Here is a 56,629-nt window from a genome sequence, read left to right as displayed (position 1 = left end):
ATATTGAAGCGACGCCGGCATCTCATCGACATGTGATGCGAATTGATAGAACGATTCAGAGCGCATGAAGAAGCCATTCGTTATTTTGGGTAACCATGCCAGCCTGAGATAATTCCCGAGCGAGGATTCTGAAGCATGTGTCTCATAGGTATTATTCCTGCCGCCCCCTGCGGTATTGAATCCACATTGATGAGCGATGCCTTCGAGCAGCGTAGATTTCCCTGAACCATTTTCACCTACAAAAAAAGTAACGTTATTCGTGAGCTCCAATCGTTCCAAGGACCGGATCGCGGGGATGTCAAAAGGATATTGGTTCCGATTCTCGATCTTGGCCGACAGGAGTTCCACACTTCGAAGATACATAATCATCCTCCCACATTTATTTTATATAAGTTCGACAAAAGAACATTTACACTCGAACTTCGCACACTTATCTTCAAATTAAAATTAAGTTTACTCTGATTGGTCCAGCCATGGACGAATGATGTCCTTGCGGGTTATGATCTCCATCGTTTTCATGAAAAACCAGGTAAACCCCGCATAAAAACCGATAGGAGGATAACGAAAAGCTGCGGGTTTATTGCCTTCATAATAGAAGTGCCCCATCCAGGATAAAACGTAATGGGTTACAGCGAGTAGGAGCGTGACTTTGATATCAATAAACAAAAAATTCCATGCCACAAACGCCGACAAAAACGCGAAGTAATGCAAAATGCGGTTTTTCCGATCCTGATGCTCCTGAAGGTAATAACGCAAGTCCTTGCGCACACGATTCAACATCAGTCCACATCCATTTCACCTAAAATAAGGCTCCTTATATCCCACTCCATCGTAACCTATTTCGGGGTACATATGAAACCGTTCCAACCAAAAAAGAGCAAGCCATAGGCTTACTCTCTCTTCAGAGTTAATAGACAAATCTGCGCTGTGCCCAATAGCTGAACAGGAAGATGGATACCTCGGTCAGCAGCTTAGCTGTGAGCAGCGGGATAATTAGTTTTTCATTATAAAAATACAATAAACCGTAGTTTAATAACAGCACCAGTAGGACAAGTGAGAAATATTTGGGCAAAGACTGCCGAACCTTAGAGGTTCGTCCAGCGGAAAATACGTACTTCCGATTAATCGTATAGTTGAAGATGGAGCTACACAGTCTTGCTGCGACAACCGACAGAAACAGATTATGCGTGAAATACTGAATAACGAACAGTAATCCAAAATCAATCATTGCCGATAGCACCGAAGATGTGCTGAACATCAGGATTGGCATATAGATCCGGAACGAATCTACCAGTGGGCGGAAATGAGAGGACTCATTGTGATCCAGATACACCGTATCAATAAACTCCTCCGTAATCTCATACCCTTCCTTGTGTGCCGTTAATAACATGTTCATCTCATATTCAAACCGATCCCCGGGAATCTGGTTCAGCCAGACCAGCATGGAGTAAGGAAAACCGCGTAGACCCGTCTGTGTATCATATACTTTGGTACCTGTTGTGAGGGAAAAGACCACCCGTGTGACTGTGTTGCCAAACCGGCTACGTGCTGGAATTTTTCCGCTGAAGCGACGGCTGCCGAGTACAATTCCTGGTGTCGTTTGTGCGAGCAGTACTTCGAAGATACGTTTAATATCATGTGGCAGATGCTGTCCGTCACTATCTGCGCACACTACACCGCCCTGAGGTCCGTACTCCTTAATATACTGAAAACCTGTCTTTAACGCCCTGCCCTTACCCAAATTGACGGGATGTGTCAGGACCTTACAGCCATACGCTTCTGCCGTTTCAAAAATTCCACGGTAACTTGGGCCACTTCCATCATCTACAATCACAATAGGTCCAAGTTTAAAAGTCTGTAACTGCAGAACGAGATTCAATAAACGCACATCGGGTTCATATGATGGAATTAATATCGTCATGATCCTTGTCCCTCCGTCAGATATAAAATGTCACTTACGCCACGTTCCTGGTTACGCCCCAGCGGGTTATTGACAACTCTGCCCATAAAATACATCGTGGATGAACCGCCGCCGTCTAGATTGTAAGCCCCGGTTGCTCCGAGGCCTTTCATGACATCCGCCAGTTCTGCCAAAGTCATGCCACGGCTGTTGTCCTGCCGTCCGTCCACCACCACAAAGACATAATGATTCGGAGCAATCATGCCGATCGCTGTTCTTGGATTTGCGTCTTGAATGGAACGATTACCGAAGTTATTATCGATTTTCACACTGCTAAAATCACTGACAATCTCGCCATCCTGAATCAGAATGGGCCCAAAGGATAGTGTATCGGTTGCACCTTCGGCCAGCAGTTCCGAGGAAGAAATCTCGTTCTCGTTATATGTTTTCATCGTACCGTCGTTGAACAGGGCAAGTGCATCCCGCGTGGGGCTGTCCCGATACAACGTTCCATTTCGGATAATGACACCATCATCACGGAATCCGTAATAATCACCATTAATGGCAAAGATCGCATTGTTGGCTGCGGCAATCTCTGACGTATTTTCGGTAATGTTCGTTCCAAAACTGTTGTCCGCTAGCGCAGTTCGCAGGCTGCTTGCATCCGTTAGCTGAACATCGGCGACATAATACGTAATCTGATCCGAGCCAGAACCCGTCTGTACCTTTTCAATATTGACTTTCATATCATCACTAGAATAATTCCAATCATCTGACGTTGTATTCACTTCAGTCGCTGTGGTTGAAGTGTTGGTGGAATCATTCGCGTTGTTCGTTGTTGCCGTTGCCGTGTTCTCATCCGCCACAACCACCTGCACATGCCGGATCAGGTAACGGTCAGCCAGGCTGTACAGGATACCACCTACCACAAGCACGATGACAAGTGTGATGATGAGCCATCTGTGCTTTCTTGGAGAGATCGGTCGTTTATGTGGTTCTTTCCGGGTTGGTTTCTCATCAATCTTCATCATGTGAAGCTCACCTCTTCATCTAAGTTCTTAAGGCCATATTAGGCCGGGTAGCTTAAATGAATCTGAAACCATATCAAAAAAGGTGATCCATTTTCCCATTGAGGAAACCAGATCACCTTGATTTATAATCTATACAATCCTAAGGCCACTAATATCGTGTACATATTCGTTCAACATTCATATCACATATCTTCAACAGGTCTTCCTGTTATGCATCTGCAAAAAGAGCATCGTACGCGGGACAAGGCCGCTTCTCCAGGAATTCCGTTAACGCCGGGGGCTGCTGAGCGTAAATATCCTTCAACGACGTTCCAGTATAGATGTTGCCAATCACAACAGGATGGCATAACTCACAGATGAGAATATCCCCGTTGCCGTGCAGGTGCAGCTGTTTCGTGCCATCCACACAATTAGAGAAATACACACCAGGTTGTTCACGCAAATTCAACTGTTCAGCGAACCGATCCATACAGGTGAAATAGAGCGTTGTATCTGGCTTTTTATGTTTAATTAATTCCGTAACAGATCGAACAAGGGACTCTTTGGATACAATCTGGGTCCAGTCGGTATGCGGCATCTTAATACTGTTCTGGATCTCATGGATGCGCACACCCAGATCATACACCTTATCGCTAATGGCCTGCATGTTCGCTTGATTACCTTCAAATAGTAACGTTTCCAGCACCGTCTCCAGACCGGCTTCCGTGCACAGACGGATATTCTGCTCCAACCTTTCATACATGCGAGGATGCACGCGGTAGTACGTAGCATACGACTCCGCATCCGTATAATTGAACGAGATATGAATGTTGGACAAGCCTGCATCACGCAACGCGATGATTCGTTCTTCAGTCAGCAGACTGGCATTACTGTTCAATTGTGTATCGATGCCATGTGCCGCACAGTACGTCACAATCTCCAGGCAATCCTGATATTTCAGAGTAACTTCTCCCCCTGACAATCGCACTCTCTTGAGACGAGGAAGCTCACTAATAATACGGATTACTTCCTGACTATTGATACACGCTCCATCATCCCGATTGTAGGCGCAGCAATAGTCGCATTTATAATTGCAATTCGATGTCACTCCCACTTCAAGCCCTTCCAGCTCATATACGCCGGGTGTTTCCAGTTCGAGTGATTTATATCTGTTTTTGGTCGTCAATTCGTTGTACCTCCTGGTTCCTTCATTCAATCCATGTTTTAATAACTTGAAGATTATAGCGGAAAGCATCAGGTTCAAGATATGACATTATGTACGTTGCTTGCTGAAAACAAAAATAAAACCCATATCCTCAACGATCAGGAATGGGCCAAAGCTAGGCATATAATTATTGAATTAGACAATATAAAATACGATACCTTGACCTTTTGATGTAGCAATTCAAGCTATTTCTTACTTCTGCTTTTATTGTGTATCACTGATAAATTTAGGATTATAGGAAAATCTATGGCTCGCCAGCATGATAAATGACACACGACTTTTCAATAACACGTTCTTTATTTAACACGAGTAGAAGTCTTCTTTTACGATAGCATACATCTTCAGATCTTGAAGCTCATTTTTTACCTTCATGTATTTCCTCAGCACACCTTCGAATTGCATGCCTGCCTTCTCCATGACCTTGGCAGAACCTGTGTTTTCCACTAAACATCTGGCCTGGATTCGCTCGAGCCCCACTTCATCAAATCCAAATTGGATGATTCGTTTCACTACCTCGGTCATGTAGCCCTGATTCCAAAATTGATTAGATAACACATATCCCAGTTCAACTCTCCTGTTATCGCTGTCACACCCTAGATAGTTACAACTACCAATCAGCCTCTTGGTGTATTTATCTTCAATCCCCCATGGGCCTATTAGATCCGTCTCATAGCGACTCATGACAAAATCTAAAAAAGCTTTGGTGTCTTCTTTGCTCTGATGCGCGTCCCAGGTCGTGAACTCCGATACAGCAGGTACAACGCAGTAACTGTACATATCCTCCAGATCATCATAGGTAAGAGGTCGGAGTAACGTCCGTTCGGTTTCCAACATGGGAAATGGTTTGAAGAAACTTTCAATCGTTTTCATAGATTTATCCTCCCTCAGATTGTTAGGAAAAAGAAACACACAGCAGTTCGGTCCGTGTTGCCTAACTCACCTGTTGTACAATCAAGGCCACAATCTGAGTGTCTTCCACTGCCCATCTTGCTTTACATATTGGACTCGTACATGCTTGCGCTCCGAATCTCCCTGCCAAAACTCCACCTCTTGTGCATTCACGGCATATAGACGCCAATGAGGTGTAACAACACTGGGGTCACGTCTTATTTTTTCCTTCTGAGCTTCAATGGAACTATCCAGCACTTCCTCGCTATCCAAAACCTCACTCTGATGCCCTGTCATGGCAACTGCTCGCGCTCCAGCTGAACGTTTGCGGAAATCATCAGCACCCGCTTCATCTCCCCGATCCTCGGCAATTCCCCTTATCCGAATCTGTCTTCCAAGGGAAGGCCAGTAGAATGTCAGAGCGACATGAGGATTCTCCTTCAACTGCTGCCCTTTTCGACTCTCCGAACTGGAGGCAAAATAAAACGTTTCGTCAATTACATTTTTCAAAATCAACACCCGCGCATCAGGATAACCATCTTGATCCACGGTCGAGATCGTCATAGCATGAGGTTCCTTCACTTCGTTCTCAACCGCCAATCTCAACCAATCCAAAAATAACTTCCCCGGCCGATCCGGTAACTGCCCCGTATCCCAGGTTGGAAATGGGCCGGATAAAGATTTTAAACGTTGCAACAGTTCGATTGGTTTATCGCTCATGTCATCGCCTCCATCTTCTCTTCTATTCGTTTATTTTTATCCTTTACTCTCCGCTTCCCATGTAAGCAGATCATTGTCTTCTTCAAAATAAATACTCAAGAGCATCCGTGGTTCACCCATTCCATCTACATATAACTGCACCAGATCACTTTATCCTCATTTTTTCCAAGCTCAGTTACTTTCTTAAAATCCATAATAAGTTCTGCTTCCTTTATTCCAACGTACTCTCCAATATCTGGATTATAATACTGAATGATCTCTACCTGATACGTTCCGTTTTGTAACTCAATTCTATATCTGGCGCAATTATCGTCTGGTACGATACAATCTTCAAATTGAGCTGCCATGGTCAGACAGGTGTAGTCCACCAGATATAACTGATTATCAGTAACCTGGATGTATCCTTTAGCTCTTCTATAGCAGCTTTCAACGTCTATATTATTTTCAAAAGTAAACTCCGTTGTCCATGAATGCTCAACACCTTCATTAGTCATTTGGAGAACTAATATGTTTCCAATCTGCATCTCCTGAACAAAATGGTTTAACAGCATATCCAGCTCCCAGTCTTCACTTACGTACGTCTTGTATTGATCCGCGTTGACTAATGCAATAAAATTGGTGTCTCCGTATTCCATCCTAAACCCCATGTGTCATCTCCTTAATATGTATCAAATAAACCCGACCTCAGATAGCTTCTATCCAAGATCGGGCATTTCCTGCTTACCATTTATCTTACAAATGTGTTATGAACTCGCTCGGATTTGATAAAATAAGGAATCCAAATGGCACAAGTGATGACAGATTTAGCAATTTCTCTGATCGAGCTTCCATCTTCCAATTCTTTTGCTAACGGAATCTGGAGCAATAATAGGTAATCAATAATACCTACAATCAGACTGAGACCATAGAAGATGATCATCAGACGGGGTAATATTGCTTTCTTGCTATAAAACACAAAAATTGTATATACACTGAATAATAAAAACAGCGTATTGTACACCATCTCAAAAATAAGTACTGGACCCCATAATGGGTGATAATAGTCTGATTGTTTGGAAGTTAGCATTTCCCAAGTCTCAGTTGTGAATGTGGGTATTATCTGCTGAAATAATTGCACTGCAAGTAGAATTACCGTAACAAATAATCCAATCTGGATGAGAATCAGCCAACCACCCAATCCCGACACACCTAGTGGACGGTAGTCTGTTTTTTGCTCTTCAATATGTGGTTCCACCTCGTAACACTTCCTTATGCAGTTTTGTTTTTCTGAGATGAGTCTTCCTCGTAATAGTAATAATGCAAGTCGAATCTACGGGTGCTTCTATCCCTTTTCTCACGTCCGTTGTATGTATTTTCACACTCTCCTTATAGCGATCTCTCCGTCCTCCTCTCATATAGAATTTTACACAACTTCCTTATTGTACTACGAGTGTCAAGGCACAGGTTACTTGTTTTATCAGGTAACGATGAAGGAGATTACTTCCGTTGTGGATTAAAGGAAAGGAGTAATGAGGGTTATTTCTTAAAAGACAATCCCTCTTCTTCCAAAGCGCTTCGCAGTTTGGGCATGGCAGATGGCCCGATTCCGTGCAGCTTCAGGATCTCTTTCTCCGTGTACTCCGCAAGTTGCAGTAGTGTTGTGATGCCTTCACTCTCCAAGGCCCGTCTGGCGGGAGCTGACAATAAGGCTAGAAATCCCTCTGTCGGTTTACGTTCAGCTTCGCACGTCGGACAGGTTGGGCAATCACTTTTTTTATAATACAAATGTCCTTGTTCGCATGTTCTGAGTGTTCCTTTATCGTTTGCCATGTGGGCATCACTCCTTATAAATTGTATAATATAACCAAGGCAACCTGAATGATAGTTTACTCATAGGAGTGTGTAGAATGGAATTAAAAGACAAGTTGTTATTAATAAAAGAGAATGACTACCAAGCACCTTCAGATATATTTCCATTAGTACAAGAAATGATACATAACATCGGTTCTTTGGATGCCCAGCTACGTGATGAATTAATTTACACAACCTTATCGAATTGGATTCCTGGTCATGCTCTGACTGTGTACGAACTAGAGCAAATCTTACCCGTAGTCTTGGATGAAAACCATTTGCATTTTAGACTTGGAGAAACAAATTCAGACGCTGTATTCACTCGATCTTTCTCTATGTTGGTTATATCACTCTTTTTATCCAGGCATAGAGAATCACCATTTCTCTCAAAAGAACACATTCATCAGATAAAAGGGAACGTATTCTACAATGTACAAAAAGAGCGTGATTACCGTGGATATGACGAAGTAAAAGGCTGGGCTCATGCCATAGCACACGCAGCAGATGTTTTGGATGATTTAGCTCAATGTACCGAACTAGATGAGACGGATCTCTTAACTATCCTCGACCTAGTTTATCAAAAGATAACCGTTACAGACTGCGTATACTCCGATGGGGAAGATGAAAGAATGGTGAAATCCATCATTAGTGTCTTAAATAGAAAGATACTTAGTCAGACTTACATAAAGCAATGGATTGAACGTTTTGGTGATGTCGAGAAAGACCCAGAATTTCTTCCCTCGTTTAGGCAAAAAAATAATATAAAAAACTTTCTAAAAAGTCTATATTTCAGGATTAAATTTCACCAATTGGATGCCGATCTCGGTCCAACTATTGAGCACACGTTATATAAAGTAGAACCCGTATATTATTCATGATTAATAGTCCTTCCAAATTAACACCTTTATCTCAGACATATTACTGGAAGGAACGGTAAACATGGGACGTTTGTGCTTAAAAAAAATGGAGAAACCCGGTAGATTGAGCAAGGGGTAGAAGATTGAATTGATAAATGAAGATGATCAGCCTTTCAAGCAGGCACGGCAGATGGCCCGATTCCATGCAACATCAGGATCTCTTTCTCCGTGTACTCCGCAAGTTGCAGTAGTGTCGTAATGCCTTCATTCTCCAAAGCACGTCTGGCGGGCTGACAGAAAGGCTAGAAATCCCTCTGTTGGCTTACGTTCAGCTTCGCACATTGGACAGGTTGGACAATCACTTTTTTTATAATATGAATGTCCTTGTTCGCATGTTTTGAGTGTTCCTTATTTAAGTATTCAACCAGATCTTAAAATCTGAAATCATATTTTCGTATTGTTTTAAAGCATCTAAAGTCCAAATGACTTGTGATGTTCCTACTAACTGTTCATCTACGTCCGTACATTCAATCCACAGTGACCGTTTTAGACTATATTCGAGCCAATCCAACTTTCCAGCAAAACCATTATCCAGAACCACTTCCCAATTGGCTGTTAGACTACCCACTCTCTTCTCATATCCAGCTATAAAAGCCAAGAACTTCCCCTTGTTTAAACTTCCAGAGCTATCTACTGACCAATACACAGCTGTTTCTACCAGATCATGCATTGGATTAATATAACCTGCCGATTCCCAATCTATAATAATAGGTATGTCTTCTCTCCACATCACATTCTTAGGCTCCAGATCTCTGTGACTAATAACATTATCGGATGTTAGAATTGAAGATGAATTCTTAGCCTTCATGCTCCACTCATACAGCTTATCCATATTGGAATCCAAAATCTCAATCCATTCCGAATTCTCATTTTTTCCTTTGTTCAGATAAAACATCCAATCTATTTTTTTAGAATTAGTCACCTGTGAACTATCCAATTCTAGTTGTCTAAAATCCGTTTTGTGGATATCTGCAAGGATCGTTCCCATCAGAAAACTGTTATTGATAGTAACTTCATCTTGTTCCAAACGTTGACCCTCAATCCAATCAAATATTAGATAGAATTGATTATCAATGTTATGCATATAAGCACCCTTTAACCTTTTTGCAGGTTGAGCATGGATATGTTCAGCTACCACGCTTGCTATTTTTTCTGAATCAATATAATTTTGCACAGCAGTAGGTCTTATCATGATCTGGGGATTCAATGCCTTAACTGCATAATTAGCTTGCGTCGTTTCAATGGCGTACATTCGATGAAGAAGTCCACCTGAAATCGGCTTGGGCGAACTAATCAAATCACCAAGCTGTAATTCATTACACAGTTTCTCAAAATTTAAATTATATTGAGTATCGTTCATATGTTATCCCCTTTCATTTTGGCTATTTGTCTGGAGCAAAGTTTACAATCCATACTCGGCAAAAACGGCTGCATATTTCTTTTCTAATATCGTCCAGCGCTTTTCGGCTCCGTATTTGGCGTGTAGTTGCTGTAAATAATGCTTGGCTTCTTCCGTATTGCCGGCTTTTAGCAGGAAGCGGAAGGTTACTTCGCTTAAATATAGCGCTGTCTTGTCCATATAATAATGGACTATATCTTTGGCCCCTGTTAGCGAGTGTAGGAATGACATTCCCTCTTCCAAATGTGACACCAGTTCTTTCGATAAAGCGTCTGGATCGATATCAGGCGTTAAGGTATAGTGGGCCGGAGCGGCAGGGGCTATTTCTCTGATTCGGCAGGTTAAATGAGATACGAGCTCCAATATGTCTCCATTCAATCCAACGGAATGCAACTCCGCAAGCTCGGTGGAATGAACACCACAATTAACATAAAACTGGACTTGACTACTGGTGTTATACTTTGCTCTTTGAATGTTGAACTTATATGCGAGGTTTCCATCCGCTTTGTAGAAATTCAGATTTTTCTTGGAATAGCCGTGTTTGGCAAATACGGGTTTGACTTCTGTATTGATGATCTTCTTAAAAAGTTCCTGCATTAGATATCACTCCCAAGGCAAAGTTTATTTAATACGTTGTTACCTTTTTTTGTTCAAAATCATGCTTGTTCTAATTTATAAAAATACTATTTAGCTTCTTCTCGTAGCATATGAGCCAGTTTGTACATTTCTGCAATGTCATGCCTGTTCTGTTCCTGGAATCTTCGGATCGCCTCATCAATCTCTACTACTTCAACTGCAACCACCTGCTCGCCATCTTCCGGATTCAGCGGATCACCGACAAGTTCAACATCTCCATATCCAATGATTCGTACAAAATGGGGATGCGGGATATGCGGTCGATACGGTTCCAAAGCACTGGATGTGCAATAGAATTGACCAAAGATCTGATAGGACCGCATTTCTGCCCCAAGTTCCTCCATCAGTTCACGTTTTAACCCATCCATATAATGCTCACCTGCTTCAAGCGTCCCCCCAGGCAGCTCCCAGGCTCCATTATCCAGTTGGAAGACAACACATTGATCCCCGACAAACGGAATGATGCTAATATTACTCACCAGCTTTTCATCCACGATGTCGTTCAATCTGAACTCCGCCTCAATAATTCCCCAATGAATCGACGTACTCAGCGCCGGAAATAGTTCCGCACTCAAGCTACTCATCCGCACCCGATCCTCTCTATCTAATTCCACTATTCTTCCAATTATAGTCGAAAACACAGAAAGAAGGCCACCTTCCCACCGGGGAGTACGTGACCCTCTTCTTACGCTCTCTGCCCTTAAGCCTTGAATCAGTGTTCTCTCCAGACTCTCAGACCATTCTCCTTCTAATGCTGTACCAACTTTCCCTTTTCCAAAAAAAGAACCCGGCTACAGAGCGGCAAAATCCGCTCATCATGCGTAACCATCACTGCACTCTTGCCCTGCTCTTTCACGAGCCGTGCAATCATGCCGACAATATCCAGCCCACGTTCCGCATCCAGACTGGCTGTCGGTTCATCTGCGAGCAGGACAGCCGGATCGTTCATCAATGCCCTTGCAATGGCGACCCGCTGACGTTCTCCGCCAGACAGCTTCTCTGCATATGCCTTCCGCCGATGGGTCAAGCCCACCGTGTCTAATAGCTCATGAACGCGCTTCTCCGCCTTGTTTTTTTCCGTTCCGGCGAGCTTTGCGACCACCATGAGTTGTTCTTCTACTTTCAGATACGGAATGAGGTTAGCACTTTGAAAAATAAAGCCGAGCTGCTGAAGCCGCATATCGGATATCTCCTGTTTGCCTTTACCCATAATCGAGGCCCCATCCAGTAGAACCTGCCCCTCCGTAGGTTCAAGAAGTGCGCCAGCAATGGACAGGAATGTACTTTTACCCGAGCCGGAAGGCCCCATTACGGCCACAAGTTCCCCTTCGGCAACCTCAAGGTCCAGTTTGTCCAGAATCGTGCGTTTGCTGCCGCCATCTTCAAAGGTCTGTGTAATTCCCTGTAATACCAATCGGTTTCTCATGCTGCTGTCCTCCCAATCGCATCAAGTGCATCAATTTTGGTAACCTTCCACACCGAGAATAACGAACCCGCCACAGACATGAGTATGAATAATACACAGGTCAGTGCGAGGGTGGACAAGCCTAATTGAAACGGCATCGATGCTGGTAGAATGGACTCGAACAGTCGAACCAACAGTACGCTAATGACCAGACTGCCAACCGACAGAACTAATACTTGTAACGAAACACTACCCGCCAGATAACCATTCCGTGTTCCGATGGCTTTTAATATCCCGAACTGACTCGTTTTCTGAATCGTGATGACATAGAAGAATACCGCAAGTACAAACGCCGAGATGACATATAGAAAAGCGATCATCATGAGCAACGATCCCTGCTCTTCCTTATATCCAGGAATGGCCGATACGGCATCCGACTTTGTGATGACTTCCATATTAGGCATTGCAGCACTCAGGCGGTCTACCTGATCGCCCCCATCCTTAATCGCAATAGCATTGTATATCGGAGCATTGGCATTGGTGTCTGCTGAACCTTGCGAAGTTCGTGAACCTCCTTGAAGCGTAAGCCATTCCTGTTCATTCAGGAACATCACTGGGGAGTGACTGAAGGACTCATTTTGTACAAATCCACCAACGGTCCACTCCGTTCCCGAAGCTTGATCGACCAGAACGGTACCAATCGTGACACCAGATTCAGACAACTTTTGGTCCACCACAACCTGCCCTTTTGTCTGATCCGTAATCGGAGACCCTTCAGTCACCGTTGGAGCAAGCCAGCCCTCCGGATTAACCATGAACAGCGTGACATCGATCTTTTTTGTGTCGCCGGTTGGACTGACGGTTGTCATTTTCACACCGAGTGGCTCAGCGTTCTCTTGCCCCACTACGGAGCGAGCTTGATTAAGTTGATCCTGATCCACTTGTGACCGGGTAAAGCGATGATTCGAATCCTGCTCCAGCACAAAGTGGGTTGCTGCCATATTTTTGACCGAAGCTGCGTTATCATACGCCAGCCCCTGTGCAAGACCTGTAACAAACAGTACCAGAAATGAAACCAGCACCATGATTGTAGCAATTAAGGCATAGCGCCCTTTGGCATACCTCATTTCCCGAATAGCCAAGTACATGTTTTGTGACCTCCCTCTTGATAATCCAAGTATAGGAGGCGAAAATGAACGGCAAATGAATAACAGATTACATCTGCGGAAGTGTCACGATAAAGACCGTACCCTCAGGCGAACTGGAAACCTCGATTGTACCGTCATGAATTCGGATAATTTTCTGCACAATGGCAAGTCCAAGCCCGGTTCGTCCAGAAGAACGTTCCCGCGCACGATCCACCCGATAGAATCGATCGAACAGGAAAGGCAGATGCTCCGCAGCAATTCCGTCTCCTGTATCCCGAATCTGAATCACACACTGGTTATCTGTCTGCTCGGCGTGAATCTCAATGCTTCTTCCCTGTGGTAGATGGTTCACCGCATTGCCCAGTAGATTCATCCAAACTTGCATGAGCAGCACTTCATTACCGACTAGCTGGATGGATTCAGGCACCGAAATCCGAAGCAACAGTTCTTTTTCTTCCAATTGCCATTGCAGCACCTGAACGGCTTGCCGGAATTGATCTCGCAGAGAGAACTTTACTTTGCTCAGATCTTCGTTGCCTTGTTCTAGGGAGGACAGGAGTAGCAGTTGTTTGCTGAGCAAAGAGAGATGACGGCTCTCCTCCTCAATGATTGATGCATAGTGCTCTCTTTCCTGTTCAGGCAGATCCCGATCCGCCACCAATTGGGCAAAACCCTGAATCGAGGTCAACGGTGATTGAATCTCATGCGATACATTCGATACAAACTGCTGCCGCGCCTGATCTACCCTCTCCAATTCACGACTCATGGTCATGAAATGCTGGGCCAATTGCCCAATCTCGTCACGCCGTGCGGTAGGCAATTTCAGATTATATTTTCCTTGCGCAATACGTTTGGTTGCCTCGGACAGACGTTCAATCGGATTGACCAGATAACGGGTACTGATCAGAAAGATCAGGATACTAATACCTATCGTCAATGCTCCAATCAGCGCAAAAAAGATCCGTAGCTCACCGAATTGCAGAATTACATCCGGACGCATAAAGAGGGCGTAATTCGCACTGCCTAGCTGTAGATGAACACCCACGGTATTGCTTAATTGATTATCAAAGAAGCCGGTAATGAACGGTTTGCTTGGAAACTGGGCGACGCCATGGTATACCTCACCATTCAACACCAGTTCTACAACTTGCTTGTACAGATCTTTCTCACGGAATTCGCGGCCGTAGAATTGGTCGTTGCCTTTTCCATCCGTCACATAGATTTCGTACCCGAGTGCGGCAGCATTGTTCAGATAATCCTCCATTGTACCGGGTTGCTGTTCCACAAATTGCTTCATTTGCATCGCGATGCCCACCAGCTTCTCATCATTGAAATCCTTGAGCTTTGTATGATAGTAGATGTTGGACAAAAGAAAACCAAGCATGCCGCTGACCATAATCACGGCAATTGTAATGAGGAATACCCGGACGTACAAGGTCCTCAAGGTGCTTTCACCTCCATCTTGTAACCAATACCCCGCACAGTCTGGATGATGAAATCGTCCGTATAATCGGCAAAACGATCACGCAATCGCTTGATATGTACATCAACGGTACGGTCATCTCCTTCGTAGTCTGCTCCCCAAACGAGCCGAATGAGCTCATCCCGCGAGAACAAACGGCCTGGAAACTGGGCAAGCTGTGAGAGTAATTCAAATTCTTTCATCGGTAAAAAGAGAATGGATTGCCCATCGGTAACCTCCACATTGTTACGGTCAATGACGATCCGGTTCATACGGATAATATCGCTGGATGTGCGATGGTACCGACGAAATAACGCCTTTACCCGGTAGACTAATTCTTCCGGTTCAAATGGCTTGGTCACATATTCATCTGTTCCTTTCAAATAACCATCTCTCTTGTCAGATAGCTGATCTCGTGCCGTCAGCAACATAATTGGAATATCGTAGTGCTGCCGAATGTAATCACATAACTCCAGTCCGTCCATGCCGGGCATCATCACATCGAGGATCGCCAGATCGATCGGCGTTTCTTGCATCAGTTTGACCGCTGCCAATCCATCCTGCGCTTCATGGACCCGATACCCTTCTTTAGTCATGACATGCCGCAGGAGTGCTCGAATATTGGCATCATCGTCTGCCAGCAGCAGATGTTTCATATCGTTGTCCGCCCTTCTATGTAGCGAGTATATCTCACTTTGATCCTGCACAGATGGTAGCATAAAAGCAATCTTATTCGCCAGCACATGCATGGAGACACCCTGGACATGTTTATATTTTCTTAAATCTGGTTGACACTACTAAGAGGCAGAACTATAATAAATCCATAACATATGAACGAACGCTCATATATTCATTTGTAGATGATCACACATTGCCAAAAATCATCTATATTCCACACTAGAAATCATATTACATAACGGAGCAAGGCTCCAAAGGAGAGGATTTATATGTCCGGACATCATCACAGTCATAACCATGGGCAAGATCATGGACACAACCACGCTCACACCACCAATAACAAGAAAGTCCTGTTGTTTTCCTTCATTATTATTACCATCTATATGATCGTTGAAGCCATTGGTGGATTCATCACCAACAGTCTCGCGCTTATCTCGGATGCAGGTCATATGTTGTCCGATTCCATTGCGCTCGGGATCGCTTTGCTGGCGTTCACCTTTGGTGAAAAAGCGGTGAATACTGGCAAAACGTACGGATACAGAAGATTTGAAATTTTGGCCGCTACGTTAAACGGAATTACGTTAATCGCCATTGCACTCTACATTTTCTACGAAGCGATTGGGCGTTTCATCAACCCGCCAGAAGTCGCAACCGTAGGCATGTTGATCATCAGCGTCATTGGGTTGCTCATCAATATTCTGGTGGCCTGGATCATGATGCGAGGTAGTGATACGGAAAATAATCTGAATATGCGCGGTGCTTATCTCCATGTCATTAGCGACATGCTGGGATCGGTTGGGGCCATTGCGGCAGCCCTGCTCATGATGTTCTTTGGCTGGGGTTGGGCCGATCCACTTGCAAGTGTAATTGTCGCGGCGTTGGTATTACGAAGTGGTTTCTATGTCACCAAATCATCCCTGCATATTTTGATGGAAGGCACTCCAGCCAATGTCGATGTGAATGAACTGGTGCAGACCATCAAACAAGTCGATGGCGTCAAAGGTGTTCATGATGTGCATGTCTGGTCCATCACCAGTAACTTGAACGCGCTGACCGCTCATATCGTGGTGGATGGAACGATGGATGTCTATGCATCCGAGATCCTGGTTCAGAAGATTGAACATATGCTGGAACATAAAGAAATCAAACATGTGACGCTCCAAGTAGAGTCCGAAAAACATCTGCATGACACCTCGGTATTATGTACCGTCAAAGGCGACGCACCAGATGCCCATGCGCATCATCACCATTAATTAATTCCACGTTACTGATAGTGCAAACGAAAACAGGGCAAAGCTCCGTAAGATGGAGCTCTGCCCTGTTATTTATTTAGTAAGTACTTCTCTGCAAACCGGCTGCCTGCCACCAAAATTATATTTTACATTCAATATAACTTGTGTAAATAACGTGCCAGCATTTGTTCCTCCACAGACAATCCAAGCGAAACAAATCGGTTGTGGATCGCTCGAAACACATCACTATTATCGAATCCTTGTGCCTGAACATCTCGTAATAAACTAAACAGTCCTACCTGCTCTGCACTGGAGATATAGGATATAAGCTGTTCATCTTGATCATACGAAATTTCCTTCTCATGCCACGGATGAGGAACTACTCTCTTGGAGTAATCCACCAATGCATCTCCCACTCCAACACCAAGACCATCTAAGGTATCTAAAATAACTTCATTTCGCCTTGTTTGCCGAACTTCCTTACTATAGGAGTATCCGTCATGGATAAGCTGAAATCCAAAACGTTGCACAGCCAAATCTCTCACCTTCTCTTGTTCTCGGTCCCACTTTTTCTTGTCAAAATACTCACTTTCGCTCGTGTTGTCCTCTTGCTCCTTAACGTAGTCCAAATATTGTTGTTTCGATTCAAATTCATTCAACAGAAGTCCCTCATGTCCCGAGAATCCAAAGGCAAAAAAATCTCTAATATTTCTAGCTACAATCCTCGCATAACTTCCAAAAGCCATGGGATCAACCCGAACAATAGGCACTACACTCAAATCAGTAACATTTCCAAAATCAGTCAAGAAGGAGAAATGAATACCACCCATTCCGGTACGTGCAAACATGATTGCGTCAACTGGAGAACTCATATACCCGCCATTATCATGTGGATCAAATTGTAGAAAATAACCTGTTGGTGTCTCCAAATAAGGAACTTCCTGTTTAATCTCTTCCTCCCATGTGATGATTTCTTTCAGCAAATGGGGTATCTCGTAGGAATTTGTCATTAAGCGATCTCTCCTCCCTATAAAAGCAATACATATTCACTATAGTTTACCTCATTAAGTCCGTTAGCTCTTCAAAGATGAGCCGCTATAAAAAAACAGCTGACTATATAGCCAGCTGCCTGCCTAAACCATTACTGTGATAACAATATAAGGACTATCTAATCTTTTTGGACCTGCAAGATTCGATCATTAACCATTGCTTTTAGAAAAAAGAGCTCATCCCCCACCGGAACACGCCGCTGTTCTCTTTCAAACAAACTTATGGCCTCCTCCAAGGATGCAGTTTTCACTGATTTACTGCAAGCGATTAGCTGTTCGAAGAATATTTTCATCTCTTCAGAATCACATATGGACTCGTGCCCTAACAAGAAGTGCTCCGCATCATATCGCTCGATATCCTGTATCATCGGTAATAACAAATCCTGCTTATAATGAAATAACGAACGAGTCGTTGTAGAATACGGACTGTCTCCAAGGAAAATCGTCTTTTCATCCGGAATATATACAATGGTTGAATCGTCCGTATGTGGACTTCGAATCTGATCCAGCATGCAGACCTTGTTTCCTAGATCGATCTGGAGGTATTGTTCAAAGACGATACCCGATCTACCCAACACAAAAGACTCCCTTTCAGGTATCTCATTCTGTATAACCGCCATACAGTGTGCACTAATCTTTTTGGCCTCTACATACTTACATAGTGTAGCATCATCAAATGAATAATCTCTCCATTCATTCAAGCGCTTATTAGTTAAACGATTAACGATAATCGTCGCACCGAATTCATTCATTCCCAAAAAATGATCCCAATGCGCATGCGTAATAACCACATACTGAATGGGCGGCACATCTAAGCATCGAATTTCCTCGATAAAATCTCTGGCATGTTGAACCGAATTTCCACCATCGATCACCAGACTATGTTTTTCCCCACACACCAAGCCTAGTACCGGTCTTTCTCTATCATTATCGTTGGACATATAATAAATGGAATTGCTTAATTGATTTAACATGTCAATTCTTCTCCTCTATATGAGTATTTTCATATCATAGGCAGAGAAAAACCGCATGTTTATTCAAGCTAATACATGGATTTTTCTCCGTTTATGGATTTACCAATGGAATCACCTCTTTCAATCATTTTGTGTTTCTTCATGTGGTTGTGAGCATACAAAGCCACACTTGTCATAGATAAGTTCTTTACTGGCAAGTAAGTCGCCATGAAGCATATCGGAGGTCCATCCATTCGGACTATGCAAACTATTTTTGTTATCCAACTTGTGATATCTCTCCTGTCTTGTATAGTCTGAACTACGGCATTTGCAATAGCTTTAAAGCTTTGCTAGTTCAAAATTCATGACATAGTCGTTTCCATTCATGCCAAACCTTCAAATACTCAGGCAGATCATCAGGATGATGCTTGTTACTCAGCCCAATTCGGCAATATAGATGGACCAGAGCTTCCTCTATCAATCTGGATTTATCCATATCTACTTGCTCTAAAAGTTCGAACGTAGCAAATAATGTTTCGGTGTTGATATCATCCGGCGAAGAGCTAAAAGCATACAAGAAATCATAGAGGATAGGTCCAACCATTGGAGATGGGTCAATAACGCCGATGAGTTCATTTTGATCATATACAAAATTATGAACCCCCGTATCGCCATGTAAAAGAAACTTTTCTTCTTCCTCATGAAACAGGTGATCCACTTTGGATTGAACCAGATTATAATCATCTGTAGTTAAAACACTTCCGATATTCATCTTTGCTTCTTGAATACTAATCTGATTGAATTCTTTCCAAGTCCTCTGTGGGAACTCTATTCTGCCCCATGATTTCGTATCTGAAGAACGCACATATGTATTGAATAACTCTTTCACCAGACGAGTTAACCAGTCTCTTTTCTGGCCCCGGTTGAAATGGGTCGTACCTTCCATATACGTATAAATGAAATAAGTGTTATCTGGATCCGTCAACAAAACTTCAGGCAGTAACGAAGAATTCTTATACGTATCCAAAAACTGCTGGGCGATGTGAATCTGTTCGGGTTCATCTGATTTCAAAATATAGTGCTTATTCAGACTTGTACTCAACCGATAAACACGTCCAGCTGTGGTACCTGACAAACTTTGAATTTCAGATATTTCTTCGTTGATATGATGCATCTTGAATAAGTCATTTATCTCATTAATCGTTGGATTAATTAACATATGGTTCTCCTCATAATAACTAGGATCTGAATTCTCTTCCATGAATGATCCATTGTACGGCATCCCAAATATCCTCTGCGATATAATCAGGTTCGGTCTCCGTCCATTTGTCTCTGAATTTAGTTAATGAAGATTCCCCCCATCCTGTTCTCACCATGATCTTGGTCGCTCCTACGGCATGGGCAGCAAGCATGTCTGTATCTCCTACATCTCCAATAACGATACATTTGGATAAATCCAGACCGAGTTCCTCTGATGCCTGTAATAACATTCCGGGTTTAGGCTTTCTGCAACTGCATTCTTGCTCATGCGGACATATATAGGAGTGATCGAATCCATACTCACGAAATTGCTCTTCAAAATCCTCAACACTTGCTTCTCCACGTGAGATTCGATATTGATTCGTAAAAGCCAGTACCATAATTCCTTCTCGCTTTAAATGCATAATTGCTTCTTGAGCTTTGGGGTATAATCTGAAATCTCTCGGATGAATAAAATGACCTGTACCACCAATTGTTCCATCTCTGTCTATAAAAACAGCTTGTACGTTCACCTGTGGGTTCATCAAGGTCCGTTCCCTTCTCAGAAAAATTTCAAGGTGTTCATCTATACTTTCTCATCAATAATATGCTTGCTACCATCTTGCTGCTTATGGTGTTGCAATTTTTTAATTTCAGTTTTCAGATAGTGTACTTCTTTGATTAATACATCCAGCTTTTTCGATGTTCTGGATGAATCTATCGCATAACGTACAATTGCTGCAAAGATAAGAACGACAATTAAACTTATAATTGAGATCACTAAAGTCCAGATAAATTCAAAAATGGTGTCCAACTCCTTGCTGTCAAAATAATAAGTCATAAAACTCTTTCGAAAACCAAAACCATATGATCCCTAGTATAACCATTATGGTGCCTAGTACTTTTAATATTATTTCGATATGTTTAGGGATATCACTATTAGGTGGGTTATCTTCAAACTCGTAATTCGGTTTAATTTCTCGATATCTCATCAGGACAAATATTTTGTATAGAAAATCAGGAAAGAAGTAACATGCAAAGCCCACGACAAATACGGGAGTAGATAAATAACCAAAGGTACTGGTGGTCCATTCCATCTCTATTTCCTTCATCCTCCTTTTTCCTTACTGAATTCCTGCCGTACCAAAAGTATTTTCGATGGCCTGTTTATAATTTTCCCAACCAAAATAAAACGGGCCTACCTGTAGGTTCTTGTCGTTCAATATGAAATCTCTCCAGATCACAATATCCTCTTCCCTATCAATCTTTACAGAAATAAATCCACACTCTTCATCCCCACACCAAGGACACACTAAAATGGGATATCTATAATACATGGATTCATGTGGTTTCTTAAGTAAAAAATAATCAATAAGAAGCCTTTGATATTCATCGCTTCCCCATCCGAGACAAGGTACCAAATCATGTTTTTTCAGCCTTTGATAGAGCGATGTACCATCAATAATGATGTCAGCAAATCTCGTATTTTTATTCCCATCCTGTTCAGGATCAAACTCATCGTATCTTGAAGCTAACTTGGTTTCTATCGTGCTAATTTTCACTATATTTCCTCCATGTTCTTCCCCTTAGGCTCTCTCATTCTTCCTCTACGAGGATATCAGTACAGCGGACAATCAGCTCAGGCATATGCTCTCCATCAAATAGAACATGAAGCTCATATCCGTTATCGATTCGATACAGCTCTTGATACAGCCAGTAACTGCCTACAATCCCACCGTCTTGCTTGATGATTTCGGGTGCAACCAGCGTAAGTTTATTTATGTTGGTGAAGCCCCCACGGGTGTCAAAACGAATGACCACTTCATCCCCTGTCAGCAGTTCTGTCACTGTACAATCATGAAATTGAATCCGGCTACGAATTTCATCGGGAATATCCTGCGCTAAAATGGCTTCCCTGTATTCATTCGATACACGCTCCATCTCTCTCCTATTTTCTTCACTCTGTTTCTTTAACTGTAGCATTACTTCTCTCGTGCAATAACCCAACGTAAATACACGGATATCCGCAATTTTCTCATAGATTTCTTTAGGTAAACGCTCTTTCTGGTTTTTGCAATCCCATTCCAGATTGCTTTTAAACTCTTGCTTGTAGCTCAACTCATCAAAAGGAGGCCTCACATCATAATCTGCAATTAATTTTTCGATCCGCTCTTTTTCTTCAGCAGGCATCTGGTATATTCTTTTATCGTCTTCCAATATTTCATTTCCACTAAAGAACTTTTCAGTAGGCACAAAAACATGGCCATTTTGCTCCAGCAAAAAACGAGGATCTGTATTATACATCTCACGCTGAAACTCTACATACTCTTTTTCTTTTCTCTTATAACGTCGCAGGAAAAGTGCTTCGTCCAATTCGTAAGTTCCTCTATGTACCCTCATCCCAAAATGAAGCCCTGTCTGCTGACAAAGCTCATACCATTCTTTAGTTCGATATCTCATATGCATCTCTCCTGTTGATTTATAGAATCTACTTTGCTATTGAAACTTAGAGCTTTTTAATTAGTGAGGAGATGATCTCCTGCATCAGGCTCCTCGCCTTCTTGGGAATTCCCCAACTGGGTCATCATTTAAGCGCTCACCGCTCGTTAGGAATTGCTCATTGTTTTCATCGCTACTCCTCCAAAATCTTCAGCCTCAACGATTCCTTATACTCAACAGACGTACTGGTCTACCCCACGGTTTGAAAAAATTTATGTTTGATCTCTTTGTCATTTCGCGCCGCCCATTCATGCACAGCTTCTACGCCTGCGGACTCCTGACCTCGTTGAAAATAAAAACATAGATCCATCGGCACTAACCGTTTACCATAGAGTTTGATGCCAATCCGTCTGTAATTCATATAAATACACTCAATCTGAGATGCATCATATCTCTGGTTTTTCGTAGAAATCACATGATCGCTTTCCAGCGTAATACTGGGTTTAGTGAAAAACAAACGCCAGAGCAGAAAAACGATATAACCGAGAATAAAGGTCAATATAACGATCAGGAAGTACTTCATAATACCATTTTCATCATAAATAATATTTCTGAAAAACATAGCTTCAATGACCAACATACATAATAGGCTCAACCATGCTCTTGGATAAATCGTCTTGTATGTGATGAGTTCCACCTCCTAATTATTCTCTTCATTAATCCGAAGCCACTCGGAAGGGGCTTTTCTGGCAAAATGCTTTTCAACAAAATCCAAAATGTTATCAATCCCAGGCAATGCCGCATTTTCTTTGGCTTCGTCAAACGTCATCCATTGGTACTCGGTATGTTCATGATTTAACCGGACAACCTGGCTTTCATCCACATATCCTACGAATACGGGAGCGGTATAGATATACTCCCCCATGGGTGAATAATATTGTTCGAATTGATTGGCAGAATACAACCGGACTTCCGTAATACCTGTTTCCTCATGAACTTCTCTGAGTGCAGCTTCCCATGCCTTCTCGCCCTTTTCTATCCCGCCGCCAACATAACACCACTCGTTATGCAACATACGACCAGCCCGCTTTAGCATCAGTACACGGTATTGATCGAGGCTTTTCTTCAACAGAACTACAGCCACGCCTTCACAACGAATGGGAACTACCTGTTTCACGTGCTCTGCACCATCCACCTTCTCGTGCCCCTCTCTTCAACTTTCCTGAGAATCGAAATCCTCCAATACTTTAAACTTATCCCCGTGGATTTTGTCCAGATGCTCTTCTCCCCAATAACATAAATGGTCCAGCGCGGGCTTGAGTCCCCATCCGTAGTCCGTCAACTCATATTCCACTTTGGGAGGCACCTCCGAATATACTTTGCGCTGTATGATCTCATCCTTTTCAAGTCCTCTGAGCTGTGTTGTCAGCATCTTCTGTGTAATGTCCGGTATCAATCTTCGAAGCTCCGACGTGCGTTTACGTCCGGTCATCAAATGATAAATAATCAAAGGTTTCCACTTCCCGCCCATCACTTCCAGGGCCGCTTCCACGCCTACTTTATATTTTTTTGGAGCACTCGTTTCTCTATGTTCTGTCATTTTTGAACCCCTCCATAAATAGGCTGTATCCCAAGTGAAAATATAAACTTTTTGCTACTCTTCTTTCTATTATTCAAGCCCATTTCGAGCCATCCATTTAGGGTACTTTAATGTTCCTATGGCACTTCATTCTTCCTATAGAACATCAAAGTGCGTACTTCCAGATGTTTTCATACCTGTTTATAATAGCATCAGCCACTGATTTATGGCTACAAGACTGCAATCCAGAAAGGTAGTGAAAGATAAGATGAACGTACTCGTTGTAGTATCCCACCCAAGAAAAGACTCCTTGACCTTTCAGGTAGCTCAACGTTTTGCACAGGGTCTTACCGATGCCGGTCACGGTTATGAGATATTGGATTTGCATGGGATTGGCTTCGATCCAATTCTCCGAGAGATGGATGAACCAGACTATACCCAAGAAAATCAGGTGTTCTCGCCTGAGGTTGAAACCGAGATTAAGCGGTTGAAGAAACACGATGCTGTGGCTTTTGTGTTTCCTCTCTGGTGGTGGCATCTGCCAGCCATGTTGAAAGGTTATGTAGATCGTGTCATGAACAACGGATTTGCCTATGGCGCTAATAAGCTCTCTCATCAGCAGATATTGTGGATCGCTCTTTCGGGTGTGACGGAAGAACAGGTGCAGAAGCGCAACTATGGTCAATCGATCGCCAACCTGCTCAATGTGGGAATTGCCGATTACTGCGGCGTGTCCCAATCGAGGGTTGAGTTTTTATATGAAACGTTGGAATCCAAGCCTGAGCATTATGAGACACTGCTGAACCATGCACATCACTTGGGACTGAACTATGCCAACGATATTCCGACTCCATGATCGTATGAGAAAAAAAGGTATGACCCGAATATGAATTCTGAAGTTTAGTGGTACGTTCAATGGCGAATCACTACGCTTGAACACGGCAAAAAGGTCGCTCCGAAGAGCGACCCTGCCTGTGTGTCTTTCATTATTTTACTGTCGAGAGAAGAAACTTCTCCAACATAGTGATATCGGTAATGCTATGGTTGCAAGCTGTGTTATCCATGCATACGTACTGGGCAATGGAAGAAAAGTTATCCGGCGAATGAGCCTTGGTTTTCACGTTGAAGAATCCAAGCTCCTGATGACGATGACAGAACATGCAGTACCCTTTTTTGTTCGTGGGTGTAATCCGTCCCTCAATACCGAGGAATCTGCCTTCGTACGGGTACACGATGAACAAACGGCTCGTCGCAATGTCAGTCCATCTCAGATAGGTAGTACGTGCGTAATCGACTAACTCCAGATCCGGCACTTTGAGCTTTTTGGCCTTTGGAAACAGCTTTTGGATCTGCTTTGCCGATACTTGCGGATATGGAATCAGATATGATTCGAGCTGGTTTAGATGCGTCTGAAGTTCATGTGCCGTCTCATACGTGGATAACTGCTCCAGCAGTTGCTTCTGCTCCGAAGTGAGTTCATCGAAGATGCTCACCGCATTGGTGCCGACCGTATAACGGACGGTTTCCAATACTTTGGGATCCACAACCGAGCGTAGCGTTTTGAGCAGGAAATCAGCTTGTTTTTGAATATAATTAAATTGATGATTCTGAATAAATGGTGTTTGCATGGCGTTCAGCCCCTTATTTTTATTGGAAGAACAAATAAGGTGCAAAGCCTGCGGGATGTAATATTATGTTGATATTGATTTCAGGGCAACAATCTCATTTTTGTCGCGCCCTACACAAAGTCCGCCCCTATTCAGGCTTTGCGTAAGGCTTTCTAGCGAACGAGCAATCCGGCATTATCCATATTGCCACGTCATAACCCCCAATACGATAGATATATCGAAATTATAACAGGGCATCATAGTGTAGGCAACGGGCTTCGTTCCAATTTCCTCTGTTCAAGAAATATGATTACATCTCAGGCTTTTTTCCCATTTTCCACGAAATGATCTACCGCTGACTGCTCAATGGCCAGTCCTTCTGTGTAACGCTCCATGAACAAGGCAAATCCATTCACATCCGCGCTATTTGGAGAAACCTCTTGTCCTTCTGCATCAATAAACACCTTGGTAGTAAGGTACTCCGCCAAACCCTCGTGCTGCTGCTTATTAACCATGTAGGAAGCCAAAATAGCCATTCCCCGTGCGCCACCTTCACCAGCGGTAGACATGACCGACACGGGAATATTCAGTGCGGTTGCGCACATTTTTTGAGCGACTAGTGGGGTTTTGAACAATCCGCCATGCGCCCAAATGTGCTCAATCGTTACGTGCTCCTTCTGTGTGAGAATATCCAGCCCGAGCCTTAGTGCAGCAAACCCAGCAAACAGATGGACTCTCATAAAGTTTGCCAGATTGAAGCGGCTCTCTGGAGAACGTACGAACAATGGACGACCTTTTGCAATTCCTGTAATGTTCTCGCCTGAATAGTAGCCATAGCTCAGTAAGCCACCGCCATCAGCGTCAGCTTTCAGTGCTTCATTGAACAACACACTGAATAACTGGTTCATATCGGGCTTCTGTCCCATCGCCTCATAAAACTCACGGAACAAGTCGACCCAGGCATTAATATCGCTGGAGCAGTTATTCGCAAGAACCATAGCCACAGGATTGCCATCAGGTGTAGTCACGATGTCAATCTCAGGGTATACCCTAGATAGGTTTTTTTCTAATACAATCATGGCAAAAATCGATGTACCTACGGAAATGTTACCCGTACGTTTTTGGACACTATTCGTAGCAACCATGCCTGTTCCAGCATCGCCTTCCGGAGGGCAAAGTGGAATATTGGATTCCAAGTAACCTGATGGATCTAACAGTCGGGCACCAGCTTCACTAAGATATCCGGCATGTTCACCTGCAGTGTACACTTTAGGTAAAATATCTTTAAGATTCCACGTGTAGCCTTTGTCGGCAATTATATCGTCAAACTTCTTCAACATATCTTCATGGTATTCCAGTGTGGATTCATCAATTGGGAACATACCTGAGGCATCCCCTATACCAATAGCTTTACTGCCAGTTAACAGCCGATGTATGTAACCCGATAACGTCGTAATATAATTGATGTTCGTAACATGCTCTTCTCCGTTCAAAATCGCTTGATACAAATGTGCGATGCTCCAGCGCTCTGGAATTTTAAACTGGAATTTCTCGGTTAGCTCTGATGCAGCCTTCCCCGTTGTGGCATTACGCCATGTACGAAACGGAACCAATAACTCCCCATTTTGATCAAGTGCAATATAACCCTGCATCATAGCAGAACATCCGATTGAGCCAATTTTTTGTATCGTTACACCATAATTTTTTTCAATCTCTTGCTTTAATTGATGATAAGTTTGTTGCAACCCATGAATCATTTCATCGATATGGTAAGTCCAGTAACCGCCAATCAATTGATTTTCCCACTCATAACTGCTTGAACAGATGGTATTAAAATGGTGATCCATGAGTACAGCTTTGATTCGTGTGGAGCCAAATTTAATGCCTAGCGAAGTTTCTCCCCTGACTATTGCTTGTTTCAAGTTTTGATCCATCATCGTATTCATCCTCTCTCAATTTGGGCTTCGCCCGATTCGGAAATAGGTGATTTGAATAGCCCAAATCAAGGTGTAAATTTCATGAAGAAAGAGCAGGATTGGAGCTGTAACGGACAATTACAAAGTTAATACCGCCTGTACTTCGCCACATGCCAATATTTCACCAGTTTGAATAAAACCAAGAGAGTCATAAATTTTCTTCGCAGCTAGGTTTTCAGGTTTGTAGGTGAGTTCTACAACTTTGGCTTTTCCACGTGGGAAAGTTCTCGCATACTCGATTGCTTTTACTACCATTTCTTTACCATATCCCTTACCTTGGTATCGCTGGTCAATCATCATCTTGAAGATGCCATAACTGCTATAATCAAAATTGCCATCCCCGTCATCATAGTACATCGAAATAAAACCTACCATATTATCTTCCTTATAGACTGCAAAAGTAATAATAATCTGCCCCTCATCTGAGGCAACGTACGCTTCAGCAAGTGCATGTTGGTTCGAGGATATGAATCTTTGTTGGTCTGGAGTGACTTTAAGTTCAATACATTCGATAAAATTATCCCAAGTTATTCTTCTAAATTCCATTTTGAATTCCCTCCTGCATTTATTATCATTACTATTTTCTTCTCTATCTAACTGCACTAGTAAAACTCGCTTTAAAAATAAGATCATATTTCTCATCGTACCATTTTATTCAAATAAAGGTAATACACTACATATATGCAACGTTCTTTATCCATACACAAAAAAGAAGCCACCTCCCTGGCCTTCCCCAGTTCAGTGACTCCATTTTACAATCCTATTCATTTCCTACATTCAACTACTCTTTCACAGCCCCAACCACGATTCCGGTCACAAAAAAACGTTGCAGGAACGGATACACGAGCAGGATTGGCAGTGCACTGATGAAAATCTGTGACGCACGAATCGTGCGCTGAGACAGATTGGCGACAATTTCCGGGTCAACTCTCGACATATCGGCCTGCACGATGATCGTCTGCATGAATGTCGCGAGTGGCAGTTTTTCCGCATCACGGATGTAGATGATTCCGTCAAAGTATGCGTTCCAATGCCCAACCATCATGAACAGGGATACTGTAGCAATGACAGGCACGGACACGGGCAGATAAATTTTGATAAACGTCTGAAGGTGTCCTGCTCCATCGATAAATGCAGCTTCTTCAAGATCTTTGGGCACGGTACGGAAGAAATTGAGCAACAGAATGATATTAAACACTGCAACCAATCCTGGCAGGATCAGGGCCAACAATGAGTTCATCAGGCCAAGCTTCAAGATCAGGATATACCCCGGAATAAGGCCGCCGCTGAATAACATTGTAATGACAAAATACCATAGATAGATGTTACGTGCACGGAACACCCGTGTCTCCTTGGAGAGGGCGTATGCTGCAATTGTGTTCACAATTAGCGCTAGCCCTGTACCAAGCACCGTCCGCTCAACGGACACCCACAAGGAGGAGAGAAAATTGGCGTTAACAAACGTCTTCGCATAGGCCTCCAGTGTAAAACCAATCGGCCAGAGCGTAACTAACCCCGCATTGGCAGGTGCAGATGCGCTGAGCGATACCATAAGTAAGTGATACAAAGGCAGCAAACAGAGCAGCGAAATGATGGTTAAGAACACATTGTTGAATATGCTGAATATGCGGTAGGACATCGTTTTATGATACATCAGTTCGTCCTCCTTTCTAGAAAATTCGGTATCCGGCGAATCGGTAAGCCAGTCGGTAGGAGATCACAATCAGGATCAAACTGATGACGGATTTGAACAGGTTCACCGCGGTAGCGAAACTGAACTGACCACTTAGCAGACCTTCTCTATACACAAACGTATCAATAATATCCCCCTGCTGATATATTAATGGACTATATAAGTTAAAGATCTGGTCAAAGTTGGCGTTGAGCACATTACCCAGTGCCAGCGTTGCGATTACGATCCCAATCGGAATAAGAGCCGGGATGGTAATATAGACCGTTTGTTTCCAGCGTCCCGCCCCATCTACTTCAGCCGCTTCATAAAGTGATGGATTAATGCCGGATAATGCCGCGAGGAAGATAATCGTGTTGAATCCAAACTCTTTCCAGACATCACTTGCAATGACCGTAAATCGGAACCAACTGCCATCCCCGAGGAAGAAGATTGGTTTGATGCCAAAGATCGAGACTAGAAACTGATTTAGAATACCCGTCTGTGCCAGAATGTCGATCAGAATACCAGACAGGGTGACCCAGGACAGAAAGTGAGGAAGATACACAAGCGTTTGAATCGTTCTTTTCAGTGCCATCTTCCGTACCTCGTTGAGCAATAAGGCGAAGACAAACGGAATGATCAGGTTCATGATGATCTTCGTACAGGCAAAGAACAACGTGTTCCACGTAATCTGCAAGAAATAATCATTTTCCCACATGTACCTGAAGTGCTTCAGTCCTACCCATTCGGAATTGAAAAATCCCAGTGCAGGTTTATAATCTTGAAATGCCATCAAAATCCCGGACATCGGAATGTATGAAAATATAAAGACCATAATGGCCGCCGGCAACACCATGAAGTGCAGAATCCATGGCTGTTTGTAGCGTTTTTTTCTCTTTTTATCCAGCTTGTTCCCAACGCTTTCCTGCGGGATCCGCTTACCCTCCAATTTAGCCTCCATAGCGCTTCTCCTGTTCCCAAAAAAAGTTTTTGTGTGTGATCGGGTTCTCTGATATAAATAGTATCAAGCCATACTGAGGTCTGCTATATAACATTGTTAGGCTTGATAGTGTTTTGTTAGGGTATCATCAGAAGAGGTAGTTTACACACGAATTAGAAGGAGACTTTTCATGTATATATGGAAGCGCTTAATGCCTTTTCAAGGTAAAACCAGATCCCCATTCAGTCTTTTTGCCAAAATAAACTTGTTAATTGTGGTCTTGTTCATCCCCATTCTAATCATGTACACCTACTCGAATAACGTCACCTATGATGTCGTCAGCAAAGAACTGCAGATCTCCAACACAAAACAACTTACGTTTCTGTCCAGTCAGATCGACTCCCGCATCAACCAGATGATGGATTTCAGCCTCATTCTCTCCCGAGACCCGAATGTCAGAGCATTCAACGGCCTCAATATGTGGGATGATCGGTATGACCGGATGCAGACCCGTTATGTGATACAAGAGAAGATGACGCTGCAAACCGGCGTTACGGATATATGGCCCACCCGATATGCGGTGCATTCACAGCAGAATGAGGATGTCATCGCCAACTACAATCGAACCACAGGATATGATGAGGAGTATCTGAAAAAAAATATGAGCGGACGATGGACCTATGGGGATCAAGGAGCCGTATCAGAGGATGAACTAAATTCCTTCTATTGGTTCTATACCGATTCCTTGGCACAGCCGGGGATGCTCACGGGAAGCAATCTGGTGATTGAAGCCAGCTTCAGTTATGAGAACATTCAAAATATGCTGGATACGTATAAAGCGGGTGGACAAGGCGATCCTTTCTTGTATCACAAAGGAAATTCACCCATTCTGAATCGCAGCGCGGACAAGCAGTTGTCCGCAGAACTCATTCAGTATCTGGACACGCATTCTCCGGAAGATACTACACAGGATGTCGTAGAGCTGAACGGTAAGAACTATCTGGTTAGCTCCGTGAAGTCCACTTATCTGGATTGGCATCTGGTTGACGTGATTCCACTGTATCAGATTTTGAAACCTATCTCGCTGAGTCAGAATCTGTTCTACACCTGTATGATTTTGCTGCTAGTAGTGGGTATCTCTGCGTCGATCCTGCTGTACCGGAATGTTCAATATCCGATCAAAAAGCTGATCAAAGGTTTACGCCGTGTAGAACAAGGGGACTATTCTGTCCGACTGTATAGCAAAAACCAGAATGAGTTCTCATTCCTGTTCCGCCGATTCAACGATATGTCCCATCAGATTCAGGATCTGATCGAGAATGTTTTCCATGAGAAAATTAGAGCCCGGGAAGCTACGCTGAAACAATTACAAGCGCAGATCAATCCGCATTTCCTATATAATTGTCTAGGTTATATCATCAACATGGCCCAGATGAAGGACGAGCAAGCCGTGGTCTCCATGGCGCATAACCTAAGTGCGTACTATCGCTACACCACCCGTATGGAACGGGAGACGTCGTCGCTACAAGAAGAGATCAAGCTGCTGATCAACTATCTGGATATCCAGAAACTGCGGAATGGTCGCATCGAGTATCACATCGATATCCCAGAGGATATGCTTGCCCAGTCTGTACCACGATTAATGCTTCAACCGATGGTCGAGAATTCCGTGATACACGGCGTGGCCAAGTCCTATTCATCCGGGGAAATCCGAATTACCGGGGAGCGCTTGAATGGTTTTGGCAGAATATACATCGACGACGACGGCCCAGGCTTAAGCCCGGAACAATACGAAGCGCTGAACTTGAAGATGCAGGAACCCTTACAAGAAGAAATGGGCTGCGGCCTTTGGAATACGTACCAACGAATCACGCACCTGTTCGGCAGTCATTCCTACCTCCTATTTGGCCCATCCCCACTTGGCGGATTCCGAACCGAAATCATCTGGGAGATACCAAAAGAGGACACAGATTCCGATAAAGGTAATACCGATAATATACGTTGACTATTTGATTTGAACGAACCATTTACACGTGAACGCAGAGGACAGAAAAAACCTGAAGAAACGAAGTGCTCACCTTTATCCACGGATTTTCACCTTTATAAAAGTGAATCAGAAAATCTGGGGGTAACAGCGATCGGAAGGTTGTTCTGTCATCGGAGTGGCAAGTGTAAATATACCTTTAGTTCAACCACCAAGGGAGACAATACACCATGCAAATGATGATCGTAGACGATGAAGCTCACTGGGTCGATAACCTGTCCATGACCAAGCCCTGGCACACACTGGGGATCGAACATGTGCATAAAGCATACTCGGCACACGAAGCACTTCAAATGATCGACACCCACCCCATCGATATCGTGATCTCGGACATCCAGATGCCTGAAATGACAGGCATTGAACTGATCGAACGCATCCGCATCCGGGACAAAAAAATAAAATGTATTCTGTTATCCGGATATTCCGAATTTGATTACGCCAAAAAAGCCATCCAGTTCGAAGCTGTGGACTATCTGCTGAAGCCGCCAACAGACGATGAATTAATGGGCGCTGTCCAGAAGGCCATTGATCAATTGAACAATGAATGGGAAATGGTCAGTTCACTGACACGAACGCAGTTTACGTTGCGAGAGAATCTCCCCCATTTGCGGGGGCGACTGCTCCTAGGGGCTTTGCAGGGACAACGAATCGCCGCTGCCGAATGGGATCGGAAGCTCGCCAATTACAATCTCCCCTTTCACACCGGGGATGCCGCATTAATGCTGGTTCGTTTGGAAGAAGAATTCGGACACTATGATAGCAATGATCAGACCCTGATCGAATATGCGATCATCAATATGGCGGAAGAGACTATGGGTGAGTTTATGGAAGTGTGGGGCGTCAAGGAGGAGCACGGATATCTGGTGTTTTTGCTTCAGTTGAAAGAACGGAAAGGCGATATTGGGAAAGAAACCATTCTGGAGAAGCTATCGATTCAGCTCCAATCCAAAGTAAAACAGTTTCTGAAAGGCTCCCTCTCCATCGTTATCACCGAGTGGTTCACCTTTCCGGATCAACTTTACGATCGTTTCCGCCAGGCTTCCGCCTATTTCCGGCAGATTGTTGGCGATGAACGCGAATTTGTCATGCGTGTCAGCGATGTCGAGACACCTGCGGCGCAAGGCCCCTTGGACGTGCTGTACACCCCACCCACCTTTATTAGTTTGCTAGAGAGCGGACAATGGGATGCTGCCGAAGAGAAAATACGCGCGGTCTGCGCGGAACTGGATGAGAAATGGTCGGAATCATGGGAGCATTGCATGGAGGCTGGTTTTCTCATTACGGCTTCATTCACCAATATTGCCCATCGGAACAAGCTGACTCTGACCACTTTAATGGGCAATGATGTCGAGGATTTGCAAAGTGGGGAAGTTTTCGCTACCATCAGCAAATTGCGGAAATGGTCGCTCAGTGTGCTGGGCAAACTCAAGGAAGGCACGTCCAACGAGATCAAGGACATCCGTTCCGAGTATGTGAAGAAGATTCAGGATTTTACAGATAAGAACCTGCATCTGGATGTGTCTTTACGTGTACTAGCCGACCATGTTAATCTGCACCCGACCCATTTGTCCAAGATCTATAAGATCGAAACGGGCGAAGGCATCAGTGATTATATCTCGCGTCTGCGTATGGATCGGGCCTGCCACAAGCTGGTCACGACCACCAAAAAAGTGTACGAAATCAGCATAGAGATTGGTTATATGGACCCGGCTTATTTTATCAAAGTGTTCAAACGCCAGTTTGGCGTTACGCCGCAGGAATACAGAGACCAGCACAAATAACATCTTAGAGGTTGTTCAAAAAATCCGCTTTTGATTACGAAGGATGCCTCACGGCATCATCAGCATCGAATATGGAATTCAGCCGAAATGTCCGTTGCTCACGTAGTTTGCCTACGCTCCGCTACTCCATTTCTAGCTTTATCCCATCTTCTCGGTACTGAAAACCGAATTTTTTGAACTTCATTTGAACATTCATTGGAACATTCACTAATAGAGTCCTATGGAAACTAACAAACTCATATAGATGCACTCCCGCACAAATTGGTACAGTTACACTGTAAAGATCATACACCGTAGGGGGATTGAACAATGATCAAATTCAAAAAAACATGGTGGTCACTGATCATGGTTATCGCGCTCATCACGATCACTGCGTGCGGCAGTGGCGAGACAGCCAGTGACAATGGTACCAATAATACACCGGGAACTGTCGGCTCAGCTGAAGCAGAAGCTGCTTTTGCTAAAGGAAAATACGACCCACCCATCGAGTTCAGCTCGGTATTAATGCCGAAGAAATACGTGCAAGGAGATACCAAAGAAAATAACGTACACGATCGCTGGATGCTCGAAACGCTGGGCATGAAGCATAAAGATACCTGGTATCCAGCCAGTGATGATCAGTACAGACAGAAACTTCAACTTGCTGTCGCCTCTGGTGAGAAACTGCCTGATTTCGTAACGGTACCCACCAATGCGGTATTGACGAATCAATTGATCGACTCTGGTCAATTCATCGCCATTGATGAGTTGTTCGACAAGTATGCGAATAAAACGCTCAAGGACCATGCGGCAGCGCATCCCGAGCTCTGGTATCCGTTCACCAAGGATGGAAAGAAATACAATATGCCCATCATGGAGTACACGGATAACGACGATACCCTGCTGTGGCTTAGAGAAGACTGGATGGAGAAGCTGAATCTGGAGGCTCCTAAGACTATCGCAGATCTAGAGAACATCATGGATAAATTCAAAAATGAGAATCCGGATGGCCTATCTCCAAATGAAGTTTTCCCACTCGCAATCTCGCTGAAAAGTAATACGAATACCTGGATGGGCTCGCTCGACTGGTTATTCGGCGCATACGGAACAGTCCAAGAGCAATGGAACAAGGACGCGAACGGTAATCTGGAATACGGCTCTGTTAATCCCGGAGCAAAACAAGCACTTGCCAAGCTCAGTGAATGGATGGAAAAAGGATATATTCATGCCGACTCCGCCCTGTGGGACGAACGTAAAGCAGCCGAAAGCTGGACCAAAGGTGCCGCAGGTATTCTGCCTGGTGCCAACTGGGTTCCAGACTGGCCTGCTCCCGACCTCATCAAGAACTTACCTGACGCCAATTATAAAGCCTATCCCATTCCAGAAGGTCCAGATGGCAAAATCGGAACGAAGTGGCAGAACTCTGGCGTCAACGCGAGCATCATGATCAACAAGGATGCGAAACATCCCGAAGCGATCTTCCTGTACTACAACTATCTGCTCGATAACCTGGCGAACCCCGCTACGGGCAGTGAATACGAACACGGCTTCGCCAAAGGCTACGATTGGGACATCGTAGATGGACAGCCGACCAGTAACAGAGAGAAGATCAAAGACTTCTCCAACGAATTCCCGTTCCTGACTGGTCCGGCCCGTATCCCGGATCTGTATATGAAAACACTCGTGAAACTGGCTAACGGCGAGAAGCCCGAAACACCTTACGAGAAACAAATGGCCGAGTTCCGTAAACCGGAAAACTGGGACGCTGCCAAAGTCGTCATGTCGCAAATCGACATTCGTAAACAAAACTACTTTACTGGCGCTGCAACACCAACCATGGTATCCAAATGGAACCTGCTCCGCCAATCCGAGATGGAAACCTTCAACAAAATCATCTACGGCAAACTGCCGGTTGATGCCTTTGACCAATTCGTCGCCAACTGGAAATCCAATGGCGGAGATCAGATCACGCAAGAAGTGAATGAATGGTTTAAGTCTGTGAGTGCGAAGTAAGGATTGAAGAAGTAACACTAAGTAAAGTAAAGTAAAATAAAAGAATTAAAAAACAAGCCGAAGCGTGCATTGTCATCGCTTCGGCTTGTTTTTCTATATCTAGTTAACCCAGCACTTTATAATACAGGAACTTCAACAGAATCTGTGCCCATAACTCTTTTTCCATCTTTCTCTTCTGATCCGACCTCAATACCAATGTTTAATGACTCAGAGGGGGACATCCCCTTTTTATCTGGACTTAATTCGATCACAATCGTTCCAGTACCTCCGCCATTTGCTATGTAATTTCGTTCTCTCCCAATTTCAATCATTGTGCGCCATGAAGAGTCATCAGAAGAATTCATCCAGGTGGATACATACTCAGCAGGCTTCAACTTCGGTTGATGTTCAGGATAACTGCTGGTGATGCTGGAGACACTCCATTGATCAGGGATATAGAATGCAACACCACCCCAGTCAGCGGGGTCAATCTCTACATGTGCTACTACTTTGATATGATCAATATGCTGCTTCTCACTCTCAACGAATATCGATCCTTGTGTCATTGTCTTTAAATTCGTTGATTTGGCATCCAGATCAAAGTTTTTGACGTGAATGATATTGCCATTAACCACTGGCTCATTGGCTTCATTTTCGTCCGTATTCAAAAAAAGCAGAATAAACACAATCGCAATAAACATGAAGAGTAAGATTAAGTATTTAGATCTTTTTTTCATATAGCCATACCTCACTTTTACCTTTGTTTGTTTAAGCTTAACACATACTCAATGCCCTCCTTTCCTTAATTTAGAATTTGAAAAGTAGAGCATTAAAACCGGAGCCGAAGCGATAGATTCACGCTTCGGCTCCGGTTTTAAAGTTAAGATCGAGGTAGCTTCCCCCTGACTTATGGGTTCGCCTTAGTGGATCAAGCCTCTGTATTGGTCTCCTCTGGTATCGACTGACCCAGCAAGGATACTGTGAGCTGAATGCCATCTCGTAGTCCCTGCATATACAACCTCTCATTTTCTATGCCTTTGCTGACAATATATCGATTCTCCCACTCAGTATATTCAGGTGTTTGCTCGACATCTTTACCTGCAAACAAAGCTTCGAACGCTTCATCTGTTCCTCTACGTACACGACTCAGTTCAGGATCATGCTCAATCCAGGAAGATACCTCTTCCAGTCTTGCTTGAATCGCTCGTTTCATCCACGGTGGAAAATCCATAGTTTCTCCTCCCCTACGCATTATGTACCTCGCTCATCATCGTACAACTCGGTTATGTCTCGCCTTCATTTCACTCACTTGTGCCACCAGTTTATCCACCCTTCGGCTCTGTTCCTGAACCTCCGGATTGTCCCACAACGGAATCGCTTGCTTCAAGGATGCCTCTCCAAGCTGATTAAGCTTGCGCCGTTCCTCTTCCAATAAGTCAAGCAACCGGCTCATACATCCACCTCTCTGATGGGTCTAAACTGCGCCATGTCTTGTTAATGCTAGACGTGAGCAGTCATTTTAATGGAATTATTCATACCCAATGTTGTATACAAATATCTTCGTTTAATTCAAATTATAAGCTAAACCATAATCGCTTTAATGTGGAAATCGAATTAAAAATAAAAAACACCGAAATAAACCTTCGGTGTCAAAATATTAGTCATTCACAGATTAAACTAACAGCAAAAATAAAGGTATTAAATAAAGAGAACTCCCACCAGACTGCAAACACTCGGTTTAGATATCAATCACACCGGGTCTTTCCATCTGGAAAGTCAATATTATCTCGTTCAAGATTGAAAATAATAATGAAGCGGAAACTTTAGATTATTGGGCTGGTGAAGAAACTAGATAAAGTATCCTACAATTCTTATACTATCCTATACTATCTGAATATGAGACATAATTATAATTTGATAGTTTGATAAAACAACAATTTTCATAAATATCCTTCCCTCCACAAGGGCAAGGATGTTCCAATTCAGATTTCTTTTTTTGATGGTATAAATCTTTAAGGTGTCCATTCAACATTTCTCTTTTTTTATTATAAGACTCCCAATTTTTCTTCTCCCTGTCTTCAACTTGATGTTGTTGAACCCGAATCACTGAAAAAATAGTCTTTTTTAATTTTTCTAATAATACATCATTATCGGAACCTTGCTCTAAATTTTCCATGATTTTCGAAAGATTTATATTTGAAAATAGAGCGATATCGTTAATATACCGTTCGATTCTTTCTGATACGAGATCTTTAAACAAGTTAAAAACCCTTTGATGATATTCTTGACTGATAGAATTAAGTCCTGAAAGAGCAATACCAGAACGCCAGTCAACAAAGTCTGTTGTCTGATATTCAGCAAGATAAAATACATCGTTTGGATTTATAGCACCAAAATTTAGCAAGATTGACTCCGGGACCTTCCTACCATATGGATTTTGAATAAATGCAGCAGGAAATTGTTCTTTTACAAATTGAAATACATCCGTATAAGAGTTGACAAGCTCTCCATATTGGAGCATCCTATAGAATTGATGTTGGTGCCTAACTATAAAAACCCCATCAATAATACTAAAATTCGATTCATTGTGAAAAGAATTTTCAGTAAATAACCCACTGTATGGGCCAACTAATGCGCTAATTGGCTCATTAATATAATCATCCCAAACTATAAACAATAGACGAAAATCATTTTTATATTCATCATTTTCGGTATAGGCCTTGAACTTTTCTTCCGCACTCACCAAATAGTCCCTTACTGTTAATACTCTAGAGGTAACTATCTTCTCATTAATTTTCAGAAAATCAAAATTTTCAACGGACAACTGTGAAGTTATTTGAAATCCAGACTGTCTTTGATTAGAATATCGGAATAATTGAGGTGTTTTCACTTCTGCAGCATAAAATAAACCATTAATTACAGACCTAAGTTCAGGATTTTTGTCTGTTTTTTTCTTTCTAGGCTCGGATACAATAAATTTATTATCAGAAACTATGGAAGCACGCATTAGTACATGTATCTCCCCAAATACCTGGATAACCTGTTCAAAATTCTTTTTATTGAAGGAAGCAATTCTCTCAATCATTGTTTCTGCATACCCTTGCATACACTGATCAAGGTTAAATAAAGCTTTACATAGCATAACCACCATTGGATGTCTTTTCCCAGCAATAAATTTATAGGCGTGAACATGAAATTGTAAAAGATGTAGTTCAGAACTTTTAGAATAATCAGGTATCTTACTTTCTAATAATTGAACTATTTCATCATAACCCACTAAGAATACTCCTTTTTATCGTATAATTTATTTATCTCCAGTTCACCTAAGCTTAGCTAGATTCCTTCTATTCTAGAACCTTTTATTATTCATTTTTTCTGGTGGGTAAATGTTGCATAAGAAGCTCCAATATAAATTTCTCTGTTACATTAAACAACCTTAAAAATTATATTTAGGTTGTTTAATCCAGGATTATATTAACTTGGCCGCTTTCCTTATTAATTCAATATGCTCTTTATGAATTTGCTTCAAAGCACTTATCCTTTCCTCCATGATGTATGGTGCATTATGTGATAGCGGATTTAGATTCTCCTTCAAGTTATTATATAGTGTTTTTTTTTCTTGAATTTTCGGCAACACAGGAGCAATTGGTAAAGATAAGGGGCCGTCTCGTTGTGCAAGTTCTTCTGGAGTAACAAAACCGAATTCATTAAAATTATATAATGCCTTATCCATTTCCTCTTGAGTTAGTTCACAAGAACCTTCTGAATCCAAAGTTACTCTATTAAATTCTAGAAGTAATAATTTTGATAGTTTCTTTTCAAACGTCTCATAGTATAGGAAAACTTTGAGCACCTCTTGCCCAGCTAACTCTTTAATAGGCTTAAATTTCTACTATTTTTAGGCTTTGGTACTCTGTGGACTTTCAGATCATTACTTAAATACAACCACCTTGATCCACTCATACATACACTCCAATTGGTGTTATTTTATTATTCAATTATCGAAAAATAATATCTACATATTCAGAAGTTCGTTTTTCTTCTTTTGAAACTCTTCATCTGTAATTACGCCTAAATCCAACAATTGTTTGAACTTTAATATCTCATCGGCCGCACTCTCAACTTTTTTTGCTGGCTCTTCTCTGGTTGCTGAAATTAATTCATCCCATTCCATTTCTTCTCCTGATCCAATATCAATTACTTCTTTCTTGAAATTTTCCATATCATTCACAAAATCTTTTTCTGAATAGTTACTGGCTACTTCAAACAACTCATTACGTAGTCTATTCCCCATAGGCTTCATTGAAGCGTATGTCATTCCTCCTGAAATCACCCCGCCTACTAAAGGGATGGCTTTAGATAGACCCTGGGCAAAAGTTTTTTTAGTAATTTTAACTCCTATTGTGGATGCTACTTTTTTCACGATAGGATAATATATTGTCTTCGTCAAAGCTCTTTGAGGAAGTTTTTTCAACGTTTGCTGTGCCACTTTTGCAGATATTATTTTAAGAGCAGAACTCGCACCGCCCACTCCAAACATTACCCCAAGGAAAATTATTAGTTCTGATTTTACTCTGTCTGAATTTATACCTTGCTCTCCCCACAAATCTTCATGACCAAATAAATATGCCAGTTCCTGGGCCAGTCTTAATGCTACTCCGAAAAATTGTAAAGTATCGGCTGGAATGGTTGCCGCCATTGCAATTCCTCCGGGAAGTCCTGTTGCAAAAGAAATTCCTGTACTCTGTAATGTTCTTTTTTCAATATGACTTTTTGCTAGTTTATTGAGCAAATTAACAGAAATCCCTGCATCAACTGGCCCCTTATCAAGAGCAGCTAGAAGTTCACCACTGCTCACTTTACTCGCTAATATATGTGTCAAAAACTCTTGACGATTTACTTTTACTCCCGGAACTTTTAATGAATTAACTACAATTGCTTCTAGTGAATTTGTATTTTCTTGCTTCGACATTAGTAATCACTCCTGTAATTTTTCTTAATAACCATATAAATTCCTGATTTAATTCCGAACTACTTTGATATACCTGATACAGATTTTTCAAATAGGATTTTAGGGAAGTTATTTAAGGGTATCGATCTTTTATGTTCGGAATTAGCCCCCCTTATTCTAAAACTGCCGCCATCCGGTCTATATATTTCAATCCATTCACTTTCTATTTGGTTTAAGTCAATGCAAGATTCAAATGTTTCAAAATCTACTATACAAACCCCTGTTTCTCCACAAACAAAAATTAGATATGTATTCATTGGGAATTGCTTAAATATTTTCGTAACCTCTACTTGGTGTTCTGGAGTAAACGTGAATCTCCAAGATTTACCCGTTTTTGCAGTATACTTAATGTACAACCCTTTATCATGGTTTAATTGATATGCATGTAATGAATTAATATTAGATATTCTGTTAATCGAAGTGAAGTTCTCATGTTCAGTAATTCCTGCTAATGCTACTCCATGATAAAAAGATCTGTTTGTAATCCTCATGTTATATTCTCCTTTGTAAGGATTTAAGTGATATTATCACCATTTTTTTGTAAATAATTTATTTAGCCCGTTTCGAAACACACTCATGCATAGGTGTGTATAAGATTTATGACAACTAAATAACTTGCCTTCACATACCACTTGATAATGTATTTTCCTGAACTACATACATAATAAACCATTTTGTGACATTTGCGAAGAGTATTTTTTGTGCTATAAGAACTATTTTTAGATCTTTTTGCCTAATCACCAAACAAAAAATCAGTTCTAAGATCTCAAAGAGTAGTTTCAATCTTTCATTTTTTTGTATTATTCAGTTGTACGTGCAGTCCTATGAACAATCAGGTCTAGGATGTAAGACGCAGATCTGTCCCTTTTTTCCAACAGATGAATAGCCATGATATGCCTCAACTAATGAATATTGAACATGTTCCAATCTGCATGCTAATGAACCATTGTAGGAAAATTTACTTGGTAACAGTAGATCATTGAAAATGGTCGTTTGGTTGATGCAGCAAGCCAATGAATGATCTCAATAAGAGCACTGATCAATATTTCTTCGCGCTTCGACTTTGTTTCATACTTAGCGGACAAATAGAAAGACAACAGATCCCAATAAAGAACTGCTGTCTTTGTATCTAATGCGTTTTCATGATTCGTCCTAAAATATCACATGTATATGGAAATCATCCACGCACGATCCACTCTAAACATACAAATTCCATCCCACAACAAAAGCAGCCAATATGAACGCCGAGATGCCAGACATGATGTACATCACCTTTTGCTTTTTGCTGTAACTGTTCTTACGCAGTTTGTACATAAGCAAGCCAAGATACGCCACTGCTAGAACAACATATAGTAGGTTAAACATTATATTGATGCGCAACGAAGAATACGCAGGATAATTCGGAAACCTTAACTTCGTTTGTAGGATGAAAAGATTAAGAAGGAGTGCCACACCTGCAAAATTAATGGCAAGATGATATTTATTTAAATTGGTGGTAGGATTTCCTCGTTTATATAGTTTGTTAAGAAGCATCCGGATTAGATAGCCGATCAAAGCAATTAAACTGAAAATGATGGCTAGCGCAACCGGAATAAGAGATATCTTAAGTAAGTTCACCTTTACATTCGATACAGGCAAGTAATCCATGTAAGGAGTGAAGGAAATTTTCTCAACAACGCCATTATGCTCGACCACATTATAAAGACTACTTAACTCAGCTTTTGAAAATTTGGTTATATCAAGCTGCCTGAATAAATCGGTAAATCTAGCGGCTGGCCGCCGTGCGGATTGAAAATATCCTCCCCCCTCCGAAGTAATAATATTAGAGTTTACGTTATCGCCAAAGATTTCTTTGATAAGCCCATAATAATAAATTTCTTCAAAAGACTGGTTTGTCATGACAACCATCCCAAATTTAGATTCGGGATCAAAGACAAGTTTACTGGAGAATCCTTTTAAATTCCCCTCGTGCATCAGTGTAGGCACCCAGTATTCCATCTCAACGAACCCATGCGCAAATCGCGGAGTAGAAGTACCTTCATAATATAGACTTGTTGACAACATTTCGTTTAACGTATCCATGTTCTTAAATAATACATTGCTATCATCCACAGGTATCAGCGCTGCTAAGAATTTCCCTAAATCCTCTGCTGTTCCAATAGCTGCCCCTGTAGGATAAAACGTAACGTATACTCTGTTCTCAGGGATCAGTTTCAAATCTTTTGTATACCCTTCAATCTCATTCCTTCTATGTACTAGGTCTGGATGATCTTGCCCCGTTGGATGAATTGAAGTGTCATTCATATGAAGCGGTTCGAAAATATGTTGATCGACATATTCATAAAAAGGTTGGCCACTTATCTCTTCCACGATGTAACCGGCTAGACCAACGCCATAGTTTGAATAACCCACGATGCTATTCGGTTTATAGATCTGTTTCGGCTCATTTTTACGCAGCGTTTCTCCTAATTCTAACGTTTCATCCTCGGAGTAATAAAACACCTCGGCCGCTGTTTGATCTTCCCAACCCGCATTATGATGCATCAGGTTCATTAGGGTAATCGGATCATCGTACCTCAGCTTTTTGAAAAATCCCTCTGGCAGATATTCTCTGATATCCGTCTCCAAATCAAGCTTTCCTTGTTCTACAAGCTGCATCACACTCGTATAGACCAACAGTTTAGAGATCGAAGCCCATTCAAAAACAGTGGAGGTATCCGCCTTTCGCTGATTCTCAATATCTGCGTAACCATATGCCTTATTCACAATGGTTTCACCGTCTTTGATAGCCACAACCGAAACGGCAGCGGTACACTTCTCATAGGAGGCAACATAAGCATCAATCGTTTCCTCTAACTTGGATAACGGAATCCTGGATGGTGTAGTCTCAACCTGTTTCTCCTCAGCGTGGGCAGGTACTGCTATTGCCATAATGATAAATATGAATGACAGAACACAAGCGATTACTTTGTTAGCCGTGTGATGTCCACGATTCATCTGCATTAGCTTCTCTCCTTTTATATTAAATATTAATTGAATCTCTTGTTTTCACGTATGCGTTTTCAAAAGAGTCCATATGACTCCAAATTTTTTTCAAATGCAATTACAATCCATCTAGGAGAGAGGCCGAAGAATCTCACCTTTCCAATTAACAATGTTTATTTCTTTATCTTTCAAGAGACACCAATCAATGATTTCACCTATCCATTTTGGCGTGATGATCTCATCGCTCCATTGCGGTGTTAATACTCTTCTGTATCCTATATATTCTGTTGTCCAGCCTTCAAATTCTTCTCCGATGATGACTATAAATGGGGGCTTGTTCTTAATACTGTGTTGTCCCACTTCATAAGTGACGATTAACTTCTTATCCTCAGAAACGATATGTAACTTGATTATTCCTTCATCGTCAATATCCGGTTCAACATACCAATAAAATAATCGATTAGAGCGAATGATTTTACGTTTATATTTTTTTCTTACGCCCATAACCCACCTCATATATTTCTTTTTCTTTGATCGCAGTATTTGGTCAGTTATCCAAGACACAGCTAGAATAGCTTTGAGATCTGATATCAAAAGCCACACTAAGATTAAGGAGTAGTACTCTTGTAAAAATCAATTACTCTATCAAAGATTTCGATCTCTCGTTTTTTTATGTCCGGTAATGTCTCGCTATGCTTTACAATATGATGTATATTATCTGCTACAGTCTCTGCTTTATGAATCCCTACATATCCTGGTACCAGTTCATTAAGATAATGGAAGTATCTCATTTGAGGTTCAATCATGCGCAGATGTTTATCAAAATTTCTTCTGGATCTTGTCTGATCCATCTCCTTTCGCTTGCGCAGCTCATCTTCTTCAGCCCAGAACAGTACATAAGCATCCGGTAATGATATTTCATTCTTCAATAACTTCTCTCTAAAGAAGTTTGCTGTTTCATCTAAAGATAGGTGCTCATAACCATATATCCAGCTGTACCAAATCTTAAATACATCGCCATCCAAAATCACATACTCATGTTGTTGATTCTTCTCATATGCTATATGCCATCTATCGATTTGTCTCTCCAGCAACCACATCATAAGTTCCTTACCGTCAAGTTGAGGAGATTCAAAAAGAAGCCCTGTTTCTGGAACAATAAATGCATCATATTGTGTAGCGAACTGCTGACAAGTGGTACTTTTACCTACAGAACTGGCACCTTCGAGACAAATTATCGTCATTCAATTACCTCCAAATATTACTCACAAAATGATTAATCAACCTTCACTGGCTCTTAAGCGATCATGTTGAATTTCATTAGACTATGTACTGTAGATTTCTTTGATCTTCAGCCAAGTTTCATACCAGAATGTTTTTCTTTTAAGAGGTTTTATTACCTTAATCTCGACTTCTTTTCGTTTCAAATAAACCGTGCCACCCTCTTCAATGAGTCTATCGCCAAATGAAAATACAATATTCTTGCAGTCTTTGTGATACTGGTTCTCTCTTGTTTCTGACCACTCCGCTTTTTCAATAGAATGTCGTTTTCTCATTATTTAAGATCCTCCTTTAAGAAAAACACCACTATTTTCAGCAAAAAGGATACCTGTCACACATCATAAACACTTTGTTATCCGATATTGATGAGCCTTAAGGTTCGTTTATTCCTATGACTTGTTCAAATGCTATATTAAATTCTTTAACATTAATGTTTAACTTGATTATTCCTTCTTTATCAAGCCCTTTTGTATCTAATTTAAAAGTACCTGTCAGTGCTTCCGAAGTATTACCATCAACTTTCTTATTTATGTCCAATCTAATGTCTCTATCGATTAATCGCTCCTGAATCTCATTACTTATAATTGGTTCAACTGTTTTTAGCGTTATTGATTTATTGGTCCTATTCCATAGATTGAAATGATATGTTACAACTGTAATACCTTCATCTCCTTCGCTCCCTCCCAGTCCAATTGATATCGAGTTTATGTTCAACCCATTCTCAACAGTTTCATCCGTCTTTACACTGTTTGAACTACAACCAGTTAGGGCTAGTAATATTAAAAGAAATAACAAAATTATTGAACGCTTTTGATTCTTCAATTCGGAAACTCCTTTAATTTTTTCTCTTCATCTTGAAGATCCCTATTTGCAAGTTCAAGTGCAATCGCTAGTCTAATCTGTGTATATTTTCTAAGTCCTTTTAAATAGACATTGTCTAGCTGTTTGCTTTCAAATATAGGTTCGTTTCGATTTATTAATTTCTGGAATGTTCCAGCATCACGACGCCCCCCTTTAGATAGCCTTATCTTAGGGAATGGATGTACCTGCTTATCCATTTCACAGAAATATTACGGGCAGATCAAGGGGCACAAGCCCCTCCGCGGGAATATGATATTATACGAAACCAATTCTAATTTAATTTCAACTTGTATATTCTGAAATTTTGTCAAGTGGCCCTCTTGCTATCGCATAAGACTACAGAGGTCTCAATTTGTCTTTCTGGAACATTCCAATAGGTATTTAATAGCTTTTTCTTCTCATCAGGTGATACCATTTTAAAACCATTCTTTAAGTAAAATTTCTTAGCCCATTCAGCTGAGTCCCATGTCCCTATTAAGATCGGTTTATTTGTTAAAGCCACCATATGAGATAAAAGCTTCGTACCTATTCCGCTATTCCGTTGGTTTGTTCGTACATATGCGTGTCTAATTAAACATACATCACCCTTATCTTGAATTCCCATAACTCCTAATAATAGATTTTTTTCTTCAAACCCCCAAAATACTACACCATCGTTCATTTCGCACTTTAGCTCTTCCAATGTCATATAAGGTTCATGATACCTATCGTCAGGAATTACTCCTTTGTATGCCTTTGCTGCATCATTAATAATCTGATACATTACATCCATATCCATGCTTTTACACAATCTAATCACGAAATTGGCCTCCTTATGGTTTGATGTCGTTTTGTAGATGCTAACCCACCACCGGCTTAAAAGCACCCGAAAGGGTGCGGCTGCATGAGCACAGTTAGTTGGTGCGGGGTTACCCGCCTATATCCATAGTCTCTCACGAACTCATTATAAATTGTATTTCATTTTCATTCTTTCATATAACTTATAATCCGTATTTCGATTTACAATCTCTCCAATTAACTCTTTCCATTTGTTTTCAATCCACTTAGGACTTTGTTCTTTCAGAATATCCTCGTTAAATTGACTATCGATATACTCCAAATCTTGTTTAAGCACTCCTATATCCTTAATCAGTTGATTTCTCGATTCTTTTTCTAGCGATACCTTATTCGATAAAATGTCTTCTGTGATTTCGACTCTTATATACGTATACATATCTCTAAACACATTGTAGATTAAATTGGTTGATGATAATTGATCTTCCTTGAAGTCGGAATTCAGAAAGACGAATGATTCTTCACCAACTTTCAAAGATACCGCCACATTTCCTAAGGCATATATGACTGTTTCCTTGGAAGAGCCGTCCTCTAAGCTTTTTATCACATTATCTAAATTGTAGATGGATTCTTTTATACCCATTTGAGTTCCATGATTCAGTTTAACCGTGTATTCAACTTCTTGATTATCTTTGTACGCTTTGAATTGATAGTTGAAGTACATGCTTATTACCAATCCAACCATTAGTATGATTATTGCTATATTTTTTTTCATTGAATCACCTCCTAATAGTGCCTGAACTACGTATATGATAACCCATATTGTTACATTTGCGAAAGGAAATTGGCGAATAAGGGAGATTTATTAGTTTTCTCAAACCCTTATCCAATCGATCCAATGGGCTTTGAATACGCTGAATATATGCAGGGTTGTACAGGACGCGAGTATGCAGTCGAACCTTTCGTTATAGTAATAAAACAAAAAGGTCCTTCTTCATCCCATAGGGAATCCGACGACCTTCCGATGCATTTGGAACATATCAAATTTTCTAAAAGGTAGAACGTATCGCTTCGCCACATCATCTGAATGTCATAACTTCGTGGATTGACATTCAGGCTTTCTACATTACAATCCTGTGCCGATCCATATTGCAATGGCATCTGCATACCACTTTTCGAATATCTCAGCTCAGCATGCTGTGCTCCCTCCGGTCTCTGAAGTCCTCACGGTCAGCTTCCTCCATCCTGTGAATATATCGTCGCAATGCTTCTTTATGCGCCTCCAATTCATCCATTCGGCTGGATGTCCCGTTCAGGAAAGATTGCATTTTGAATCCTAGCGTTGTGGCAGCATTTCCTGCCCAATCTTGCTCCAGTCTACTATGTATTGAACGCATCTTCTGCTCCTGCTGCACTAAGCGCTCCTGCAACTGCTCACATTGCTGAACGGCTCTTCTCAGATCGGATAAAGATACCGATATTCTTCCCATGTCAATTACCTCCCGTTAAGAACGGGTCTGCTTGAACGAAATCTTCGTGCTTGCGTTCAATGTACTCGGCAATCTCGCTGATGGATTCCTGATACCAACGGTTAATTCGTTCCAGTGTCGCCGTAGCTTCGTACGCGATTGACGTGAAGGAATGGCTTTCACTTGTGGAAGTATAAGCCTTGAACATTCGGATGGAAGCTTGTGCATCATTGGAAAACCCGCTCAGACTAAAGCGCATTTCCTTGGCTGCCTGTGCCAATTCCTCCGGCGTTAGTCGGATTGTCCCACCACCTTGACCTGACTTTCCATTGGATACAGCCGCAATCAAGGGAGCCACAAACCCGCCAACGAGGTTTGACAAAGCCATCCGTGATTCCTGATAAGCATTCCAGCGTGGTGAGATGTCAATTTGTTTCCCCGTGGCGCGATCTATAAGTGGACCGACCAAGTTTCCCTGTTCATCAAACTGATACTGGTTCATCGAGTGATATCCTTTGCCTTCTTTTTTGGAAAACGAGTCCATCAATCGAACAATATTACCGACCTGAAACTTGTCCAGATCGATATCAATTGGGAAATTGTATGTGACTAACGGGCCGCTGGGCCCCATCGGACGAATCGGTACCATGAGCTGGAATTGCAGCCTCCAGTTTTGGTACATCGCATTGGCCGAGTCAAAATCCTGGCCTTTGTAGTACGTGCTGCCACATATTGTGCTAAACCACCTCCAAGCGAATGTCCCGTAAGAGAGATACTTGCGTCAGGATATTTTGCTTTGACTTGTTCATAAAGTACTTCCGCCTGATGAAATTGATTGTTCTCCCAATTGATATCGTCCTTAATGGATTGAATAAAACTTTTCTTGAAAATGTTATGATGATTAGGGTCAGTTACGGCATCCTCCAGTTCTCTGGTGCGTCCACCTAAAACATCGAACACGTCTGTTTCGTAATCGGCTGCTCTCCCAAGCCAGCTCCCACCTGGCTCTGTTCCGCGGTAACCGATGACAATCTGATTCGTCTGATTGTTGTGGAGGATGACGGAATCGAAACCCGACACTTTATTGTGGAGCTCGGCACCTTCAGGTTCAATGACCTTCCATTGTGCATAATCTCCCTCTTCTGTAAGCGGTGCTCCGGCAGTAACGTTGTCCTGGTAGGCAAGATCAGATATTTCCTTATACAACTCATCGCTAATGTAATCGTTCCGCATAAATACCTCCTGAATTGAACATTTCGATATGATTATGTAAACTAGTGATATTTCAATCTTTATAGTATATTAATACCAGTCTATGAAAGTAGAGGTGTCCTTTTTGAGAAAACCTTTCTTCCTATTCGTACTCTTAATCATCTCATCTCTCTTACTCGGAGCATGTGCCTCCGAAGAGGAAAAGATGATTGTATCCTCCGCCGAGAATTTCGCTGCAAATTATGTTCTTGAAAAATACGGTGTAGCCGTTCGTTTTACGGAGTATAAATTCTCTCCTCCCGATCTAGCCAAGTCGTTAGGCCTCCATGGCTACATTGAAGGCGATAAGAAAAAGAAGGTATTTGTTTTCGTGAACTACGATCCTTTAAGTATTAAGACACTATCGCTTCCTGAAGGTATATCCAAAAAATCAAATTCCAAATAGAGAGTTGAAGTTATTTTTAAACGATCAATCTATATAAACAATTTGAAAATATAGGGAATATATGGATTGTATCTTTCGTCAATTACTTCTGTCAACGTTCTCCGTAACAATAAAATGAAGAAACAAATGCGACCTACATAATAGAATGATTGTGTTCTTAAGTTAAGATACACCTCTGTTTAAAGAAGTTATCCACTAATTCGATGAATTCTGAATATACAGAAATAGAGGGAGTCACATCAGAACTCCCTCTCATCCCAACAACGCCTGCTCGATTTGATCCACTATCCCATTAATACCTGTTGGCCCATAACAGCCGATCCATGATGCAGCATCAACAGAATGTACACACTGTTGCTCACCCCCATCCAGCATTCTCAAAACCCTCGTCTCTGTCGCAGATATCCCATCCTGCATAAACTCATTACTCAGCAAAAAGTAGTGGCTAGCTTGTACTGCCGGTAATCTCTCAACCGAGATATGATAGGCCGTGTCGGTGGTATCTGCAACAAATAGCGGAACGGGCAGACCCAGATCCCGGTACAACACAGCGCCTGTGCGATGTGCAGCAGAATGGACGCGCACGAGGGAATCCAGTGGACGAATCAATGCCACACTTTTTCCTGCCAGTACAGAGGACAATTCCTCGGATAGCAAAGCTGTTCGACGATGATAATCCGCGATAATCTGCTTGGCCTCTGCTCGCTTGCCTGTCAGTTCACCGAACAGACTTAGAATCGTCTGCCAGTTTTCGTTACGCTTGAACATGAGTACTGGGGCGATTCCACTTAACAGTTCATGGTGCTGATCATGCACCTCGGTGCAAATAATCAGATCCGGCGCAAGTCGCTCTACCGCCGGAAGATCGGGGTATTCATACGTACCAAGTAATGCTGTATTCTTGAGTCCTGACCGGAGTGATTGAGGGAACGTTAACACGGTACTTCCTAGTCCGACACTTCCTACCGGAGGCAAGCCCAGTGCAAGCAAATGATCAGCATATTGCACATCGAGGACAGCGATACGCTGTGGTATTTCGGTGACGGTGTACTCCCCGCGCATATGGCAGATGACCGGGCCTTCGGCTGTTTCATAGGAAGAAGCTGTGCGATGTTGCAACAAGGCATTCGCATAGTCTGCATCTCTTCTCGAAGCGGCGGCATGCCGGTAATGTAGCGGTGGGACGCCATTATATTTTTTAAATGCTCTGCTGAAATAATACATGTCGCGGTAGCCCATTTTTTCAGCAATTTCCCCAATGGACGCATCCGTATTACGCAGCATGCGTGAGGCACTTTCCATACGCAGCTGAATAACGTATTCCATCGGTCCGAGCTGCTTCTCCTGTTTGAAGCGGCGCTGCAGCTGTCTTACACTACAGCCCGCCAGGGCTGCCAGCTCTTTTAGCTCCAAGTTTTGACGATAGTGCGATGTGATATAAGAAGCGACTACATCCACCATGTCGGACTCCGCTCCCCCTTGACCACGTTCATACTCCATGATCAGCTCGTAGATCATTCCTTGGAGTAAAGCGTTGGCATAGAAACGTTCCAGTCCTTCACCGCGGCGCCATTTGGCAACGATTTTTTCGGCGTTTTCGATCCATTCCGCATGGGTTGCCGAGTTTTGAACAAATGACCTGCGCAGCGGATGTTTTCGGTACGAAGGCATAGCAATAGAGGCTCCCTCCATGGAAGAAGCCTTGTATTTGATCACAATATAATGAATGTCCTCTGATCTGGCCGTCAGCGTAAAGGATGATCCCTTCACCACATGACAGGCAAAAGAAGCTCCAATGTGGCAACCCTCGCCATCCATTGCAAGCTCCCCTTCCCCTCCATATGCCAGCAGCAGCACATTTGAAGTTAAATCCGTTTCGTGTAAAACGCTGCCTGTCTGCAAAGTACCGCTATACCCGTCAAGCATCTTGATCGCCGTATCACTCCATAGACTTGTCTGTTCTTGTAGCGGCATTTTTCTCATCTCCTGACAATCGCAAAGGTAAAGTTGTTGCTGTTGTCATTTTAGTTGAGATTCTTTCTCATTGTCAATTTTCGGACATTTGAGACAATATTCGCCTGACATCTGGTAATAGAAACAACAGGTAATTCGCTCGCTTTTGGCAACATGCACATTGTCCTTACAATCGGTGAAGCGGGTTAACGGATTCTTCCTCTCACCAAACACTTCCCCGGATGCCACCTGCGTCAGATATGAAAAGTCCTCACGAATGATCTTACTTTCCTGCTCAGTCTCGGCTTCATCAGGAGCGAATAGTCGGCCGATACGTACCATGATATTCTCCCAGAGAATACTCATCGAAAGTGGCGCAATCGCAGCAAGCGTCTTTAACAGCGGTGTAAGTTGTACTGCAAACATCTCCTCGACCACCTTTTCCCGCCACACTGCCCTGTCTCCCGTTAGTCCTTCAGCCTGAAGTCCATTCACCGCTAGAAAAGGAAATCGTGTGCCGCCCTCATGATCTGAGAGCGCCGGATGATAGAGAAAGCTGTTCTCCAGCTGAAACGAAACATGCTGATGATGAAAAGTCATCGCGGTCACCAGCGGAGCCGTCCACAGATAGCCAATTCGCTTGGCTAACATGGAAGCGGCAACCTTCATGTCAGGAGCATCGATATACTCCTGAAACCAGCTGATGTACTCTCGGCATGCCGCTTCGTCATGCAACTCACTTAGAGCAATGGTACGGACACTATGTTCAGGTGGCTCACCGAGCAAGATCGAATAATCCTCCACTGTCTCTTTCCATAAGTCTGTCGAGAGATATGGGTTCATATTAATTCGATCCGAGCAGGGCTTCCGATGCCTGATCTACAATAAGATTAATCGCAAGAGGTCCGTAATATGCAATCCACAATGTTGAGTTAACGTCATACGTGCGGTTATTTTTCACAGCATCAAGGGACTTCCACACGGGATTACTCACCATCGCCTCTGCCTCTGCCGCAAACAGCTCATCCGACAGCACAAAATAAAGATCTGCCCCAATGTCAGGAACCTTCTCCATCGAGATTTCAACAGAGGTATCATCCTTGATTTCCTTAACGAGTTCAGGCATATTTAAGCCCAAATCCTGATACAGAATGCCGCCTGTACGATGCTCGATCCCATGAACACGAATGCCTTCTTTTCTCGGACGAATCAGGGCTACCGTTTCATCTCCCATTTTCTCTGAAAGCTTCGCCTTCAGTCCAGCAACTTTCTCTTCATAGGCTGTGCGCACTTTCTCCGCCTCGTCCTGCTTGTCTGTAATCTTAGCAACTGTGGCTAACGTATCACGCCAGTCTTCGTAAAAATCAAGTACCAGGGTAGGTGCAATTTTGCTTACACTCTCATACTGTTTCTCCTGGAAATCCGTCATAATAATCAGATCTGGGTCCAAGGCTACAATCGCTTCCAGATTAGGCTCGTCCCGTGTACCCAGAACCTGCACATCACTTGGCTGATCGCCTAAGTACTCTGGAAAATCGGTGTTTCCTCCAGCGATAACACTGCCAGCCGGCTTCTCGCCAACCGCTAACATTTGATCCAGAAATTTAACATCAAGGACTGCAATTCTCTGTGGTTTTTCGTTTAGCGTCAGCTCACCCTTCATGTGTGTGATCGTTACGGGAAAAGCTCCATCTGTCTGTGTTTCTGCATTCGCAGGTGTCTCCGCTGGCGTTGCCGCAGATTGTTTACCGCTATCTGTACCTGTTCCGGCACCGCAAGCCGTCAGGACAAGAATAAGGGCCAACATCAAGCCCATGAATAATCGTGATTTGTGAGCAGCATATGCCTTGCTTCCGGCAGCCTGCCCCTTTGTTCCTTGATTCATGATGAATCCCCCTTATGTATAATACTGATAATGATTTTCATTATCGAAACATAAAGAGAGTATAAACGATCTCTGCATTGCGTTACCATGTACTTTTGCGACATTTGAGCCGGACTAATGCGACATCGTAAGCCGCTTATCCGCCCTTTAATGTTTCAGTGATATATGCTTGCAGTCGGTAAATGTCTGAAAGAAGCTCTTCTTCTTCCGGCGTATTTCCATACTCCCCTAGCCAGCGCGGTGTGCGGATATGCCACTCATCTGTCAGGTATTGCTTTACATCGCGATACTCTACAATATGTCCCAGGAAATATTTCAGTGAGCCGAGGGATTGTTTACTGCTATCATTAATGATGGATTGTGTTTTTTCGATGATTACCTGTAACATGTGTTGGATATGATCTTCTGGATTCTTAGCGTTAATTTCCATCGGTGACCTCCACCTATCTCTACAAAAAAAATGAATTAGTATATTATTTAAATGAGCCTAATATTTCTAAACGTTGAATTCTGTTCTGATTAAATACAATAAATCGATGCCCAATGAGTATTGAGACATCGATTCATATCATCTAATTATGAGGTGAATCATGAATATGCGACCAAACATGAAGTTTAGCATTATTGTTAGCGCAGTTATTATTGTCGTTGTTCCTATTATCATTGGATTTTATATGTTGAACAAGGTTGTCGATCCTGACGAGACAATGGTTACGAGAACTGAAGTTTCTCCTGAGCTTATTACTATAAAAGGTGGATTTGCAGACAGTATTAGCAGATATCACGGCTACTACCTCTCACATCATAACAATTCATTATTCATTCAGATTAAAGGCAGTAAACTTCCTATCGGTGGTAGTAAAGACTTCACAATTTCATTTTCTAATGCTTATGGGAGTGTTGATGAAATCTACTTATTAGGTCCTGGCAACTCTAAGAAAAAGATTTGGCCGAATCCCTGACTTTCATTTGAAATAGATATCATATGATCTGACGCAATCAGCTGCAGTCTCTTAGTCTCTTCTGCTTAGCTTCCTAAATGCCAAGTATTCCTGATCAGACTTCATATAACTTAATATCTTTTCCGCACATGCAACTGAGCTAAGCTCTTCCGTATTTACTTCCAGGTCATATTCATCATAGGAGTAGATGTAGTCGAACTGGGAATGGGCAAGTCCAATCTCGCGATCTCCCCTGCTCTGCTCTCTTCTGGTGAGTTCCTCTTTCGAGCACTGCACGCCTACAAACAATATCGGATAATCCGATAGTAACTCATAAAAATCATTAAACCACTTGTCATTGCTGATGACTGTATCCACGATGACATTCAAACCCATTTCCGAAAACAGCTTAATGGTTGCACAGTACATCGAATTGATGGGGTCGAACAGGATATCTGTCATGACATGGTGCTCTACTTCTCTTGTTGGTTTCATATCTGGGTATGTAGTATCAATGAATTGATCATAATTTTGCAGAAATCGATCTACAGATAGATGATGAAACGGAATGTCTCCCTGATTTTTCATTTCCATCGCAATGCTTGTCTTCCCCGAACTTGACGTTCCGTTCAAAAATATAATGAGTCCTCGTTCCATATTGATCACCCTTATCATTCAAAATCGGAAAACACTGTTCTGCCGAATTACCACTCTCTCCATTCTTCCGTAATATCTTCATCCTCCTGGATGTCTAATCCAGCCAGCCTAGCCGCCCTGTCTATAAAATCAGCCAATTCTTCACGTTCCATCGTCTCAATAAAGTAACCATTGGCCTCATTCATTTCATTAAACCTAAGCACTACTTCCTCTACAGCCTTCATCATGCGCTCAGAATCTTTCGTTTCTTGTAATGCTATTAATTGGTGCAAATATGTATCCAGGGCTTGATCAGACATCAGTAATCTCTCTTCTGTGAAAAGCTCATCTCCGCCTTCAATCATTCTTTCATTCCATAACTTCGTTGGTTTTTGATGAAACAAGTTTTGTAACGTCATTGGAGTCACCCCTTAAAATTCAATTATATCTATACTTTACCTGTAACCAAAATTATGAACAAGCGTTCTCGCTTATTCACTTTAACCCTATTCGCTCCATAGCCTTGTCACGTTCTCTAATTCCATCTCGTCAAATTGTAATCGATAAATGTCCGGTTTCTTGGTTTGATTCATAAAATCCAATCCGTAACTCGAATCAAAGTAGTTCATCATCAACGTCATTACATGTCCGTGTGTGCCGATCGCCACTTTTTTCCCCTTGTATTCTTCTAAAATCTGTTTCAACACGCCCACTGCTCTATCTTGGCAAACCGTGTTCGACTCGCCTCCTGGCAATGCGTAATTGGGGTCATCAAACATCTTCTTCGAAGCAGGCTCGAACTCTTCATCCGCAATCATATCATCTGAAAAATGCCTTTCCCGCAGATCCTCCATGATCTGAATATCTAATTCTAACGCTGCTGCCACACCCTCTAAGGTTAGAATCGCCCTGGCATAAGGACTTGAGACAATGGAATGTATTCCTTCATTCGTTAATATATCCGTTATTCGTTCTGCATTCATCTTGCCCTGTAGGGTAAGCCCCCTCGTTCTTTCCGTTCCTTCCGTATACGGTGACTCCGCATGCCTTACCATATAAACGATGGTCTTCATAGGACCCCCTTGAATTTCTTTTATCAAAATTTACTGCCCTCTTTAATCTATTTCACTTCTTTATCAAGACTTACGTCAAATGATGAAGTTATCGATTTTTGTCTAAAATCATTAGGTATTACTTTAATCTCCACGTTTAGATGTATAGATTCAGGCAGATTCATTTCAGTTATATTCTCATAACCAATGAAGTAATAATGCTTTTCGTCCAGTTCTATCAAACCTCCACCTGTTGAGCCAGAAGTTGAAATCAAATGTCCGTTACGATAAAGCTCACAAGCAATATTATATTCCTCCAAACTAAATCCTTTCACTTCATATCCAACCTTGATTTGATTTTCCGTGTAATCAGCATTTCGTAAACTGATCGCACCGCCATCCACCATTTGGGTTTGAATTGCAA

Annotated in this window: 66 protein-coding genes and 1 pseudogene (2 of these 67 cut by a window edge); 8 read left to right on the top strand and 59 right to left on the bottom strand. The window is 42.3% G+C overall.

The features are described 5' to 3' along the window. The 10 genes from MHI52_RS08350 to MHI52_RS08305 form a co-directional block, all read right to left on the bottom strand. A protein-coding gene (locus tag MHI52_RS08350) for an AAA family ATPase (RefSeq protein WP_036669450.1) crosses the window boundary here: on the bottom strand, nt 1–363 show its 5' portion. 348 nt of this gene lie to the left of the window's left edge; the window shows 363 of its 711 coding nt (coding positions 1–363); it begins with the start codon at nt 361–363; the stop codon falls past the left edge of the window. 90 nt (nt 364–453) lie between these two features. Beyond that, nucleotides 454–780, bottom strand: a complete 327-nt coding sequence (locus MHI52_RS08345; RefSeq protein ID WP_340983075.1) for a DUF962 domain-containing protein — start codon at nt 778–780, stop codon at nt 454–456. A 127-nt stretch (nt 781–907) separates the two neighbouring features. Continuing rightward, the gene (locus tag MHI52_RS08340; RefSeq protein ID WP_405158838.1) at nt 908–1,921 is read right to left on the bottom strand and encodes a GtrA family protein; all 1,014 of its coding nucleotides are present in this window, start codon (nt 1,919–1,921) and stop codon (nt 908–910) included. Beyond that, nucleotides 1,918–2,931, bottom strand: a complete 1,014-nt coding sequence (locus tag MHI52_RS08335; RefSeq protein ID WP_405158837.1) for a phosphodiester glycosidase family protein — start codon at nt 2,929–2,931, stop codon at nt 1,918–1,920. The genes MHI52_RS08340 and MHI52_RS08335 overlap by 4 nt, the downstream gene beginning before the upstream one ends. A gap of 208 nt (nt 2,932–3,139) precedes the next feature. Continuing rightward, nucleotides 3,140–4,096: a radical SAM protein gene (locus MHI52_RS08330; protein WP_405158836.1), complete on the bottom strand. Its 957-nt coding sequence runs from the start codon at nt 4,094–4,096 to the stop codon at nt 3,140–3,142. Between the two features lie 339 nt (nt 4,097–4,435). Then, a complete protein-coding gene (locus MHI52_RS08325; protein WP_405158835.1) occupies nt 4,436–5,005 on the bottom strand; it encodes a GNAT family N-acetyltransferase in 570 nt (189 codons plus the stop codon). Between the two features lie 81 nt (nt 5,006–5,086). Beyond that, a complete protein-coding gene (locus MHI52_RS08320) occupies nt 5,087–5,743 on the bottom strand; it encodes a pyridoxal 5'-phosphate synthase (RefSeq protein ID WP_405158834.1) in 657 nt (218 codons plus the stop codon). Between the two features lie 125 nt (nt 5,744–5,868). Continuing rightward, the gene (locus MHI52_RS08315; protein WP_127544748.1) at nt 5,869–6,390 is read right to left on the bottom strand and encodes a hypothetical protein; all 522 of its coding nucleotides are present in this window, start codon (nt 6,388–6,390) and stop codon (nt 5,869–5,871) included. A gap of 80 nt (nt 6,391–6,470) precedes the next feature. Further along, nucleotides 6,471–6,977 carry a DUF2569 domain-containing protein gene (locus MHI52_RS08310; RefSeq protein WP_036610454.1) on the bottom strand — a complete coding sequence of 169 codons (507 nt, stop codon included), beginning with the start codon at nt 6,975–6,977 and terminating at the stop codon, nt 6,471–6,473. Nucleotides 6,978–7,258: 281 nt separating this feature from the next. Continuing rightward, the gene (locus MHI52_RS08305) at nt 7,259–7,552 is read right to left on the bottom strand and encodes an RNA polymerase alpha subunit C-terminal domain-containing protein (RefSeq protein WP_405158833.1); all 294 of its coding nucleotides are present in this window, start codon (nt 7,550–7,552) and stop codon (nt 7,259–7,261) included. Between the two features lie 77 nt (nt 7,553–7,629). Between MHI52_RS08305 and MHI52_RS08300 the strand changes: the two genes are divergently transcribed. Beyond that, complete coding sequence (locus MHI52_RS08300; RefSeq protein WP_405158832.1) at nt 7,630–8,451, top strand: DUF2785 domain-containing protein; 822 nt, start codon at nt 7,630–7,632, stop codon at nt 8,449–8,451. A gap of 152 nt (nt 8,452–8,603) precedes the next feature. Here MHI52_RS08300 and MHI52_RS08295 read toward each other — a convergent pair. The 8 genes and pseudogenes from MHI52_RS08295 to MHI52_RS08260 all read right to left on the bottom strand — a co-directional run. After that, nucleotides 8,604–8,835: pseudogene (locus tag MHI52_RS08295) on the bottom strand (hypothetical protein); the annotation flags it as partial. A gap of 7 nt (nt 8,836–8,842) precedes the next feature. Continuing rightward, a complete protein-coding gene (locus MHI52_RS08290) occupies nt 8,843–9,850 on the bottom strand; it encodes a phosphotransferase (RefSeq protein ID WP_405158831.1) in 1,008 nt (335 codons plus the stop codon). Nucleotides 9,851–9,892: 42 nt separating this feature from the next. Further along, on the bottom strand, nt 9,893–10,486 hold the full coding sequence (locus MHI52_RS08285) for a DUF4304 domain-containing protein (RefSeq protein ID WP_405158830.1): 594 nt from the start codon (nt 10,484–10,486) through the stop codon (nt 9,893–9,895). Nucleotides 10,487–10,572: 86 nt separating this feature from the next. Then, on the bottom strand, nt 10,573–11,109 hold the full coding sequence (locus tag MHI52_RS08280; protein WP_282318886.1) for an NUDIX hydrolase: 537 nt from the start codon (nt 11,107–11,109) through the stop codon (nt 10,573–10,575). 164 nt (nt 11,110–11,273) lie between these two features. After that, nucleotides 11,274–11,951, bottom strand: coding sequence for an ABC transporter ATP-binding protein (locus MHI52_RS08275; protein WP_282318887.1), 678 nt, complete (start codon nt 11,949–11,951; stop codon nt 11,274–11,276). Further along, on the bottom strand, nt 11,948–13,078 hold the full coding sequence (locus MHI52_RS08270) for an ABC transporter permease (RefSeq protein ID WP_405158829.1): 1,131 nt from the start codon (nt 13,076–13,078) through the stop codon (nt 11,948–11,950). Before MHI52_RS08270 ends, MHI52_RS08275 begins: the two co-directional genes overlap by 4 nt. Nucleotides 13,079–13,145: 67 nt before the next feature. Further along, the gene (locus MHI52_RS08265; protein ID WP_405158828.1) at nt 13,146–14,522 is read right to left on the bottom strand and encodes an ATP-binding protein; all 1,377 of its coding nucleotides are present in this window, start codon (nt 14,520–14,522) and stop codon (nt 13,146–13,148) included. Beyond that, nucleotides 14,519–15,196: a response regulator transcription factor gene (locus MHI52_RS08260; RefSeq protein WP_282322204.1), complete on the bottom strand. Its 678-nt coding sequence runs from the start codon at nt 15,194–15,196 to the stop codon at nt 14,519–14,521. The genes MHI52_RS08265 and MHI52_RS08260 overlap by 4 nt, the downstream gene beginning before the upstream one ends. Nucleotides 15,197–15,487: 291 nt before the next feature. Here MHI52_RS08260 and MHI52_RS08255 point away from each other — a divergent pair, with 291 nt between their 5' ends. Next, on the top strand, nt 15,488–16,471 hold the full coding sequence (locus tag MHI52_RS08255; protein ID WP_127544781.1) for a cation diffusion facilitator family transporter: 984 nt from the start codon (nt 15,488–15,490) through the stop codon (nt 16,469–16,471). A 131-nt stretch (nt 16,472–16,602) separates the two neighbouring features. On the opposite strand, the gene MHI52_RS08250 is transcribed toward MHI52_RS08255, so the two are convergent. The 10 genes from MHI52_RS08250 to MHI52_RS08205 all read right to left on the bottom strand — a co-directional run bounded on the left by MHI52_RS08250 (nt 16,603) and on the right by MHI52_RS08205 (nt 23,730). Next, nucleotides 16,603–17,460, bottom strand: coding sequence for a hypothetical protein (locus MHI52_RS08250; protein ID WP_127544787.1), 858 nt, complete (start codon nt 17,458–17,460; stop codon nt 16,603–16,605). 158 nt (nt 17,461–17,618) lie between these two features. After that, nucleotides 17,619–18,473, bottom strand: coding sequence for an MBL fold metallo-hydrolase (locus tag MHI52_RS08245; protein WP_405158827.1), 855 nt, complete (start codon nt 18,471–18,473; stop codon nt 17,619–17,621). Between the two features lie 334 nt (nt 18,474–18,807). Continuing rightward, nucleotides 18,808–19,671: a phosphotransferase gene (locus tag MHI52_RS08240; RefSeq protein WP_405158826.1), complete on the bottom strand. Its 864-nt coding sequence runs from the start codon at nt 19,669–19,671 to the stop codon at nt 18,808–18,810. A gap of 19 nt (nt 19,672–19,690) precedes the next feature. Beyond that, entirely contained in the window at nt 19,691–20,236 is a 546-nt protein-coding gene (locus tag MHI52_RS08235) for an HAD-IIIA family hydrolase (RefSeq protein WP_405159373.1), read from the bottom strand. Nucleotides 20,237–20,277: 41 nt separating this feature from the next. Then, nucleotides 20,278–20,532 carry a hypothetical protein gene (locus tag MHI52_RS08230; RefSeq protein WP_405158825.1) on the bottom strand — a complete coding sequence of 85 codons (255 nt, stop codon included), beginning with the start codon at nt 20,530–20,532 and terminating at the stop codon, nt 20,278–20,280. Nucleotides 20,533–20,815: 283 nt separating this feature from the next. Then, entirely contained in the window at nt 20,816–21,253 is a 438-nt protein-coding gene (locus MHI52_RS08225; RefSeq protein WP_405158824.1) for an oxidoreductase, read from the bottom strand. Nucleotides 21,254–21,287: 34 nt separating this feature from the next. Further along, nucleotides 21,288–22,151 carry a DUF4085 family protein gene (locus tag MHI52_RS08220; RefSeq protein ID WP_405158823.1) on the bottom strand — a complete coding sequence of 288 codons (864 nt, stop codon included), beginning with the start codon at nt 22,149–22,151 and terminating at the stop codon, nt 21,288–21,290. Nucleotides 22,152–22,380: 229 nt separating this feature from the next. Continuing rightward, nucleotides 22,381–22,770 (bottom strand): hypothetical protein, encoded by a 390-nt coding sequence (locus MHI52_RS08215; RefSeq protein WP_340027075.1) that lies wholly within the window; start codon nt 22,768–22,770, stop codon nt 22,381–22,383. 60 nt (nt 22,771–22,830) lie between these two features. After that, nucleotides 22,831–23,307: an NUDIX pyrophosphatase gene (locus tag MHI52_RS08210; RefSeq protein WP_076252749.1), complete on the bottom strand. Its 477-nt coding sequence runs from the start codon at nt 23,305–23,307 to the stop codon at nt 22,831–22,833. 36 nt (nt 23,308–23,343) lie between these two features. Then, entirely contained in the window at nt 23,344–23,730 is a 387-nt protein-coding gene (locus tag MHI52_RS08205) for a helix-turn-helix domain-containing protein (protein WP_100529635.1), read from the bottom strand. Nucleotides 23,731–23,977: 247 nt separating this feature from the next. Here MHI52_RS08205 and MHI52_RS08200 point away from each other — a divergent pair, with 247 nt between their 5' ends. Continuing rightward, nucleotides 23,978–24,565 carry an NAD(P)H oxidoreductase gene (locus tag MHI52_RS08200; protein WP_405159372.1) on the top strand — a complete coding sequence of 196 codons (588 nt, stop codon included), beginning with the start codon at nt 23,978–23,980 and terminating at the stop codon, nt 24,563–24,565. Nucleotides 24,566–24,695: 130 nt separating this feature from the next. Here MHI52_RS08200 and MHI52_RS08195 read toward each other — a convergent pair whose 3' ends face one another. The 5 genes from MHI52_RS08195 to MHI52_RS08175 form a co-directional block, all read right to left on the bottom strand. After that, entirely contained in the window at nt 24,696–25,337 is a 642-nt protein-coding gene (locus tag MHI52_RS08195; RefSeq protein ID WP_405158822.1) for a FusB/FusC family EF-G-binding protein, read from the bottom strand. Nucleotides 25,338–25,633: 296 nt separating this feature from the next. Continuing rightward, entirely contained in the window at nt 25,634–27,250 is a 1,617-nt protein-coding gene (locus MHI52_RS08190; RefSeq protein WP_405159371.1) for a xylulokinase, read from the bottom strand. Between the two features lie 120 nt (nt 27,251–27,370). After that, nucleotides 27,371–27,838, bottom strand: coding sequence for a GNAT family N-acetyltransferase (locus MHI52_RS08185; RefSeq protein ID WP_100529638.1), 468 nt, complete (start codon nt 27,836–27,838; stop codon nt 27,371–27,373). A 235-nt stretch (nt 27,839–28,073) separates the two neighbouring features. Beyond that, the gene (locus MHI52_RS08180) at nt 28,074–28,946 is read right to left on the bottom strand and encodes a carbohydrate ABC transporter permease (protein WP_127544821.1); all 873 of its coding nucleotides are present in this window, start codon (nt 28,944–28,946) and stop codon (nt 28,074–28,076) included. Between the two features lie 16 nt (nt 28,947–28,962). Next, nucleotides 28,963–29,820, bottom strand: a complete 858-nt coding sequence (locus MHI52_RS08175) for a sugar ABC transporter permease (RefSeq protein WP_174806429.1) — start codon at nt 29,818–29,820, stop codon at nt 28,963–28,965. A 274-nt stretch (nt 29,821–30,094) separates the two neighbouring features. On the opposite strand from MHI52_RS08175, the gene MHI52_RS08170 reads away from it, so the two are divergent. The 3 genes from MHI52_RS08170 to MHI52_RS08160 all read left to right on the top strand — a co-directional run bounded on the left by MHI52_RS08170 (nt 30,095) and on the right by MHI52_RS08160 (nt 35,721). Then, the gene (locus MHI52_RS08170) at nt 30,095–31,909 is read left to right on the top strand and encodes a histidine kinase (RefSeq protein WP_340983095.1); all 1,815 of its coding nucleotides are present in this window, start codon (nt 30,095–30,097) and stop codon (nt 31,907–31,909) included. A gap of 209 nt (nt 31,910–32,118) precedes the next feature. Further along, the gene (locus MHI52_RS08165) at nt 32,119–33,729 is read left to right on the top strand and encodes a response regulator (protein ID WP_340983096.1); all 1,611 of its coding nucleotides are present in this window, start codon (nt 32,119–32,121) and stop codon (nt 33,727–33,729) included. Between the two features lie 309 nt (nt 33,730–34,038). Then, on the top strand, nt 34,039–35,721 hold the full coding sequence (locus MHI52_RS08160) for an ABC transporter substrate-binding protein (protein WP_315373365.1): 1,683 nt from the start codon (nt 34,039–34,041) through the stop codon (nt 35,719–35,721). Between the two features lie 116 nt (nt 35,722–35,837). On the opposite strand, the gene MHI52_RS08155 is transcribed toward MHI52_RS08160, so the two are convergent. The 18 genes from MHI52_RS08155 to MHI52_RS08070 form a co-directional block, all read right to left on the bottom strand. Beyond that, the gene (locus tag MHI52_RS08155; RefSeq protein ID WP_315373366.1) at nt 35,838–36,437 is read right to left on the bottom strand and encodes a hypothetical protein; all 600 of its coding nucleotides are present in this window, start codon (nt 36,435–36,437) and stop codon (nt 35,838–35,840) included. A gap of 191 nt (nt 36,438–36,628) precedes the next feature. Then, entirely contained in the window at nt 36,629–36,931 is a 303-nt protein-coding gene (locus tag MHI52_RS08150) for a hypothetical protein (RefSeq protein WP_405158821.1), read from the bottom strand. 36 nt (nt 36,932–36,967) lie between these two features. Beyond that, a complete protein-coding gene (locus tag MHI52_RS08145) occupies nt 36,968–37,153 on the bottom strand; it encodes an aspartyl-phosphate phosphatase Spo0E family protein (protein ID WP_405158820.1) in 186 nt (61 codons plus the stop codon). 423 nt (nt 37,154–37,576) lie between these two features. Beyond that, nucleotides 37,577–38,977 carry a hypothetical protein gene (locus tag MHI52_RS08140; protein WP_405158819.1) on the bottom strand — a complete coding sequence of 467 codons (1,401 nt, stop codon included), beginning with the start codon at nt 38,975–38,977 and terminating at the stop codon, nt 37,577–37,579. Between the two features lie 192 nt (nt 38,978–39,169). After that, the gene (locus MHI52_RS08135) at nt 39,170–39,553 is read right to left on the bottom strand and encodes a hypothetical protein (protein WP_405158818.1); all 384 of its coding nucleotides are present in this window, start codon (nt 39,551–39,553) and stop codon (nt 39,170–39,172) included. A 162-nt stretch (nt 39,554–39,715) separates the two neighbouring features. Beyond that, complete coding sequence (locus MHI52_RS08130) at nt 39,716–40,672, bottom strand: SHOCT domain-containing protein (protein WP_405158817.1); 957 nt, start codon at nt 40,670–40,672, stop codon at nt 39,716–39,718. Between the two features lie 59 nt (nt 40,673–40,731). Further along, nucleotides 40,732–41,202: a hypothetical protein gene (locus tag MHI52_RS08125; RefSeq protein WP_036669369.1), complete on the bottom strand. Its 471-nt coding sequence runs from the start codon at nt 41,200–41,202 to the stop codon at nt 40,732–40,734. A 706-nt stretch (nt 41,203–41,908) separates the two neighbouring features. Further along, the gene (locus MHI52_RS08120) at nt 41,909–43,714 is read right to left on the bottom strand and encodes a serine hydrolase domain-containing protein (RefSeq protein ID WP_405158816.1); all 1,806 of its coding nucleotides are present in this window, start codon (nt 43,712–43,714) and stop codon (nt 41,909–41,911) included. A 111-nt stretch (nt 43,715–43,825) separates the two neighbouring features. Further along, a complete protein-coding gene (locus MHI52_RS08115; protein WP_282318932.1) occupies nt 43,826–44,200 on the bottom strand; it encodes a hypothetical protein in 375 nt (124 codons plus the stop codon). Between the two features lie 104 nt (nt 44,201–44,304). After that, entirely contained in the window at nt 44,305–44,940 is a 636-nt protein-coding gene (locus MHI52_RS08110) for an AAA family ATPase (RefSeq protein WP_036610570.1), read from the bottom strand. An 81-nt stretch (nt 44,941–45,021) separates the two neighbouring features. Beyond that, on the bottom strand, nt 45,022–45,252 hold the full coding sequence (locus MHI52_RS08105; RefSeq protein ID WP_036669362.1) for a hypothetical protein: 231 nt from the start codon (nt 45,250–45,252) through the stop codon (nt 45,022–45,024). Between the two features lie 97 nt (nt 45,253–45,349). Then, a complete protein-coding gene (locus MHI52_RS08100) occupies nt 45,350–45,799 on the bottom strand; it encodes a hypothetical protein (protein WP_339286131.1) in 450 nt (149 codons plus the stop codon). Beyond that, the gene (locus MHI52_RS08095; protein ID WP_405158815.1) at nt 45,796–46,035 is read right to left on the bottom strand and encodes a hypothetical protein; all 240 of its coding nucleotides are present in this window, start codon (nt 46,033–46,035) and stop codon (nt 45,796–45,798) included. The genes MHI52_RS08100 and MHI52_RS08095 overlap by 4 nt, the downstream gene beginning before the upstream one ends. A 110-nt stretch (nt 46,036–46,145) precedes the next feature. Next, entirely contained in the window at nt 46,146–46,616 is a 471-nt protein-coding gene (locus MHI52_RS08090) for a GNAT family N-acetyltransferase (RefSeq protein WP_405158814.1), read from the bottom strand. Nucleotides 46,617–46,781: 165 nt separating this feature from the next. After that, a complete protein-coding gene (locus tag MHI52_RS08085; protein ID WP_405158813.1) occupies nt 46,782–47,387 on the bottom strand; it encodes an oxidoreductase in 606 nt (201 codons plus the stop codon). A gap of 409 nt (nt 47,388–47,796) precedes the next feature. Beyond that, complete coding sequence (locus MHI52_RS08080) at nt 47,797–48,102, bottom strand: WXG100 family type VII secretion target (protein ID WP_024633865.1); 306 nt, start codon at nt 48,100–48,102, stop codon at nt 47,797–47,799. Between the two features lies 1 nt (nt 48,103). Next, entirely contained in the window at nt 48,104–48,763 is a 660-nt protein-coding gene (locus MHI52_RS08075) for a hypothetical protein (RefSeq protein ID WP_405158812.1), read from the bottom strand. Beyond that, entirely contained in the window at nt 48,691–49,314 is a 624-nt protein-coding gene (locus MHI52_RS08070; RefSeq protein WP_405158811.1) for a lipase family protein, read from the bottom strand. Before MHI52_RS08070 ends, MHI52_RS08075 begins: the two co-directional genes overlap by 73 nt. 103 nt (nt 49,315–49,417) lie before the next feature. Between MHI52_RS08070 and MHI52_RS08065 the strand changes: the two genes are divergently transcribed. Further along, entirely contained in the window at nt 49,418–49,738 is a 321-nt protein-coding gene (locus MHI52_RS08065) for a hypothetical protein (protein WP_405158810.1), read from the top strand. A gap of 252 nt (nt 49,739–49,990) precedes the next feature. Here the strand turns inward: MHI52_RS08065 and MHI52_RS08060 are convergent, their stop codons facing one another. From MHI52_RS08060 to MHI52_RS08045, 4 genes are all read right to left on the bottom strand, one after another. Next, nucleotides 49,991–51,712: a helix-turn-helix domain-containing protein gene (locus MHI52_RS08060; RefSeq protein ID WP_405158809.1), complete on the bottom strand. Its 1,722-nt coding sequence runs from the start codon at nt 51,710–51,712 to the stop codon at nt 49,991–49,993. A gap of 45 nt (nt 51,713–51,757) precedes the next feature. Next, nucleotides 51,758–52,534 carry an IucA/IucC family C-terminal-domain containing protein gene (locus tag MHI52_RS08055; RefSeq protein WP_036610604.1) on the bottom strand — a complete coding sequence of 259 codons (777 nt, stop codon included), beginning with the start codon at nt 52,532–52,534 and terminating at the stop codon, nt 51,758–51,760. A 1-nt stretch (nt 52,535) separates the two neighbouring features. Next, entirely contained in the window at nt 52,536–53,576 is a 1,041-nt protein-coding gene (locus MHI52_RS08050) for an ABC transporter substrate-binding protein (protein ID WP_405158808.1), read from the bottom strand. Nucleotides 53,577–53,712: 136 nt separating this feature from the next. After that, entirely contained in the window at nt 53,713–54,006 is a 294-nt protein-coding gene (locus tag MHI52_RS08045; protein WP_405158807.1) for a hypothetical protein, read from the bottom strand. Between the two features lie 160 nt (nt 54,007–54,166). On the opposite strand from MHI52_RS08045, the gene MHI52_RS08040 reads away from it, so the two are divergent. Next, a complete protein-coding gene (locus MHI52_RS08040) occupies nt 54,167–54,538 on the top strand; it encodes a hypothetical protein (RefSeq protein ID WP_127544077.1) in 372 nt (123 codons plus the stop codon). A 51-nt stretch (nt 54,539–54,589) separates the two neighbouring features. Here the strand turns inward: MHI52_RS08040 and MHI52_RS08035 are convergent, their stop codons facing one another. The 4 genes from MHI52_RS08035 to MHI52_RS08020 form a co-directional block, all read right to left on the bottom strand. Continuing rightward, nucleotides 54,590–55,174 (bottom strand): chloramphenicol phosphotransferase CPT family protein, encoded by a 585-nt coding sequence (locus MHI52_RS08035; RefSeq protein ID WP_127544079.1) that lies wholly within the window; start codon nt 55,172–55,174, stop codon nt 54,590–54,592. Nucleotides 55,175–55,221: 47 nt separating this feature from the next. Beyond that, complete coding sequence (locus MHI52_RS08030) at nt 55,222–55,572, bottom strand: hypothetical protein (protein ID WP_076251666.1); 351 nt, start codon at nt 55,570–55,572, stop codon at nt 55,222–55,224. Between the two features lie 87 nt (nt 55,573–55,659). Beyond that, on the bottom strand, nt 55,660–56,226 hold the full coding sequence (locus tag MHI52_RS08025; RefSeq protein WP_405158806.1) for a histidine phosphatase family protein: 567 nt from the start codon (nt 56,224–56,226) through the stop codon (nt 55,660–55,662). Between the two features lie 47 nt (nt 56,227–56,273). Further along, nucleotides 56,274–56,629, bottom strand: the 3' portion of a protein-coding gene (locus MHI52_RS08020; RefSeq protein ID WP_405158805.1) for a hypothetical protein. Its footprint extends 124 nt past the window's final position; only the last 356 of its 480 coding nucleotides appear in the window; its start codon lies off the right edge, out of view — the gene reads right to left on this strand; the stop codon is at nt 56,274–56,276.

This window comes from Paenibacillus sp. FSL H8-0283 (assembly GCF_045040675.1).
GTDB lineage: Bacteria > Bacillota > Bacilli > Paenibacillales > Paenibacillaceae > Paenibacillus > Paenibacillus amylolyticus.
The sequence above is the reverse complement of the archived record's forward strand: the minus strand, read 5'-3'. Positions and strand labels throughout refer to the sequence as shown.

What these genes read in the sequence shown, in the direction of transcription:
- MHI52_RS08030 (WP_076251666.1), bottom strand. Translation starts at nt 55,572, where the DNA reads ATGACGTTACAAAACTTGTTTCATCAAAAACCAACGAAGTTATGGAAT.
- MHI52_RS08110 (WP_036610570.1), bottom strand. Translation starts at nt 44,940, where the DNA reads ATGACGATAATTTGTCTCGAAGGTGCCAGTTCTGTAGGTAAAAGTACC.
- MHI52_RS08180 (WP_127544821.1), bottom strand. Translation starts at nt 28,946, where the DNA reads ATGTATCATAAAACGATGTCCTACCGCATATTCAGCATATTCAACAAT.
- MHI52_RS08085 (WP_405158813.1), bottom strand. Translation starts at nt 47,387, where the DNA reads ATGAAAAAAAATATAGCAATAATCATACTAATGGTTGGATTGGTAATA.
- MHI52_RS08345 (WP_340983075.1), bottom strand. Translation starts at nt 780, where the DNA reads ATGTTGAATCGTGTGCGCAAGGACTTGCGTTATTACCTTCAGGAGCAT.
- MHI52_RS08190 (WP_405159371.1), bottom strand. Translation starts at nt 27,250, where the DNA reads ATGGATCAAAACTTGAAACAAGCAATAGTCAGGGGAGAAACTTCGCTA.
- MHI52_RS08185 (WP_100529638.1), bottom strand. Translation starts at nt 27,838, where the DNA reads ATGGAATTTAGAAGAATAACTTGGGATAATTTTATCGAATGTATTGAA.
- MHI52_RS08075 (WP_405158812.1), bottom strand. Translation starts at nt 48,763, where the DNA reads ATGTACCAAAACTGGAGGCTGCAATTCCAGCTCATGGTACCGATTCGT.
- MHI52_RS08325 (WP_405158835.1), bottom strand. Translation starts at nt 5,005, where the DNA reads ATGAAAACGATTGAAAGTTTCTTCAAACCATTTCCCATGTTGGAAACC.
- MHI52_RS08105 (WP_036669362.1), bottom strand. Translation starts at nt 45,252, where the DNA reads ATGAGAAAACGACATTCTATTGAAAAAGCGGAGTGGTCAGAAACAAGA.
- MHI52_RS08200 (WP_405159372.1), top strand. Translation starts at nt 23,978, where the DNA reads ATGAACGTACTCGTTGTAGTATCCCACCCAAGAAAAGACTCCTTGACC.
- MHI52_RS08045 (WP_405158807.1), bottom strand. Translation starts at nt 54,006, where the DNA reads ATGGAAATTAACGCTAAGAATCCAGAAGATCATATCCAACACATGTTA.
- MHI52_RS08170 (WP_340983095.1), top strand. Translation starts at nt 30,095, where the DNA reads ATGTATATATGGAAGCGCTTAATGCCTTTTCAAGGTAAAACCAGATCC.
- MHI52_RS08300 (WP_405158832.1), top strand. Translation starts at nt 7,630, where the DNA reads ATGGAATTAAAAGACAAGTTGTTATTAATAAAAGAGAATGACTACCAA.
- MHI52_RS08155 (WP_315373366.1), bottom strand. Translation starts at nt 36,437, where the DNA reads ATGAAAAAAAGATCTAAATACTTAATCTTACTCTTCATGTTTATTGCG.
- MHI52_RS08215 (WP_340027075.1), bottom strand. Translation starts at nt 22,770, where the DNA reads ATGTTGGTCATTGAAGCTATGTTTTTCAGAAATATTATTTATGATGAA.
- MHI52_RS08175 (WP_174806429.1), bottom strand. Translation starts at nt 29,820, where the DNA reads ATGGTGTTGCCGGCGGCCATTATGGTCTTTATATTTTCATACATTCCG.
- MHI52_RS08150 (WP_405158821.1), bottom strand. Translation starts at nt 36,931, where the DNA reads ATGGATTTTCCACCGTGGATGAAACGAGCGATTCAAGCAAGACTGGAA.
- MHI52_RS08220 (WP_405158823.1), bottom strand. Translation starts at nt 22,151, where the DNA reads ATGAGATATCGAACTAAAGAATGGTATGAGCTTTGTCAGCAGACAGGG.
- MHI52_RS08050 (WP_405158808.1), bottom strand. Translation starts at nt 53,576, where the DNA reads ATGAATCAAGGAACAAAGGGGCAGGCTGCCGGAAGCAAGGCATATGCT.
- MHI52_RS08160 (WP_315373365.1), top strand. Translation starts at nt 34,039, where the DNA reads ATGATCAAATTCAAAAAAACATGGTGGTCACTGATCATGGTTATCGCG.
- MHI52_RS08335 (WP_405158837.1), bottom strand. Translation starts at nt 2,931, where the DNA reads ATGATGAAGATTGATGAGAAACCAACCCGGAAAGAACCACATAAACGA.
- MHI52_RS08095 (WP_405158815.1), bottom strand. Translation starts at nt 46,035, where the DNA reads ATGGATAAGCAGGTACATCCATTCCCTAAGATAAGGCTATCTAAAGGG.
- MHI52_RS08290 (WP_405158831.1), bottom strand. Translation starts at nt 9,850, where the DNA reads ATGAACGATACTCAATATAATTTAAATTTTGAGAAACTGTGTAATGAA.
- MHI52_RS08275 (WP_282318887.1), bottom strand. Translation starts at nt 11,951, where the DNA reads ATGAGAAACCGATTGGTATTACAGGGAATTACACAGACCTTTGAAGAT.
- MHI52_RS08070 (WP_405158811.1), bottom strand. Translation starts at nt 49,314, where the DNA reads ATGCGGAACGATTACATTAGCGATGAGTTGTATAAGGAAATATCTGAT.
- MHI52_RS08315 (WP_127544748.1), bottom strand. Translation starts at nt 6,390, where the DNA reads ATGGGGTTTAGGATGGAATACGGAGACACCAATTTTATTGCATTAGTC.
- MHI52_RS08145 (WP_405158820.1), bottom strand. Translation starts at nt 37,153, where the DNA reads ATGAGCCGGTTGCTTGACTTATTGGAAGAGGAACGGCGCAAGCTTAAT.
- MHI52_RS08305 (WP_405158833.1), bottom strand. Translation starts at nt 7,552, where the DNA reads ATGGCAAACGATAAAGGAACACTCAGAACATGCGAACAAGGACATTTG.
- MHI52_RS08235 (WP_405159373.1), bottom strand. Translation starts at nt 20,236, where the DNA reads ATGAACCCACAGGTGAACGTACAAGCTGTTTTTATAGACAGAGATGGA.
- MHI52_RS08125 (WP_036669369.1), bottom strand. Translation starts at nt 41,202, where the DNA reads ATGAGGATTACAAACAGATCTTTTTATCATGGAGTAGCATTAGCAGGA.
- MHI52_RS08255 (WP_127544781.1), top strand. Translation starts at nt 15,488, where the DNA reads ATGTCCGGACATCATCACAGTCATAACCATGGGCAAGATCATGGACAC.
- MHI52_RS08090 (WP_405158814.1), bottom strand. Translation starts at nt 46,616, where the DNA reads ATGGATATGGATGTAATGTATCAGATTATTAATGATGCAGCAAAGGCA.
- MHI52_RS08230 (WP_405158825.1), bottom strand. Translation starts at nt 20,532, where the DNA reads ATGACTTATTATTTTGACAGCAAGGAGTTGGACACCATTTTTGAATTT.
- MHI52_RS08340 (WP_405158838.1), bottom strand. Translation starts at nt 1,921, where the DNA reads ATGACGATATTAATTCCATCATATGAACCCGATGTGCGTTTATTGAAT.
- MHI52_RS08120 (WP_405158816.1), bottom strand. Translation starts at nt 43,714, where the DNA reads ATGCAGATGAATCGTGGACATCACACGGCTAACAAAGTAATCGCTTGT.
- MHI52_RS08025 (WP_405158806.1), bottom strand. Translation starts at nt 56,226, where the DNA reads ATGAAGACCATCGTTTATATGGTAAGGCATGCGGAGTCACCGTATACG.
- MHI52_RS08165 (WP_340983096.1), top strand. Translation starts at nt 32,119, where the DNA reads ATGCAAATGATGATCGTAGACGATGAAGCTCACTGGGTCGATAACCTG.
- MHI52_RS08205 (WP_100529635.1), bottom strand. Translation starts at nt 23,730, where the DNA reads ATGACAGAACATAGAGAAACGAGTGCTCCAAAAAAATATAAAGTAGGC.
- MHI52_RS08285 (WP_405158830.1), bottom strand. Translation starts at nt 10,486, where the DNA reads ATGCAGGAACTTTTTAAGAAGATCATCAATACAGAAGTCAAACCCGTA.
- MHI52_RS08240 (WP_405158826.1), bottom strand. Translation starts at nt 19,671, where the DNA reads ATGTTAATTAATCCAACGATTAATGAGATAAATGACTTATTCAAGATG.
- MHI52_RS08080 (WP_024633865.1), bottom strand. Translation starts at nt 48,102, where the DNA reads ATGGGAAGAATATCGGTATCTTTATCCGATCTGAGAAGAGCCGTTCAG.
- MHI52_RS08320 (WP_405158834.1), bottom strand. Translation starts at nt 5,743, where the DNA reads ATGAGCGATAAACCAATCGAACTGTTGCAACGTTTAAAATCTTTATCC.
- MHI52_RS08245 (WP_405158827.1), bottom strand. Translation starts at nt 18,473, where the DNA reads ATGTTAAATCAATTAAGCAATTCCATTTATTATATGTCCAACGATAAT.
- MHI52_RS08055 (WP_036610604.1), bottom strand. Translation starts at nt 52,534, where the DNA reads ATGAACCCATATCTCTCGACAGACTTATGGAAAGAGACAGTGGAGGAT.
- MHI52_RS08195 (WP_405158822.1), bottom strand. Translation starts at nt 25,337, where the DNA reads ATGCAAACACCATTTATTCAGAATCATCAATTTAATTATATTCAAAAA.
- MHI52_RS08130 (WP_405158817.1), bottom strand. Translation starts at nt 40,672, where the DNA reads ATGTCGAAGCAAGAAAATACAAATTCACTAGAAGCAATTGTAGTTAAT.
- MHI52_RS08280 (WP_282318886.1), bottom strand. Translation starts at nt 11,109, where the DNA reads ATGAGTAGCTTGAGTGCGGAACTATTTCCGGCGCTGAGTACGTCGATT.
- MHI52_RS08270 (WP_405158829.1), bottom strand. Translation starts at nt 13,078, where the DNA reads ATGTACTTGGCTATTCGGGAAATGAGGTATGCCAAAGGGCGCTATGCC.
- MHI52_RS08040 (WP_127544077.1), top strand. Translation starts at nt 54,167, where the DNA reads ATGAATATGCGACCAAACATGAAGTTTAGCATTATTGTTAGCGCAGTT.
- MHI52_RS08115 (WP_282318932.1), bottom strand. Translation starts at nt 44,200, where the DNA reads ATGGGCGTAAGAAAAAAATATAAACGTAAAATCATTCGCTCTAATCGA.
- MHI52_RS08060 (WP_405158809.1), bottom strand. Translation starts at nt 51,712, where the DNA reads ATGCCGCTACAAGAACAGACAAGTCTATGGAGTGATACGGCGATCAAG.
- MHI52_RS08260 (WP_282322204.1), bottom strand. Translation starts at nt 15,196, where the DNA reads ATGAAACATCTGCTGCTGGCAGACGATGATGCCAATATTCGAGCACTC.
- MHI52_RS08250 (WP_127544787.1), bottom strand. Translation starts at nt 17,460, where the DNA reads ATGACAAATTCCTACGAGATACCCCATTTGCTGAAAGAAATCATCACA.
- MHI52_RS08035 (WP_127544079.1), bottom strand. Translation starts at nt 55,174, where the DNA reads ATGGAACGAGGACTCATTATATTTTTGAACGGAACGTCAAGTTCGGGG.